This window comes from Pseudomonas sp. CROZ-RG-20F-R04-15 (assembly GCF_022662375.1).
Lineage (GTDB): Bacteria > Pseudomonadota > Gammaproteobacteria > Pseudomonadales > Pseudomonadaceae > Aquipseudomonas.
The window spans coordinates 1-56,848 of sequence record NZ_JAKNQL010000009.1 but is presented as its reverse complement, the minus strand read 5'-3'; the positions used below and the strand labels follow the sequence as shown (position 1 = coordinate 56,848).

Annotated in this window: 55 protein-coding genes and 3 pseudogenes (1 of these 58 cut by a window edge); 35 read left to right on the top strand and 23 right to left on the bottom strand. The window is 54.5% G+C overall.

Translation table 11 applies throughout. From position 1 onward, the window contains the following. A protein-coding gene (locus L8H52_RS15085; protein WP_242207691.1) for a class I adenylate cyclase crosses the window boundary here: on the top strand, positions 1 to 1,006 show its end. 1,838 nt of this gene lie to the left of the window's left edge; 1,006 of the gene's 2,844 nt are visible here — the last part of the coding sequence; its start codon lies beyond the left edge, outside the window; the stop codon is at positions 1,004 to 1,006. A 7-nt stretch (positions 1,007 to 1,013) separates the two neighbouring features. On the opposite strand, the gene rnk is transcribed toward L8H52_RS15085, so the two are convergent. From rnk to cyaY, 3 genes are all read right to left on the bottom strand, one after another. Next, positions 1,014 to 1,433, bottom strand: a complete 420-nt coding sequence (rnk, locus tag L8H52_RS15080; protein ID WP_223026484.1) for a nucleoside diphosphate kinase regulator — start codon at positions 1,431 to 1,433, stop codon at positions 1,014 to 1,016. A gap of 128 nt (positions 1,434 to 1,561) precedes the next feature. After that, positions 1,562 to 1,786: a DUF1289 domain-containing protein gene (locus tag L8H52_RS15075; protein WP_242207690.1), complete on the bottom strand. Its 225-nt coding sequence runs from the start codon at positions 1,784 to 1,786 to the stop codon at positions 1,562 to 1,564. A gap of 4 nt (positions 1,787 to 1,790) precedes the next feature. Further along, positions 1,791 to 2,123 carry an iron donor protein CyaY gene (gene cyaY / locus L8H52_RS15070; protein ID WP_160059870.1) on the bottom strand — a complete coding sequence of 111 codons (333 nt, stop codon included), beginning with the start codon at positions 2,121 to 2,123 and terminating at the stop codon, positions 1,791 to 1,793. 326 nt (positions 2,124 to 2,449) lie between these two features. Here cyaY and L8H52_RS15065 point away from each other — a divergent pair, with 326 nt between their 5' ends. From L8H52_RS15065 to L8H52_RS15040, 6 genes are read left to right on the top strand one after another with little or no spacing between them, the layout of a single operon-like run. Continuing rightward, positions 2,450 to 2,623 carry a lipoprotein gene (locus tag L8H52_RS15065; RefSeq protein ID WP_007911098.1) on the top strand — a complete coding sequence of 58 codons (174 nt, stop codon included), beginning with the start codon at positions 2,450 to 2,452 and terminating at the stop codon, positions 2,621 to 2,623. A 9-nt stretch (positions 2,624 to 2,632) separates the two neighbouring features. Further along, positions 2,633 to 3,880 (top strand): diaminopimelate decarboxylase, encoded by a 1,248-nt coding sequence (gene lysA, locus L8H52_RS15060; protein ID WP_007911096.1) that lies wholly within the window; start codon positions 2,633 to 2,635, stop codon positions 3,878 to 3,880. 3 nt (positions 3,881 to 3,883) lie between these two features. Continuing rightward, on the top strand, positions 3,884 to 4,714 hold the full coding sequence (gene dapF, locus L8H52_RS15055; RefSeq protein ID WP_008084573.1) for a diaminopimelate epimerase: 831 nt from the start codon (positions 3,884 to 3,886) through the stop codon (positions 4,712 to 4,714). Between the two features lie 13 nt (positions 4,715 to 4,727). After that, a complete protein-coding gene (locus tag L8H52_RS15050) occupies positions 4,728 to 5,453 on the top strand; it encodes a DUF484 family protein (protein ID WP_242207689.1) in 726 nt (241 codons plus the stop codon). Positions 5,454 to 5,455: 2 nt separating this feature from the next. Continuing rightward, positions 5,456 to 6,355 carry a tyrosine recombinase XerC gene (gene xerC / locus L8H52_RS15045; protein ID WP_039757393.1) on the top strand — a complete coding sequence of 300 codons (900 nt, stop codon included), beginning with the start codon at positions 5,456 to 5,458 and terminating at the stop codon, positions 6,353 to 6,355. Then, on the top strand, positions 6,352 to 7,059 hold the full coding sequence (locus L8H52_RS15040) for an HAD-IA family hydrolase (protein WP_242207688.1): 708 nt from the start codon (positions 6,352 to 6,354) through the stop codon (positions 7,057 to 7,059). The genes xerC and L8H52_RS15040 overlap by 4 nt, the downstream gene beginning before the upstream one ends. 182 nt (positions 7,060 to 7,241) lie before the next feature. Here the strand turns inward: L8H52_RS15040 and sutA are convergent, their stop codons facing one another. The 4 genes from sutA to glnK all read right to left on the bottom strand — a co-directional run bounded on the left by sutA (position 7,242) and on the right by glnK (position 10,026). Continuing rightward, complete coding sequence (sutA, locus tag L8H52_RS15035; RefSeq protein ID WP_007920420.1) at positions 7,242 to 7,568, bottom strand: transcriptional regulator SutA; 327 nt, start codon at positions 7,566 to 7,568, stop codon at positions 7,242 to 7,244. A 102-nt stretch (positions 7,569 to 7,670) separates the two neighbouring features. Continuing rightward, on the bottom strand, positions 7,671 to 8,096 hold the full coding sequence (locus L8H52_RS15030) for a secondary thiamine-phosphate synthase enzyme YjbQ (RefSeq protein WP_007920418.1): 426 nt from the start codon (positions 8,094 to 8,096) through the stop codon (positions 7,671 to 7,673). Between the two features lie 215 nt (positions 8,097 to 8,311). Next, positions 8,312 to 9,649, bottom strand: coding sequence for an ammonium transporter (locus tag L8H52_RS15025; protein WP_141125908.1), 1,338 nt, complete (start codon positions 9,647 to 9,649; stop codon positions 8,312 to 8,314). A gap of 38 nt (positions 9,650 to 9,687) precedes the next feature. Then, on the bottom strand, positions 9,688 to 10,026 hold the full coding sequence (gene glnK, locus L8H52_RS15020; RefSeq protein WP_002555808.1) for a P-II family nitrogen regulator: 339 nt from the start codon (positions 10,024 to 10,026) through the stop codon (positions 9,688 to 9,690). A gap of 414 nt (positions 10,027 to 10,440) precedes the next feature. On the opposite strand from glnK, the gene L8H52_RS15015 reads away from it, so the two are divergent. Both L8H52_RS15015 and L8H52_RS15010 read left to right on the top strand, forming a co-directional pair. Next, entirely contained in the window at positions 10,441 to 10,701 is a 261-nt protein-coding gene (locus L8H52_RS15015; protein WP_242207687.1) for an accessory factor UbiK family protein, read from the top strand. Positions 10,702 to 11,065: 364 nt separating this feature from the next. After that, a complete protein-coding gene (locus L8H52_RS15010) occupies positions 11,066 to 11,587 on the top strand; it encodes a Bro-N domain-containing protein (protein ID WP_242207686.1) in 522 nt (173 codons plus the stop codon). Here L8H52_RS15010 and L8H52_RS15005 read toward each other — a convergent pair. Next, on the bottom strand, positions 11,582 to 11,851 hold the full coding sequence (locus L8H52_RS15005; protein WP_242207685.1) for a HigA family addiction module antitoxin: 270 nt from the start codon (positions 11,849 to 11,851) through the stop codon (positions 11,582 to 11,584). The genes L8H52_RS15010 and L8H52_RS15005 overlap by 6 nt on opposite strands. Before the next feature lie 209 nt (positions 11,852 to 12,060). Between L8H52_RS15005 and L8H52_RS15000 the strand changes: the two genes are divergently transcribed. From L8H52_RS15000 to L8H52_RS14980, 5 genes and pseudogenes are all read left to right on the top strand, one after another. After that, positions 12,061 to 12,258, top strand: a complete 198-nt coding sequence (locus L8H52_RS15000) for a hypothetical protein (RefSeq protein WP_150793774.1) — start codon at positions 12,061 to 12,063, stop codon at positions 12,256 to 12,258. A 147-nt stretch (positions 12,259 to 12,405) separates the two neighbouring features. After that, a pseudogene (locus L8H52_RS14995) lies at positions 12,406 to 13,248 on the top strand (magnesium chelatase domain-containing protein); the annotation flags it as partial. Between the two features lie 481 nt (positions 13,249 to 13,729). Continuing rightward, complete coding sequence (locus L8H52_RS14990) at positions 13,730 to 14,815, top strand: caspase family protein (protein WP_242207684.1); 1,086 nt, start codon at positions 13,730 to 13,732, stop codon at positions 14,813 to 14,815. Then, complete coding sequence (locus L8H52_RS14985) at positions 14,812 to 15,876, top strand: hypothetical protein (RefSeq protein WP_242207683.1); 1,065 nt, start codon at positions 14,812 to 14,814, stop codon at positions 15,874 to 15,876. The genes L8H52_RS14990 and L8H52_RS14985 overlap by 4 nt, the downstream gene beginning before the upstream one ends. Further along, entirely contained in the window at positions 15,873 to 16,958 is a 1,086-nt protein-coding gene (locus L8H52_RS14980; protein ID WP_242207682.1) for a hypothetical protein, read from the top strand. Before L8H52_RS14985 ends, L8H52_RS14980 begins: the two co-directional genes overlap by 4 nt. 128 nt (positions 16,959 to 17,086) lie before the next feature. Here the strand turns inward: L8H52_RS14980 and L8H52_RS14975 are convergent, their stop codons facing one another. Continuing rightward, complete coding sequence (locus L8H52_RS14975; protein ID WP_242207681.1) at positions 17,087 to 17,344, bottom strand: hypothetical protein; 258 nt, start codon at positions 17,342 to 17,344, stop codon at positions 17,087 to 17,089. A 153-nt stretch (positions 17,345 to 17,497) separates the two neighbouring features. Here L8H52_RS14975 and L8H52_RS14970 point away from each other — a divergent pair, with 153 nt between their 5' ends. Together L8H52_RS14970 and L8H52_RS14965 are read left to right on the top strand one after the other, a co-directional pair. Continuing rightward, positions 17,498 to 18,121 carry a hypothetical protein gene (locus tag L8H52_RS14970; RefSeq protein WP_242207680.1) on the top strand — a complete coding sequence of 208 codons (624 nt, stop codon included), beginning with the start codon at positions 17,498 to 17,500 and terminating at the stop codon, positions 18,119 to 18,121. A 118-nt stretch (positions 18,122 to 18,239) separates the two neighbouring features. Further along, positions 18,240 to 19,589, top strand: coding sequence for a hypothetical protein (locus tag L8H52_RS14965; RefSeq protein ID WP_242207679.1), 1,350 nt, complete (start codon positions 18,240 to 18,242; stop codon positions 19,587 to 19,589). A gap of 75 nt (positions 19,590 to 19,664) precedes the next feature. Here L8H52_RS14965 and L8H52_RS14960 read toward each other — a convergent pair whose 3' ends face one another. Beyond that, positions 19,665 to 20,009 (bottom strand): hypothetical protein, encoded by a 345-nt coding sequence (locus tag L8H52_RS14960; RefSeq protein WP_242207678.1) that lies wholly within the window; start codon positions 20,007 to 20,009, stop codon positions 19,665 to 19,667. A gap of 127 nt (positions 20,010 to 20,136) precedes the next feature. Here L8H52_RS14960 and L8H52_RS14955 point away from each other — a divergent pair, with 127 nt between their 5' ends. Together L8H52_RS14955 and L8H52_RS14950 are read left to right on the top strand one after the other, a co-directional pair. Then, positions 20,137 to 20,349 (top strand): hypothetical protein, encoded by a 213-nt coding sequence (locus tag L8H52_RS14955; protein WP_242207809.1) that lies wholly within the window; start codon positions 20,137 to 20,139, stop codon positions 20,347 to 20,349. Positions 20,350 to 20,622: 273 nt separating this feature from the next. Further along, a complete protein-coding gene (locus tag L8H52_RS14950; protein WP_242207677.1) occupies positions 20,623 to 21,186 on the top strand; it encodes an antitoxin Xre/MbcA/ParS toxin-binding domain-containing protein in 564 nt (187 codons plus the stop codon). 525 nt (positions 21,187 to 21,711) lie between these two features. Here L8H52_RS14950 and L8H52_RS14945 read toward each other — a convergent pair. Next, complete coding sequence (locus L8H52_RS14945) at positions 21,712 to 22,161, bottom strand: hypothetical protein (protein ID WP_242207676.1); 450 nt, start codon at positions 22,159 to 22,161, stop codon at positions 21,712 to 21,714. 78 nt (positions 22,162 to 22,239) lie between these two features. Next, positions 22,240 to 24,051 carry a hypothetical protein gene (locus L8H52_RS14940; RefSeq protein WP_242207675.1) on the bottom strand — a complete coding sequence of 604 codons (1,812 nt, stop codon included), beginning with the start codon at positions 24,049 to 24,051 and terminating at the stop codon, positions 22,240 to 22,242. Positions 24,052 to 24,455: 404 nt separating this feature from the next. Between L8H52_RS14940 and L8H52_RS14935 the strand changes: the two genes are divergently transcribed. The 12 genes from L8H52_RS14935 (at position 24,456) to L8H52_RS14880 (ending at position 34,974) form a co-directional block, all read left to right on the top strand. Next, positions 24,456 to 25,583: an ATPase gene (locus L8H52_RS14935; protein ID WP_242207674.1), complete on the top strand. Its 1,128-nt coding sequence runs from the start codon at positions 24,456 to 24,458 to the stop codon at positions 25,581 to 25,583. Further along, positions 25,580 to 26,140 (top strand): helix-turn-helix domain-containing protein, encoded by a 561-nt coding sequence (locus tag L8H52_RS14930; protein WP_242207673.1) that lies wholly within the window; start codon positions 25,580 to 25,582, stop codon positions 26,138 to 26,140. Before L8H52_RS14935 ends, L8H52_RS14930 begins: the two co-directional genes overlap by 4 nt. Positions 26,141 to 26,253: 113 nt before the next feature. After that, positions 26,254 to 26,589, top strand: a complete 336-nt coding sequence (locus L8H52_RS14925; RefSeq protein ID WP_242207672.1) for a YegP family protein — start codon at positions 26,254 to 26,256, stop codon at positions 26,587 to 26,589. Positions 26,590 to 26,845: 256 nt separating this feature from the next. Beyond that, positions 26,846 to 27,946, top strand: a complete 1,101-nt coding sequence (locus L8H52_RS14920; protein WP_242207671.1) for a multiubiquitin domain-containing protein — start codon at positions 26,846 to 26,848, stop codon at positions 27,944 to 27,946. Beyond that, positions 27,943 to 29,331 carry a ThiF family adenylyltransferase gene (locus tag L8H52_RS14915; RefSeq protein ID WP_242207670.1) on the top strand — a complete coding sequence of 463 codons (1,389 nt, stop codon included), beginning with the start codon at positions 27,943 to 27,945 and terminating at the stop codon, positions 29,329 to 29,331. Before L8H52_RS14920 ends, L8H52_RS14915 begins: the two co-directional genes overlap by 4 nt. Next, positions 29,325 to 29,660, top strand: a complete 336-nt coding sequence (locus tag L8H52_RS14910; RefSeq protein WP_347340745.1) for a DUF6527 family protein — start codon at positions 29,325 to 29,327, stop codon at positions 29,658 to 29,660. Before L8H52_RS14915 ends, L8H52_RS14910 begins: the two co-directional genes overlap by 7 nt. A gap of 150 nt (positions 29,661 to 29,810) precedes the next feature. Then, on the top strand, positions 29,811 to 31,499 hold the full coding sequence (locus tag L8H52_RS14905; protein WP_242207669.1) for a hypothetical protein: 1,689 nt from the start codon (positions 29,811 to 29,813) through the stop codon (positions 31,497 to 31,499). A gap of 114 nt (positions 31,500 to 31,613) precedes the next feature. Beyond that, on the top strand, positions 31,614 to 32,072 hold the full coding sequence (locus tag L8H52_RS14900; RefSeq protein WP_242207668.1) for a hypothetical protein: 459 nt from the start codon (positions 31,614 to 31,616) through the stop codon (positions 32,070 to 32,072). A 100-nt stretch (positions 32,073 to 32,172) separates the two neighbouring features. Then, complete coding sequence (locus L8H52_RS14895) at positions 32,173 to 32,496, top strand: hypothetical protein (protein ID WP_242207667.1); 324 nt, start codon at positions 32,173 to 32,175, stop codon at positions 32,494 to 32,496. A gap of 15 nt (positions 32,497 to 32,511) precedes the next feature. Continuing rightward, on the top strand, positions 32,512 to 33,720 hold the full coding sequence (locus tag L8H52_RS14890; protein ID WP_242207666.1) for a PfkB family carbohydrate kinase: 1,209 nt from the start codon (positions 32,512 to 32,514) through the stop codon (positions 33,718 to 33,720). Then, positions 33,717 to 34,322: a 7-cyano-7-deazaguanine synthase gene (locus L8H52_RS14885; RefSeq protein ID WP_093429690.1), complete on the top strand. Its 606-nt coding sequence runs from the start codon at positions 33,717 to 33,719 to the stop codon at positions 34,320 to 34,322. The genes L8H52_RS14890 and L8H52_RS14885 overlap by 4 nt, the downstream gene beginning before the upstream one ends. Next, entirely contained in the window at positions 34,300 to 34,974 is a 675-nt protein-coding gene (locus L8H52_RS14880; protein WP_150647546.1) for a nitroreductase family protein, read from the top strand. The genes L8H52_RS14885 and L8H52_RS14880 overlap by 23 nt, the downstream gene beginning before the upstream one ends. Here the strand turns inward: L8H52_RS14880 and L8H52_RS14875 are convergent. Together L8H52_RS14875 and L8H52_RS14870 are read right to left on the bottom strand one after the other, a co-directional pair. Beyond that, complete coding sequence (locus L8H52_RS14875) at positions 34,915 to 35,748, bottom strand: 8-oxoguanine DNA glycosylase (protein WP_150647545.1); 834 nt, start codon at positions 35,746 to 35,748, stop codon at positions 34,915 to 34,917. The two genes, L8H52_RS14880 and L8H52_RS14875, sit on opposite strands and share 60 nt — an antisense overlap. Then, entirely contained in the window at positions 35,748 to 36,386 is a 639-nt protein-coding gene (locus L8H52_RS14870; RefSeq protein WP_224790805.1) for a DNA adenine methylase, read from the bottom strand. Before L8H52_RS14870 ends, L8H52_RS14875 begins: the two co-directional genes overlap by 1 nt. Before the next feature lie 318 nt (positions 36,387 to 36,704). Between L8H52_RS14870 and L8H52_RS14865 the strand changes: the two genes are divergently transcribed. Beyond that, positions 36,705 to 37,100, top strand: coding sequence for a hypothetical protein (locus tag L8H52_RS14865; RefSeq protein ID WP_242207665.1), 396 nt, complete (start codon positions 36,705 to 36,707; stop codon positions 37,098 to 37,100). Here L8H52_RS14865 and L8H52_RS14860 read toward each other — a convergent pair. The 4 genes from L8H52_RS14860 to L8H52_RS14845 all read right to left on the bottom strand — a co-directional run bounded on the left by L8H52_RS14860 (position 37,069) and on the right by L8H52_RS14845 (position 42,988). Further along, positions 37,069 to 37,989, bottom strand: a complete 921-nt coding sequence (locus L8H52_RS14860) for a hypothetical protein (RefSeq protein ID WP_242207664.1) — start codon at positions 37,987 to 37,989, stop codon at positions 37,069 to 37,071. The two genes, L8H52_RS14865 and L8H52_RS14860, sit on opposite strands and share 32 nt — an antisense overlap. Before the next feature lie 1,644 nt (positions 37,990 to 39,633). Further along, on the bottom strand, positions 39,634 to 40,524 hold the full coding sequence (locus L8H52_RS14855) for a TniB family NTP-binding protein (protein WP_093429684.1): 891 nt from the start codon (positions 40,522 to 40,524) through the stop codon (positions 39,634 to 39,636). Next, positions 40,521 to 42,446, bottom strand: coding sequence for a DDE-type integrase/transposase/recombinase (locus L8H52_RS14850; RefSeq protein ID WP_242207663.1), 1,926 nt, complete (start codon positions 42,444 to 42,446; stop codon positions 40,521 to 40,523). Before L8H52_RS14850 ends, L8H52_RS14855 begins: the two co-directional genes overlap by 4 nt. Next, on the bottom strand, positions 42,443 to 42,988 hold the full coding sequence (locus L8H52_RS14845; protein ID WP_123441965.1) for a TnsA endonuclease N-terminal domain-containing protein: 546 nt from the start codon (positions 42,986 to 42,988) through the stop codon (positions 42,443 to 42,445). Before L8H52_RS14845 ends, L8H52_RS14850 begins: the two co-directional genes overlap by 4 nt. 258 nt (positions 42,989 to 43,246) lie before the next feature. Here L8H52_RS14845 and L8H52_RS14840 point away from each other — a divergent pair. Further along, positions 43,247 to 43,894, top strand: a pseudogene (locus L8H52_RS14840) (ATP-binding protein); the annotation flags it as partial. On the opposite strand, the gene L8H52_RS14835 reads toward L8H52_RS14840, so the two are convergent. From L8H52_RS14835 to L8H52_RS14825, 3 genes and pseudogenes are all read right to left on the bottom strand, one after another. Beyond that, complete coding sequence (locus L8H52_RS14835) at positions 43,891 to 45,105, bottom strand: aldose 1-epimerase family protein (protein ID WP_242207661.1); 1,215 nt, start codon at positions 45,103 to 45,105, stop codon at positions 43,891 to 43,893. The pseudogene L8H52_RS14840 and the gene L8H52_RS14835 sit on opposite strands and share 4 nt — an antisense overlap. 219 nt (positions 45,106 to 45,324) lie before the next feature. Continuing rightward, positions 45,325 to 47,301, bottom strand: coding sequence for a methyl-accepting chemotaxis protein (locus L8H52_RS14830; RefSeq protein WP_242207660.1), 1,977 nt, complete (start codon positions 47,299 to 47,301; stop codon positions 45,325 to 45,327). Between the two features lie 184 nt (positions 47,302 to 47,485). Further along, a pseudogene (locus L8H52_RS14825) lies at positions 47,486 to 48,405 on the bottom strand (LysR substrate-binding domain-containing protein). Positions 48,406 to 48,564: 159 nt separating this feature from the next. Here L8H52_RS14825 and L8H52_RS14820 point away from each other — a divergent pair. After that, entirely contained in the window at positions 48,565 to 49,959 is a 1,395-nt protein-coding gene (locus tag L8H52_RS14820) for a NorM family multidrug efflux MATE transporter (RefSeq protein ID WP_242207659.1), read from the top strand. A gap of 108 nt (positions 49,960 to 50,067) precedes the next feature. Here L8H52_RS14820 and L8H52_RS14815 read toward each other — a convergent pair whose 3' ends face one another. Continuing rightward, positions 50,068 to 51,741: a bifunctional diguanylate cyclase/phosphodiesterase gene (locus tag L8H52_RS14815; RefSeq protein WP_242207658.1), complete on the bottom strand. Its 1,674-nt coding sequence runs from the start codon at positions 51,739 to 51,741 to the stop codon at positions 50,068 to 50,070. A gap of 262 nt (positions 51,742 to 52,003) precedes the next feature. On the opposite strand from L8H52_RS14815, the gene rep reads away from it, so the two are divergent. Both rep and L8H52_RS14805 read left to right on the top strand, forming a co-directional pair. After that, positions 52,004 to 54,013: a DNA helicase Rep gene (gene rep, locus L8H52_RS14810; RefSeq protein ID WP_064116415.1), complete on the top strand. Its 2,010-nt coding sequence runs from the start codon at positions 52,004 to 52,006 to the stop codon at positions 54,011 to 54,013. A 59-nt stretch (positions 54,014 to 54,072) separates the two neighbouring features. Beyond that, a complete protein-coding gene (locus L8H52_RS14805) occupies positions 54,073 to 54,645 on the top strand; it encodes a xanthine phosphoribosyltransferase (RefSeq protein ID WP_064116416.1) in 573 nt (190 codons plus the stop codon). Between the two features lie 137 nt (positions 54,646 to 54,782). Here L8H52_RS14805 and L8H52_RS14800 read toward each other — a convergent pair whose 3' ends face one another. Further along, positions 54,783 to 56,705 (bottom strand): acetyl-CoA hydrolase/transferase C-terminal domain-containing protein, encoded by a 1,923-nt coding sequence (locus tag L8H52_RS14800; protein WP_242207657.1) that lies wholly within the window; start codon positions 56,703 to 56,705, stop codon positions 54,783 to 54,785. Positions 56,706 to 56,848: the final 143 nt, after the last annotated feature.

Sequence of the window (56,848 nt, the reverse complement as noted above, 5' to 3'; positions counted from 1 at the left end):
CCAAGTGACGCTCAACAACTGGAACGAAGTGCTGGTCAATCGTTTCGATGGGCCACATGCCCTGCTCGATTGCCTGCGCGATTACCTCAACAACCTGCCGCGCGGGTCGTTGCAGCCGTCGTTGAAGGTGCGTTGTTTCTGCCACAACCGCGCGCAGTTCATTGCCCGTCGCGTCGAGGAAATCGTCGATACCGCGCAGAATCTGCTGCTCAGCGACTTGAATCACCGCTACCTGATCCAGGTGCAGCAGCACTATCACGTGCTGGAACTGGTGCCGGGCCAGGTCAACCACGTCGCCCTCGCCACCCTGCCGGCGCTGCTTGATTACCTCGGTGAAGAACAGCCGCGCTACAGTCCATTGCATCTGGATCCGATGGCACTGGAAGATCACGACCTTGCGTTGATCCTGCCTATGGGCCAGCCAGAATGCATTCAGGTGTTCTACCGGATCACCGAGCAGCAGGCCGAGTTGTACGTGCTGGATGAGTTCAACGCACTGTGGCAACAGCATTTGCCGTATCACGACGAGCAGAGCCTGCTGGTGCCATTGCAGCGTTTCCTGCAATCGATCCTGTTCCGTCGCGAGGCCGTGCTGCCGATGGACGCCGGCCCCGATGCCCGCCTCGAAACTTTGTATTACCAGTTATTGCCTTCCGGCCCGGGACGCGCACGACGGGTCGAAGCCCGCCCGGCGCCACAGACACCCGTCAACAAGCCTTTCTACGACGTGCAGGCGATCGTCGGCAAAGCCGCACCGGGCGAAGTGCAGGTCACCCTGTATTGCAATCAACGGGAATTCAGCGAGCTGGAACATGGCGACCAGCTGTTCAGCGTGGTCGCCCGGGAGATCGTCGAGCAGCGCCGCGACAGCGAACGCTATCGCTGCTACATCACCGACCTCGACCTCTCGGGCCTGCTCGGTGACGGGCAGAGTTCAAGCAATCTGTATCTGCGCTACAAGGCTGACCTGGAGCGCTCACTGAACGAGGCGCTCGAACAGGTCTGAGGGCGGGTTACTCGCGGAAATCACCGCCGTTGGCCGGCTGCGATTCGACTTCGAGCAAGGTCAGTTTGAGGGTTTTGCCACCCGGTGCTGGCCAGTCAATGTGCTGACCGACCTTCAGGCCGAGCAATGCGCTGCCGACCGGTGCCAGAATGGAGATCTTGCCTTCATCGGCGTTGGCATCCTTGGGATAGACCAGCGTCAGGTGGTAGTCCTTGCCACTGCCTTCTTCACGGCAATGCACGCGGGAATTCATCGTCACGACATCGGCGGGCACTTCATCGTGGCCGACCACGGTGTCGGCGCGGTCCAGTTCGGTTTGCAGCGCGATCACGCCCGGCGCAGCCTGGTCTTTATCGTTCAGGCTGTCGATCAGGCGTTCCAGACGTTGCACGTCCAGACGGGTAAGGGTGATGGAAGGTGCGGTCATGATCCGGGCAGACTCCTTTCTTCTGCACACAAAAAAAGCAAAACCCCGCCAAAAAAGACGGGGTTTTCACCAGGCCTCGATGGGTTGAGGCGTGTTCGGACACTATCACAGCTTAAAAAATATACAAGTCACGCCCCGCCGCACTGTTTGCGCTGCGACGCCTGGGCGCAAATCACTCGCCGCCGCTCGTCATCTGCCGAGCGCCATTCGCGAATGTCTTCGACATGGCGGAAGCAGCCGAGGCAAACCTTGTGCTCATCCAGTCGGCACACACCGCTGCACGGCGAAGGCACCGCTGGGCTGATGTTGCTGTAGAGCGGCTTCGGAGGCCGGGCGGGAGCGGTGTCAGTCACGGAATCACAGACCTTCGAAATCGAATTCGGCGCCGGCCTGCTGCTGGACGATGCGCTCGAGCATTTCGCCCAGTTGCTCTTCGCTCTTGTCGCACATCCAGCGCTCGCTTTCTTCGTCGTAGTCGAAGTGGAAACCGCCGGACACCGCCGCCAGCCACAGCTGACGCAGCGGCTCCTGACGGCTGAAGATCAGCTGCGAGCCGTTTTCGAACTTGACGGTGAGCACACCGGCCGAGTTCTCCATGTCGATATCCAGATCACTTTCATCAAAGATGTCTTCCAGTTTTTCCTGGGTTTCATCGACCAGATCGTGAAAACGGGCTTCGGACAAACTCATTGCGGCAACCTCAAAAAATGTCTGATCAGGCTCAAGCGCCGAAAGATACGGACGCTGCCAGCCGATTGCAAAGATTAACGACCAAGCACCTGCCGACCCATCAACACCGAACCCTGTGGGAGCGAGCCTGCTCGCGAATGGCCGGCACATCCAACATTATCGCTAGCTGACACACCGCTATCGCGAGCAGGCTCACTCCTACAAGGTATTGCGGCGGTTCGGGCAGCTTTGGACGAGCCCCGCCGGACGGGAACCCCCTCGCATAGGCAAGCCGCCGGGTGGCCGGTATACTCCGGCGCAATTAACGCATTTTCAAGGATTTCGCCATGAAGCGCCTGATCTCTTCCCTTGCTGCGCTCGTCGCGGTTGCCTGCCTCGTTTCGGCCTGTGGTCAAAAAGGCCCGCTGTACCTGCCGGATGACGATCAGGACCCGGCCGAGCAAGCCCAGTCTTCGCAGAAGCAGCCGTCCAAAGCACACAAGCACGACGTTTACCAATAAGGGATCGCCATGGACGCTTTTAACTACCGTGGCGGGGAGCTGTTCGCGGAAGGTGTGGCGCTGTCCGCCATCGCCGACCGCTTCGGCACGCCCACCTACGTCTACTCGCGCGCACACATCGAAGCCCAGTATCTGGCCTACGCCGATGCGCTGGCCGGCATGCCGCACCTGGTCTGCTTTGCGGTCAAAGCCAACTCCAACCTCGGCGTGCTGAATGTCCTGGCCCGTCTCGGCGCCGGTTTCGACATCGTATCCCGTGGCGAGTTGGAACGCGTGCTCGCCGCTGGCGGCAGCGCTGACAAGATCGTCTTCTCCGGTGTCGGCAAGACCCGTGACGACATGCGTCGCGCCCTCGAAGTCGGCGTGCACTGCTTTAACGTCGAATCCACTGACGAGCTCGAGCGCCTGCAAGTGGTCGCCGCCGAGCTGGGCGTTCGCGCCCCGGTTTCGCTGCGCGTGAACCCGGACGTCGATGCTGGCACCCACCCGTACATTTCCACCGGTCTCAAAGAGAACAAGTTCGGCATCGCCATCGCCGACGCCGAAGACGTGTACGTGCGCGCCGCGCATTTGCCGAACCTGGAAGTGGTCGGTGTCGACTGCCACATCGGTTCGCAACTGACCACGCTGCCTCCTTTCCTCGATGCGCTCGACCGTCTGCTGGATCTGGTTGATCGTCTCGGCGATTGCGGCATTCATCTGCGCCACATCGATCTCGGTGGTGGTTTGGGCGTGCGTTATCGCGACGAAGAGCCGCCACTGGCTGCCGACTACATCAAAGCGGTGCGCGAGCGTTTGAACGGTCGTGATCTGGCGCTGGTATTCGAGCCAGGCCGTTTCATCGTTGCCAATGCTGGCGTGCTGCTGACTCAGGTCGAGTACCTCAAGCACACTGAACACAAAGACTTCGCCATCGTCGACGCGGCGATGAACGACCTGATCCGCCCGGCGCTGTATCAGGCGTGGATGGACGTTACCGCGGTCAAACCGCGTGACAGCGCTGCGCGCAAATACGACATCGTCGGCCCGATCTGCGAAACCGGCGACTTCCTCGCCAAGGATCGCGAATTGGCTCTGGCCGAAGGCGATCTGCTGGCCGTGCATTCGGCCGGTGCCTACGGTTTTGTGATGAGCTCCAACTACAACACTCGCGGCCGCGCCGCTGAAGTGCTGGTAGATGGCGATCAGGTTTTTGAAGTGCGTCGCCGCGAAACCGTGGCCGAGCTGTTTGCCGGCGAAAGCCTGCTGCCGGAGTAACCCATGCTGCTGCGTTTTACTAAAATGCACGGCTTGGGCAATGACTTCATGGTTCTCGACCTGGTCAGCCAGCACGCGCATATTCAGCCAAAGCACGCCAAGCAATGGGGCGATCGGCACACCGGTATCGGTTTCGACCAGTTATTGATCGTCGAGGCGCCAAGCAACCCGGACGTGGATTTCCGTTACCGGATTTTCAACTCCGACGGCTCGGAAGTTGAGCAGTGCGGCAACGGCGCGCGCTGCTTCGCCCGCTTCGTGCTCGACAAGCGCCTGACCGCCAAACGGCAGATTCGCGTCGAGACCAAGGGCGGCATCATCGAACTGGACGTGCGTAACGACGGCCAGATCGGCGTGAACATGGGCGCTCCGCGTCTGGTGCCGGCGGACATTCCGTTCGAAGCGCCGGCGCAAGCCATCAGCTATCAGCTGGAAGTCGACGGCACCACGGTCGAACTGGCTGCCGTGTCGATGGGCAATCCGCACGCCGTATTGCGTGTGCAGGACATCAACAGCGCACCAGTGCATGAGCTGGGGCCGAAAATCGAACACCATCCGCGCTTTCCCGCGCGAGTGAACGTCGGTTTTCTCCAGGTCATCGACCGTAACCGTGCGCAATTGCGCGTGTGGGAACGCGGCGCCGGGGAAACCCAGGCCTGCGGCACCGGCGCGTGTGCAGCGGCTGTCGCTGCGATCAGCCAGGGGTGGATGGATTCGCCGCTATTGATCGACCTGCCCGGCGGGCGTCTGTCCATTGAATGGGCAGGCCCTGGCCAACCGGTACTGATGACCGGTCCGGCAGTGCGTGTATACGAAGGACAAGTACGTCTTTGAGTGAGCAGAAACCATGACCGATAAGCCTCAGGTACCCGCCCGACAGTCCGACGAATCAGCGTCCGAGAGCCTCGAGGCGGCAGCGGTTGCCGCATACCTCGAGGCGCATCCGGACTTCTTCGTCGAGCACGAAGAACTGCTGCCCGCCCTGCGCATTCCGCACCAGCGTGGCGATACCGTTTCGCTGGTCGAGCGGCAGATGACCATCCTGCGTGACCGCAACATCGAGATGCGTCATCGCCTCTCGCAGTTGATGGACGTCGCCCGCGACAACGATCGCCTGTTCGACAAGACCCGTCGCCTGATCCTCGCCCTGATGGACGCCGCCAGCCTGGAAGACGTGGTGATCAGCGTCGAAGACAGTCTGCGCCAGGACTTTCAGGTGCCTTTTGTCAGCCTGATCCTGCTCGGTGACAACCCGGCGCCAGTCGGTCGCTGGGTCAGCCACGCTGACGCGCAAGTCGCCATCGGCGGCTTGCTCACTGAAGGCAAAAGCGTCAGCGGCACCCTGCGCGAGCACGAACTGGACTTCCTCTTCGGCGAAGAACAGCGCAAACAGATCGGCTCCACCGCCGTGGTCGCGGTCAGTCATCAAGGCATCCACGGCATTCTCGCGATCGCCAGCCGTGATCCGCAGCACTACAAGAGTTCGGTCGGTACGCTGTTCCTCAGCTACATCGCCGAAGTCATGGGCCGCGTGCTGCCACGGGTCAACAGCTCCCTGCGCTCGGTACGCTGAACATGGAACGGCAACTGGACGCTTACTGCGAACACCTGCGCAGTGAGCGACAGGTGTCGCCGCACACGCTGTCGGCCTACCGCCGCGACCTCGATAAAGTCCTTGGCTGGTGCATCAAACAGAACATCGGCAGTTGGGCGGCGCTGGATATTCAGCGCCTGCGCAGCCTGATCGCTCGTCTGCATGCGCAAGGGCAGTCCTCGCGCAGCCTCGCCCGATTGCTCTCGGCCGTGCGCGGGCTTTACCACTATCTGAATCGCGAAGGTCTCTGCGACCACGACCCGGCGACCGGATTGGCGCCGCCGAAAGGCGAACGTCGCCTGCCGAAAACCCTCGACACCGACCGTGCATTGCAACTGCTTGAAGGGGCGGTCGAGGATGATTTTCTCGCGCGTCGGGATCAGGCGATTCTTGAGTTGTTCTATTCCTCCGGCCTGCGTTTGTCAGAGTTGACCGGGCTCAATCTTGATCAACTCGACCTCGCCGACGGCATGGTTCAAGTCCTCGGCAAGGGCAGTAAAACCCGACTGCTACCGGTGGGTAAAAAGGCCCGCGAAGCACTGGAGCAATGGCTGCCGCTGCGCGCGATGACCAACCCGGCGGACGATGCCGTGTTCGTCAGCCAGCAAGGTCGGCGCCTCGGCCCTCGAGCGATTCAGGTACGGGTCAAACTGGCCGGCGAGCGCGAACTGGGGCAAAACCTGCACCCGCACATGTTGCGGCACTCCTTCGCCAGCCACTTGCTGGAGTCTTCGCAGGACTTGCGCGCGGTACAGGAATTGCTCGGCCATTCCGACATCAAGACCACGCAGATCTACACCCACCTGGACTTCCAGCACCTGGCGGCGGTCTACGACAGCGCCCACCCACGGGCCAAACGCATGAAAGGCGATGATTCATGAGCATCCAGTTGATCACCTTCGACCTCGACGACACACTCTGGGACACCGCGCCAGTGATCGTCAGCGCCGAAGCGGTATTGCGCGAATGGCTGAGCGAACACGCGCCGAATCTGGGTGCCGTGCCGGTGGAGCATTTGTGGGCGATTCGTGAGCGTGTATTGGCTAGCGAACCGGGACTGAAACATCGCATCAGCGCGCTGCGGCGGCGGGTGTTGTTTCATGCGATGGAAGACGCTGGATATGCCCATGGCGAAGCCAGCGATTTGGCAGACAAGGGTTTTGAAGTATTTCTGCATGCGCGGCATCAGATCGAAGTTTTTCCTGAAGTCGAGCCGGTGCTGGAGATTCTTGCCAATCATTACTCGCTTGGCGTGGTCACCAATGGCAATGCCGATGTGCGTCGATTGGGGCTGGCGGATTACTTCAAATTTGCGTTGTGCGCGGAAGATATCGGCATCGCCAAACCGGATGCGCGGTTGTTTCACGAAGCTTTGCAGCGTGGTGGCGCCACGGCCGAAACCGCCGTGCATATCGGTGATCATCCGGGCGATGACATTGCCGGCGCGCAGCAGGCGGGGTTGCGGGCGATCTGGTTTAACCCGGCGGGCAAGGTCTGGGAGGCGGAGCGCTTGCCGGATGCCGAGATTCGCAGCCTGAGCGATTTGCCAGCCGTACTCGCACGCTGGAATGCCCTCTCGAACTGACAAAGTTCCCTTGTAGGAGTGAGCCTGCTCGCGATAGCGATGTGTCAGATACATCTGGGCTGACTGAACACCGCTATCGCGAGCAGGCTCACTCCTACAGGGGGATCGTTGCGCGTCCGGAATTCCAGGCATGAAAAAGCCCGCAGCGACGGCGGGCTTTTTCAGCAAGCCAGCGGCACGCCTCAGATAGGGCGGCTGCCGTACTTGTTGTCCGGCTTCTTCGGCGGATCGGCGACCACATTGGCCTCCACTTCCTGCACTTTTCCGCCGCGCGACAGAAACTCTTCCATGGCCTTGGCCAGGGCGTCGCGCTCCTTGTTCTTGGCTTCAATGCTCGGCAACTCGTCTACCGACACCGCAGCCTTGGCTTTGCCTTTGGCAGCCGGGGCCGGCGTATCGTCACCGCCATCGTCGTCAGCAACGTCTTCCGCTGCTGCTTCCAGGCCTTCCTCGGCCTCGTCTTCGTCGCCTACTTCGAGGTCGTCGTTTTCCAGATCATCGTCGCTCATGTTCTACCTCATGACTTGCGAAAAGCAGATTAGTTATAGACCAGCTTTGGCAACTGTCGAAAGTTGCCGTTAAAAAATCAGTAACCATTGGTGACCAACGGTTTACGCCCCTTCACCGTGCAGGGTGGCGAGGACTTTTCGGGCACCGCCATGATCACGGTGCTCGCCCAGATAAACGCCTTGCCAGGTCCCCAGTGCCAGCCGACCTGCCGAAACCGGCAGGCTGATCTGGCAACCAAGCACGCTGGCCTTGAAGTGCGCCGGGAGGTCGTCCAGGCCTTCGTCGTTATGCTCATAGCCGTCTGTTCCTTGTGGGATCAGACGATTGAAAAATCGTTCGAAGTCGCGACGTACCGCCGGATCGGCGTTCTCGTTGATGGTCAACGACGCCGAGGTATGCTGCAGCCACAAATGCAACAGACCGACCCGGCACTCCCTGAGTTCAGGCAGGCCAGCGAGTAACTCGTCCGTTACCAGATGAAAGCCCCGGGGCCGTGCCCGCAGGGTTATCAGAGTCTGTTGCCACATACAGTTCTCCGCACGTTCGGGGCGCATTCTAGCGCGCTCTGGGAAAAAACAAAGGCCCTAATATTCCTGCAATCATGTAAGCCATTGGCCGCAGAAAAACGCTCGTCGTAAACACGACCAAAGCAGTACGAAAAATCCTTTCAGCTGCTCTCTGAATGACAAATTCCAGACAAAAAAATGCCCGGCGAACCGGGCAAGTTTTTTGATGCGCGTACTTACAGGTTGTAGCCGCGTTCGTTGTGTTGTGCCAGATCGAGGCCGACCGACTCTTCTTCCTCGGTCACACGCAGACCCATCACAGCGTCCAGCACCTTGAGGATGATGAAGGTGACGATCGCGGTGTAGATCACCGTGAAGCCGACGCCTTTGCACTGAATCCATACTTGTGCGGCGATGTCGGTCACAGTGCCGAAGCCACCCAGCGACGGCGCAGCGAAGACACCGGTCAGAATCGCACCGAGGATACCGCCGATACCGTGTACGCCGAACGCGTCCAGGGAGTCGTCATAACCGAGTTTGCGTTTCAGGGTGGTGGCGCAGAAGAAGCACACCACGCCCGCCGCCAGACCGATCACCAGTGCGCCCATCGGACCCACGGTGCCGGCAGCCGGAGTGATTGCGACCAGACCGGCCACCACACCCGAAGCGATGCCCAGTGCGCTTGGCTTGCCGTGGGTGACCCACTCGGCAAACATCCAGCCCAGCGCGGCAGCAGCGGTAGCGATCTGAGTGACCAGCATCGCCATGCCGGCAGTACCGTTGGCAGCAGCGGCGGAACCGGCGTTGAAGCCGAACCAGCCGACCCACAGCATCGCCGCGCCCATCAGGGTGTAACCGAGGTTGTGCGGAGCCATCGGGGTGGTCGGGAAGCCTTTACGCTTGCCGAGCACCAGGCAAGCAATCAGACCGGCCACACCGGCGTTGATGTGCACCACGGTGCCGCCGGCGAAGTCGAGTACGCCCCAGTCCCACATCAGGCCGCCGTTGCCGGACCAGACCATGTGCGCGATCGGTGCATAAACCAGGGTGAACCAGATGCCCATGAAGATCAGCATCGCGGAGAATTTCATCCGCTCGGCGAACGCACCGACGATCAGCGCCGGGGTGATGATCGCGAAGGTCATCTGGAAGGTGATGAACACCGCCTCAGGGAACAACGCCGCTGGGCCGGTCAGGCTCGAAGGCGTGACACCGGCGAGGAACGCCTTGCCCATGCCGCCGAAGAACGAGTTGAAGTTGACGACGCCCTGCTCCATGCCGGTGGTGTCGAACGCAATACTGTAGCCGTAAATGACCCACAGGATGCTGATCAGACCGGTAATGGCGAAGCACTGCATCATCACGGAAAGAATGTTTTTTGAGCGAACCATGCCGCCGTAGAACAGCGCCAGGCCGGGGATGGTCATGAACAGCACGAGGGCTGTCGAGGTGAGCATCCAGGCAGTGTCGCCGGAATTGAGGACCGGGGCCGCCACTTCGTCTGCCGCCATAGCAAGGCCGGGCATTACGATAGACAACAGGGCTCCTAGCCCTGCGAATTTACGCAGAGTCATATTGTTTTCTCCTGGGGCGTTGGGGTTTGTGGCGGCGGTTAAATCGCGTCGGTATCGGTTTCGCCGGTACGGATGCGAATCGCCTGTTCCAGATTGACCACGAAGATCTTGCCGTCACCGATCTTGCCGGTGTTGGCCGCTTTGGTTATCGCCTCGATAACCCGATCCAGATCCTTGTCGTCGATGGCCACGTCGATTTTCACCTTGGGCAGAAAATCGACCACATATTCCGCGCCGCGATACAGCTCGGTGTGACCCTTCTGCCGGCCGAAGCCTTTGACTTCAGTAACGGTAATGCCCTGCACGCCGATTTCGGACAGCGACTCGCGCACGTCGTCCAACTTGAACGGCTTGATGATGGCAGTGACTAGCTTCATGAAAACTCTCTCCCGAATTGGTGGACTTGCCCCAGGAAAACAAACCCGACTCAAGTCTAAGCGCAGTGCCTGGCTTTGTAACGCATCGTCGGCCGTACCAGCCCGACTGACGCCAGCTAACCGCTGCCGACGAAACTCCCCGCTCCGTCTGCCGCACTGCATTCGTCACAGCGACTGCATCAGTGCATGGGTCGAAGGTGACTAAGCAGAAAGCTTGCCATCTCGCCAAAAACCCCTGATTTCAATCCCTTGGCCGCTGTCGCACGCTCTCCCGTGCAAAACCCCATCCGGATACGCACAACAACGGTGCGTCGCCGCCCGTCCGCCTGCGCGAAAAGCGTGCATCCCTGACCGCGAGATTGACTATAGACACTGCGTGATACACTGCCGGCCATTGTTTCCAGGACATCCACCATGCTCGCGCCCAAAGACTTCCTCGACGCCCTGAGCGGCACCGCCTCCCGCCTGTTCAGCGGCGATACCCCGCTGCCGAAAGCCGAAATCGAAAGCCAGTTCAAGATGCTGCTGCAAAGCGCCTTCAGCAAACTCGATCTGGTGAGCCGTGAAGAATTTGATAGCCAGATGGTTGTGTTGGCGCGTACTCGCGCTCGCCTCGAAAGCCTTGAGGCCAAGGTTGCCGAGATGGAAGCCAAGCTGATTCCGCCCGCGGAATAATCCGCATCCCCTGTAGGAGTTGCCGAAGGCTGCGATCTTTTGATCTCCAGCCCTTCAACCATCCCGGCAACGTCCTACAACCTGCACCACCGCCGTCCGATTGCGCCGAAAAGCCCAGGTTTCTAAGCTCACCCGATGCTGAATGTTCAGCACCGGGTTTGGCGACCTGGATCGAATTCGGCGCAATGTAACTAAATTCACAGAGAGGTTTTTTCTCTCAACGAGTTATGGCGGCTTTGCGTGGGAGACCTCAGGGTCTGCCGGTTTCGAATTCACCGGTTCGCCAACCCGCGCATAGCTGCCACCCTTTTCGTTTGGCGACGAACAGAAGCAGTTTTCTTCACTTGAATTCGAGAACTGAACCATGGACGAAAACTACCTGACACCTAGCATCTTCACCCGCCACAAACTCCCCCTCCACGCCCTCCTCATCCAGAACCAACCCTGGTTCTGCGCCCGAGACCTGAGCCGCCTGCTGCACATCTACCTCAACGAACGCATGCTGCGAAAACTCGACCCCGACCAATACCAAACCCGTAAAACCCTGATCCACAACCAGATCGAAAACACCCTGCTGATCAGCGAATCCGGCATCTACGCCCTCCTCGTCTACCACTACTGCCCAGAATACCGAGCGCCGCGCGAATGGATCACCCACCAGGTCATCCCCACCCTGCGCGACGCCCAACACCCCACCACAAGCGAACGCCCACACCTGAGCCTGCTCAGTTGGCCGGACATGACGTTGAGTTTGTTGCACTGGAATAATCAGCCGTGGATACGGTTACAAGATGTGCCGCAGATGATGGTGGGACGAGAACAGACCAAGCGCCCAATGACGGGGCCATGGTGGAAAAGGGCTTCGCGGATGCTGCAATCGCTATAAACCCGCATGCCGGAGCTGGGCCCTGCGCAAATCGTAAGTCGATTGGAGATTCATCCAGAACTCAGGCGTAGTGTTGAGATGAGAGGCAAGGCTGATTGCCAGATCGGCGCAGATCCCGAGCTGGCATTTCACAAGCTTTTCGATCTCGCTTTCCGGCCAGTTAGTGGGCATGGCCAAATCCATGACAGTCATGCCCACCGGCTCCATGAATTCCTTATTCAGAACCTCGCCCGGATGAATCAGGCGCATACCATTGCGGTCCATTTTTCGCCTCCAGAGGCTGCGTTGAGTGGCCAAACTGGAGCATCCGACTCCCGGATACAAGACCTTCACCCCCCCCCCCTTTCGCCGGCGTCCTACAACTATTAGGGCATGGCCCTACAAACATCAGCGTCTGCGCCTGATTACGCGACTCTTCCTCCTTGTACTACGGTGGCCAACAAAGCATCTGTCACCCAAAAAACGAGGCCTCAATGAAAGACAAAAAGAGAAGGGCAAAGCTAGAAGAGATTGTTGGATATCACGCTGAAGCACTTCGGTTAGCCGGAGGTATTTCAGCCAATCAGCGTCGTTTTATTGAGGTAGCGGCCAAGTACGGTAAAGAACTCGAACCGGATGGTTGGCTGGCCGGGGGAGGAAGCCAAGTAAGAAATCCCGAAGAAGAAAACTAATGTGGCGCCTCTACTGAAGGTGGAAGGGCACCTTGGCAACATCCAGTGAAGGTTTGCCCTCGCATCCGTGCCACTTGGACTCGCCCTCCCAACTACTCTTCAAAAACCCGCAGGAAGCGGCTCCCCGATTCAGCTCAAGGAACGACCATGTCCCTCTCCATCGTCCACAGTCGCGCCCAGATTGGCGTGGAAGCCCCCGCTGTCACCGTCGAAGTCCATCTGGCCAACGGTCTGCCGTCGCTGACCATGGTCGGCCTGCCCGAGGCGGCGGTGAAGGAGAGCAAGGATCGGGTGCGCAGCGCGATCATCAATTCCGGACTGCAGTTTCCGGCGCGACGGATCACCTTGAACCTGGCGCCGGCGGATTTGCCCAAGGATGGCGGGCGGTTTGATCTGGCGATTGCCTTGGGGATTCTGTCGGCGAGTGTGCAGGTGCCGTGTTTGACGCTGGATGATGTGGAATGTCTGGGTGAGTTGGCGTTGTCCGGCGCAGTACGAGCGGTGCGTGGGGTGTTGCCGGCAGCGTTGGCGGCGCGCAAGGCGGGTCGTGCGCTGGTGGTGCCGCGGGCGAATGCCGAGGAGGCGTGTCTGGCCTCGGGGTTGAAAGTGTTTGCGGTGGATCATTTGCTGGAGGCGGTGGCGCATTTCAATGGGCATACGCCGGTTGAGCCCTATGTATCCGATGGATTGATGCACGCCAGCAAGCCTTATCCCGACTTGAATGAAGTGCAGGGGCAAGTGGCGGCGAAACGAGCGTTGCTGATTGCTGCTGCGGGTGCGCATAACCTGTTGTTCAGCGGGCCGCCGGGAACGGGTAAGACATTGCTGGCCAGCCGATTGCCGGGGCTGTTGCCGCCACTGGCCGAAAGTGAAGCACTGGAGGTGGCGGCGATTCAGTCAGTCGCCAGTGGTGCACCGCTGACCCATTGGCCGCAGCGTCCCTTCCGTCAGCCGCACCACTCGGCATCCGGGCCTGCGCTGGTCGGAGGCAGTTGTAGGTTTTCGAAATATGCGCGAATTTTTCAAAATTAATGCGACAACCATCTCGCCCCTTGCGTCTGGGCATCTGTTCATATCGACTGGTCCACTCAGAAAGCTGCAGTTCTCTTGGCTAAATGACCTAGAAACTAAAGAGATTTCGCGATGAAATGAGGTGTGATCACTTTGCGTGCTACACAGCGGAGAGGCTCGCGATTAGATTTAGAGTCATTCCCGGACAGCTTGGGCGTTAAACGATTTAGGGGGATGCGTCTTTGAGCACCCATGCGTTCCCGCGCAACCTCAAGCCCGCTATAGGCTCTCGTCTATAGAGTCCGAGCAGAGACAAACAAAAAGCGAGAAAGATGTTAGATTGCCATCACCAAGATATTTAACTCTCTATTGGTAACAGGCAAAGGAGTAGCTTGACCGAATGTCATTAATATACACCAACCCCTCTAACCAGGCAGGGACTCATGCGTTCGTGGTAGGCGTGAGTGCCTACAAATATCTACCTGCAGATGGTGAGCCTACGTCATCTGGTTTCGGTATCGGCCAGCTAAACGCCGCTGCACGTTCGGCCTCTGAGTTTGCCGCATGGTTACTTAATGAATATCATAATCCAGACGCGCCGCTACGTAGCCTACGAATATTGCTTTCACCAACGCTGCCCAATGAACAGATACATCCTGATATCAAAGTTCGTTTAGTAGATGACTCTGCTGCGACCTTACAAAACTTTAAAGTCGATTTCGAAAGATTTCAGGAAGACCTGGGGCTTAACAAGGCTGACACTGCTATCGTCTATGTAGCAGGACATGGGGTTCAGCTAACCTCAGAGGGGGCAATACTATTACTCAATGATTTTGGGAGAAGGCCAGATTCAGGCCTTGACTGCTCTGTTGATATATACAATCTAAGGCAGGTTCTTCGCTTCGATAAATCCGCCCACACCCAGTTCTGGTTCGTTGACACTTGTAGGCAACTTCCGGAAATCGCGGAATGTTACGAAAAGATGGAAGGCGAATACAAAAAAAGCATTCCTAGATCGAATATAAGAAAAAACTCTTCATTATTCCTATCTTGCTCAACTGGGATGCAAGCGTATGCTAATAAAACCGGACTTACATTTTTTTGCGATGCGCTTCTCCACGGGTTGAGATCCGCTCAAGCTGCAGACTCCAACGGGAAACAAGACTCACTTTGGCGCGTATCCTCTCCAAGTTTGTCAAGCTATTTGGATGAAGCGGTACCAAAACTAGCGCGCGAAAAAGGGTGCGATCAATATGTCGAATGTCAAGGGTGCACATCTCCAGCGGTTCTTCATACATATAAAGAAACTCCATATGTAGAACTGCATATTGATATCGCGCCCACAACCGATCGTCAGAATCATACAGACTTTAATCTTAGGCAGTCAGGAAAGCACTGGATTGAAAATCACTCACACTGGCCTTTGAATACTAGAATTCCTGCAGGCCTCTATTCGGCTAGCTGGAATTGCCGGCATTCCACCTACGCCTACGCCCAAGAGTACAATTTTAAGCCACCGCTTCGCCATGTGGAGCTGAAAAAATGATGACTGTGGATCACTCAAAGCAACCAGATGGTATTTTGTCCGTGACCGTGACCTCTCTATTGCAGCGTCGTGGAAAAGATACGGAGATAACCATCCGAGATCATACTCTCTCACTCTTAACCTGTGATACAGACCGCGAATTCCACCTCAGCCCGGGAATTTACGAAGTTAGCGTATTAAATGACTCAGGCGAAAAACTAGAAAAAATTGTCGTAATAAATCCAAATAAACTCACTACACTTGAACTAAACTTAAAGTCACCTGAAAGCATTGACATACATCTGAAGGATGAAGACTTTCAAGTTTGGAAAAAAAATGATATCTACTCATTGAAAAGCACGTCGCTCGCTTTACATACAGCAAGTGAGGGGCTGGAGATAACTCGACTCGATAATCAGATGATAGTACGACATACCGGTGAGATGCGCGAGGTTTCCACAATCACAGTATTATGCAATGAAGTGCTGCAACAATTTAGTCTTCCTTTAAGCAATGGCACCCATCATCGCTCGGTATTTTGTCACCTACTAATTGCGGACACTTTGAAGGATCCAGGAAAACCCCGCGTACGCTTATCTCAAGGGCGCACCGTTTCTTCAGCTATGGAACGCCTATATGAGGGCAATAGAGTGCTCAATGCAGCAAAAATTGCTGAACAATCTCTTAAATACCTAACTACAGCAGTAGAAGATCCTACCGGCGTTTTAATTGGAGCAATAGCTTTGTTTAAAACTGACCGTTTGACAGATAGTATTGAATGGCTAGAGCTTTTTAATCGGAAATATGAATGGCTTCCAGACGGGAAGATTTTGTTGGCGTGTTTGATTAGCGATGAAGATCCTATGCGTTCGATTGACTTGGCGGTAGCGGCTAGCGCTCAAACAATTCTATATAGAGATACATTTTCTATGCTTCTCAACTTTCTACGACAATGGCCAGATAAGAAATCGGAGCCGCGCAACTCAGCACTAAAACACCTTGGAAGAATTTCACCCTACGTGAACTGGAAATCTACCTATTTAAGTTACACCCTTCCACAGAAAACTTTGGAGCAGCGATGACATTTAAAATAAGAATGCTCCCAGCCTCTGAAGGTGACGCATTATGGATTACTTGGGGCGATATGGATTACCCCCATCAGATGCTCGTGGATATGGGTTCTCTTAAAACTGGAAAACTTCTATATAAGGAAATAAAATCTCTTAATCCAGAGTGTAGAAAATTTGAGCTTGCGGTAGTGACCCATATAGACAGTGATCATATCGGCGGAATGATAAGTTGTTTCGTAAAGCGACCCACCTTAGAAGGTCTTGAAATTAAAGATATTTGGTTTAACGGTTACGAACATCTTGACAACACCACCCAAGACTACAATACAGAATCACATGGAGCATGCCAAGCAGACGAATTAACTAAATGGCTCCGGAAAAATGGGAGATGGAACCTCACATTTGAAAAAGGAGCAGTAGTTGCTTCAGAAAACTCTGTTCTTACTCCTATAGAACTACCGGGAGGCATGAAAGTCACCGTTCTCGGACCATCTCGGCAACGCCTCAATCAACTCAAACCCGTATGGAAAACGCAACTAGTAAAGGCTCTTTTAAGTAAACCCTTGGTAGAGCCTAACGATGGGGTAGAAGCTATGGGAGGTAGTAGCGCCCCCGAAACTCGCATCCAGTTAAAAAAAGTTGCTGAAATGCCGGAGCATCCTGATACGAGTGTACCTAACGGTAGCAGTATCGTATTGATGTTGGAATACTCTGATCGAAGAGTCATCCTCGCTGGAGATGCTTGGGCCGATGACCTATTAGAAATGATTCAGACCTTGAGTCCAGATGGCCCGCTAGAGGTAGATGCTTTCAAAGTCCCTCATCATGCTAGCAGGTTTAATATTACGGAGAGCTTGGTAAAATCACTGAAGTGTAAGAGCTGGTTGATATCAACGAACGGTTCTCGATATCACCACCCCGATAAAGAAGCAATAGCGAAAATCATATATTACAGTTTGGTGCAGCCTGCTGATCTGAACTTCAATGTCCTAAGCACCTGGAATGAACATTGGCTCTCGACTAATCGTCAAGCTAAGCTCGCCTATAATGCGAAACATGGCGACGATTTGGCAGGGCTAACACACACACTATGAATTAGTTCCGCTTGTAAGAAATTAGGCTATGTGACCAATGAGACAGATGTCACGTAGAAAGACGAATAGAGATTACAACTTCTGCCCTCCCCAAAAAAACAACTCTTGGATCCTAAGACTGATATAGCTTAGTGTATCGGCATTCCGCTAGAAACTTGATACCGAGCCAAAATTCTACCTATTGAATCATTTAAATTCGTCTGGGCTACTTTTTCTCCAATGATTTGGTTGATGATCTTTGCCACCACTGGATGAGCTCTGTACTTAAAGCTTATGTTATAGAGCTCCATTGCGGAAAGCGCATTGAATGCAGTAATTAGTACAGGAAGGTGCGAAATCTCAGGGGCTTCGCCTCGAAGACACGCTTCAAAAATATGGGCGCTCATCTTTTTCACCTCAACGACTAGCTCAGGATTCCTTATATCACAGATTAGCCTCTATTCAAAATCCCTTAAGACATAGATGATGGTTTTTTTGCTACTATTAGGAACCTAAGATAACAACACCAAACCAAAACCAAAAAGGCGAATGTTAAAGAAATGAATTTTGAAACAACAAAACTTAGTCAATATTTCTACCAAGAACTTTTTTACTTAGCCTATCAGTTAGATATGAAGTGCAAATCAATCTTCAAAAATACTCAACCCGTTTTTCCAGGGCCATCATTACAGAACGACCCAGATACACACAACAAAATTACATCATTGCTTAATGATGCCGCAGGAATCTCTAGATTAATTTCAACCCCGGCAAAGAAGCGCAAGGGAGAAAATGACTCTTCATTCGCGCTACGCATAGAAAGAGCGAAGTCAATTGAATCGTTCTTAGGTTCAATAGAAATATCTGAGATTAGGAATAGAAAGGTTCGGAATTCCGTGGAGCATTTTGACGAGTATCTAGACGAAATTAATTATAAATTCTCTAATAGCGAATTGGACCATCCACCGATCGCATACAATTTAATAATTTCCGACTGGGACGTTTACCACCCGAAACTTTTCCCAATTAAGCTATATGTTGTATCAGAAAGAAAATTCTATAATATGCATACTCATATCGACATAGATAAAATTCATAAAGAGGCTATGCAAATCCTTGAGGTATGTAGGTGTTCTGGATTGCTTCCTCAAGGCTCTCCCATGGGGCTATTTCCGCAAGTATAAATCCAACCAAGAAAACCGTGTCCGCACAAGTAAATTAACGTTGAAATCTTATGAAGGGCTTGGATATTCATACTATTTCTGCACAATAAAATTTTTCGAAAATCACTCAGGAGCTGATATGAGCAGCGAAGCGGCAGCAACCTATCTCCCAGACTACCAAGTCATTAAATTTAAATCTTTATTTCAACCCTTCGCTGACCCTGAAAATTTAAGAGGTTTTGAAACGCCACAAGAAGTTGCCTTCTTTATTCATGAATGGATTCATTTTTTGCACAACATTTCAACATACCATGGCATAACTGCTTATTCTCACACCATACTTCTGTGGTCGAATGTACGCACTTACATTCACGATACCCTTCCGGCATCGAACATAGAGCATCTTACTGACATTCATAAGCAGCTATTGCATAGACTCAACGCTAGAACGCCTAAAATTAATAACATTCCCCAAAATGTCTCCAGCAGCGACATTAAGCTTTTATCATACTCACTAAAAAGCTGGTTTATTGACAACGACGACCGCTACAAATGCACGGAAATCATATGCAATGCAGAAATTTCAAATGCTCAAGAGTCTACCAGCACAATTCTCATCGGTAGTCATGAGATAGTAGAGTCCGTAGCATTTCTTCTTGAAGAGCGGTATCTCATAAAAAAACGAGAGCTTACTTCTGCGAGTCCGATACCCTATCATCTAGTCAATAAACTAGCATCCCTAACTGCACCCGACCTCAACAAGGAGGTCGTGTTAAAATGTGCACTGCTAGCACTACAACATATTGACCCGCCAGAGTGGTTACCCGACCTACTCAAGACTGCCCAGAAAGCTTACGAAGAAGACCTGGATCCAGATCAAATAATTACTAAGAAAGCCATCGATCACCTCAAACTACATGAAGGAGCAATTGCCAATAACATTGATTTTTTAGATAGCTTATTTTCTTCCGACGAGCCCGTTGCAAGAGCAGTAAAATATGCAACAGGAAAAATGCGTATCAATCTAAACCAGCGCCTAGTCGATCCATTTTTTGAAATTTCTCTGATTGACAATTTCGCATCGCAAGGCAAAGCAGCAATATTCATGTCGCTGGAAAAACACGGCACTGGCTTTTTAATTCAAGAACGAAGTGGCGATGCTGAAAAAATACTTAAAGACTTAACGTACAATATATCCATAGCTGACAAAGTAGACACTAAACTATCTTACGGCCGCCGAGTCGCGCTAGCTTCATTTCTATATACGTTCAGCTTCCTTAAAACAAACTCAAAAGACATTGAGCATCCTGAAAAATTAATCTGTCCATTTTATACCTGCTGTAGCAATAAACTTAGAAGAGAAAGTGCCATAACATGTAAAACTCGACCTTGGATTAGCCAATACTTAGCACTTGAAAATATGTGCTATTTCGGCAGAGCTGTGCTTAACAACACAGGCCGCGCTCGTGTCGAAAGCGACCAATTATAGCTAACCTAGGCGCGCATTTCCCTGCGAAGGACAAATGGAGTTAGCCCTTCTCACCTACCGCCTAGCCTAAACACGTTAGAGACCATGAGTCCAATAACCTCTGGCCATGAGACCATTTTGGTACTCACAACGGTATCCGACGCTCTTCTCATTATTGAAGATACCGACGTTTACTAATTTCGCATCAACGTCAACATTGATTAATTTTCCACCCCCGACATAGCTGGCGTGAACATTCACAGCCTGGGCGGCTGGGGCAGCGTTGATCATATTCGATACGCAATTATTCACTGTACCCTGATCGGTCCATCCAACTTTAGGATTTATAGTGCGATGAGCCGTGTCTGTAATAGTGATCTCAGTAGGAGTTGCGCATGCTATCAGCGATCCAAGTAGGAGGATGAGCAAAATCTGTTTCATTAATTACTCTCATTAAATTTTCTGTCGATTATAGTTGTAGGTCATTATGCGTGAAAAATCTATACATATCAGTCGAAAAATGGCGGCATACTGCTATGCTTTGAATTTATCGATAGGAATCGAAGCTATGACGGGTGAATATTCGCTTTCGGACCTGCTTGAACGCATGTATCAGAACCAGCTAGCGCTAGAGGCAGCGCTAATGGAGTTGACTCTCCTTAACGAAAAGCAGGGTTTTACTGACGCTGGCGAGAACGTCCGAGGCGCATTGTTCACAATTGGCGAGAATGCTGGTCATATTAAACAAGGTTTGGCGAAGCTACGAAGTAGGGATCTTTAACTCAATGCTGCCATGCCCGCTAAAAAGTTAAATGCCCCCCCCCGCAAGCCGCCTCCCTAACTGAGTCTAAAGCCATATAGAACTTTGCAGCGCAGCGAAGCAGAGGTCCAAAAAATCTCACCAAATTTGTTGACCCTCCCGCTTACGCCTGGCAGGCAACACGAGCATAATCGGGTGACTCAAGCGACGAAGCGAGAGCCACAAGTCATGAGAAAGCCTTGGAAGATTAGATGCGACGACACCGGGGACGATACCGGAGATGGGATCGTCATTTTGCCAACCGAACTGCTAGCGCAAACAGGGCTTAGTATTGGCAGCGTATTGACCGTCGAATTGATTAACGGAGTCATGGTATTGCACCCAGAGGGCAGCTCGTTGACCCCATCCTCGTCGGCAGAAACTCTGCGAGGAGACCCTCATCGCGCTTATAAACTGCACTTGGAAGCCTACCTATGTATACCCGCCGGAACGGCCGATAAGACTATTCATGAACGGATCAAGGCAGGCTTCCCTGCTAGCTTACTTCAGGCATTGTGCGAGCAGGGAGTAATCACTCTAGACGAGCGCAATAGGATCATTCACTACCGCTCACTTCAAGCACGCTTGGCGAAAAATCAGCTTTTGACAACCATTGAAAGTGATCGGATGTATCGCGCAGTACATGTGGTCGCGATGGCAGTTGCAGTCTTCCATGATCTGGAAAAAGCTACCCGTTGGTTGTCGAAACCAAAGTCTCATCTATCGGGTTCAAGCCCATTCGAGCTACTTTCCACAACCTCTGGTTTGCGCCAAGTGGAGGAAATGCTAATTCAGGTAAGTGAAGGCTTTTATAACTAATGAAAACTACCGCGCGACCTTAATCATAATTGAGCTTCAGAAATTTTCTGGTGCCAAAATACAATAGCATAGCGCACCTTATTATATGATTGAAGAACACTTCCTAACCATTTCATAATGGTCCGGTGCCAATTCTAATATAATCATATTCATGAACCAATAGTGCAACTAGAAAGCGTCGTCCCTCAGCATGCTCATCCACGGAAATCTCATCAAGAAAAAAACGTTACACATGGGATGTTAGGCGCTACCGCTAAATGATGCAATGCGACGAGTTAGATGCATGATGTCAGCAGATTTCCATGTTTTCTCGCACGATTCATTAAGCCAGCCCAAGCCATTGTTTTAACATCAGTCCAGTCAGATTCTTCAAATCAACCAATGTGGCCTTTCATCACCTATCCTTATTTTATCGTGAACTTTTTTCGAATATTTTTCAGCATTCAGTACAGATATGAACATGCCATATATTCAGACAAGGCGGACTTGGATAATTCCTAACACCCCAGCACACCTCTCTTTAGACTAAAGACTAGGTGTCTTTTTAACGCCATCGTCATAGATCAACGTTACCTTGTTCATTTTTACCCAAGCGTGAGCGTCTTCCGGAAGCCAAGTCACTAACACCAACGCGACACAAGACTGGCAACTATCTTCAATATCGCTGATCATTTTATCGGTCCCCCACAATGCGAGGTATACCTTTTCACGCGTGTGTTTTTTTAGGGTCGTAGAACCACAAAGTGTGATTGTTTTACCATCACCGATGGAAACTGTACGATTTTTAATAAGCGCCTTAGCGATTTCTTCTGGCAAAACTTTAGTAAACAGTGTCCCATCGACATTACCAATGGTAGGAACTACGATTACACCAGACCCATTATTCAGACAAAGCTCAAAAAACTTCGCCAAGCCCTGTAATGTACCTTCGCGATTGTCCCCATAAGAAGATACCAAATAACGCTCACGACTCATTTCAAACTCCTTTTGATTACTTTAGTAATTAGAGTACGAAGAAATATCAGATTTCTCGACAGGCGAAGCGCCTATCCATCATTTTTGGCAGATAACGCACCCAAAAGCACCTACCTCGGTGCATGCTGCAAAAAAAGAGGAGAGCAGCCAGTACAGTTGGACGAAATAGGGATTTGCTGGCATTCCTTTCTTGATATCTCCAAATGCTTTTCCCACAGCCCTCTTGCTCAGCGAAGACGTAACAATGGCTACTCGCTTTGAGGTATGTGGAGCACTTCGGCAAAAGTCGACAGCTGATTTGACGCTCGCTGAATTCCCGCGACAAATTCGACTGATGTTGGTTCTCGAGTTTTTATTGGCGTAGTGAGTGTTCCATCTACGATATTTACCGCCCATGCGCGCGGCTGGTAGAGCGAGATTTCCTAGATTTTTGATTGCTTGGCTAACTGCGACGTGGAATGGACTTGCACCCAAAGAGAGAGGCCCATGCTTAGCATGATAAAATGTTACGCGCGGCGTCGAAGCGTTTGTTCGAAAGCCAATAAAATCGGCCCATTCTTCATTCAAGTCATCACAAACTAACGCGTCGTCGTCCAACGCTATGTTGGAAACCACCGCCCCAAAAGTCGTATTTGCGTCAAATGTAGTATGAGACGATGAAAACGTGCCTTTTTCATCAACAAGACCGGTAAGCGATGGGTGAGGGAAAAGGTAACCCAAAAAAATACTTCCTCCATCGATTAGAGAGTTGTCCTGATAGAGGCTTCCGTCAATGTAAGCCAGTTGTGGCTCTTCAAACAACAGAATAAATGCTTCGTTTCGATCAATATAGCGTCTCAGCGGCATCCGATCATTGTCTGCGCCAACTGCAAATTGTTTACTCTCAACAGCGATGCCTTGGATTGAAGGAAACTCAAGCCGTTTTAGTGCTATTCGAGTCTTGTTTTTAGCTATAACGCCCACCTCATTGCCGCTCGCCGGGTCAGTGATAACCCACCTGCTCCTCAAAACGCTCACCTCAAGCACACGGGTCAGTGTTTGGAGAACCGACTCAACTCTCGCCTTGCACAGCTCGCGATATCCACTGCCGACGGGTTCCACAAGGCGAATGGTTGCATCATCAAAGATAGCCTGACTTAGGATCGCCGTATCTATTGCGATTTGTCGCGGCGATGCAGTCAGTTGAGAAAGCTCAAGTGGCTGTGCAAATGCGTTTAAGAAGGGAGAGGACGAAGGCTTACCTGGCTTTGGATGAATTCGGTCGATAATGTCACGTGCGAATTCTATAAGGTCATTGTGCCCCGCACGATCTGACCGTAGCGAGATACGCCCTGTGCGTGGAGTCGTCGAATAGTGCTGGTTTGAAGCACTGAAGCTGTAGCCTAAGGGAGCAAAGCGGCTGGATGACGCGAAGCCAACATTGTTTTGCAGATCCACACCTTCCAACGTTTTGGCGCGCAAAGCTAGACGAGATACCGACATGTGTCGAAGGCGAACACGGTCAAAAACCGAATTCTTGCTTGTGAGGCCACGGTCGATTTGCTGCGCGCCTATTCGTACCAGATAGTCTTTTACAAAACCTGAGGTCAAATCGAGTTGCGACTTGAAGACCGCAACGTAATTAAGATATTCCACGATCAGTAGATAGCCAGTGACTCTGTCAGTCAACGTCGAGCCCGGCAAAAAAGTCGGGCTTCGATCAAATGAAAAACACAACGCAGACCAACGCGCTCCATTGTGAGATTTACGGCTGTGGGAAAAGTGATTTTTAGACGGATTGGACTGCCCGGCTCTGACATCTCGAAACAGTTCGGTAACTGCTTTGGCGGTCAGTGGCGCGCTCTGTTTGAAAAAATAGCAGGATTTGCTGGCTTGAAGCTCGTTGATCATGCCCGTATCCCTACGACTGCGGAATCGTCTGACAATTTCCTTGTATCCTGAATGTAGCCTAGCGCCATCATTAGTGTCCAGTGATTGAATGGCATGGGTGGAGGAGGTCAATTCACCCGCGCCACCCATCATCATCCAACGGCGACCGCTTCCTTGCGTTACAACTACACAGCCACGATGGATCCTGCTTGCCATACGGATCGTCTAGAAAAAACCTACGCAAAACAGATACGTAGTAGCATTTTGATCCCACGCGATCATGCGTATCATCCCGTGGTTTACGTCGAAGTGTAGGTTTGGTAGCCCAAGACTCACGCATGGTCTCCGAACCAAGTACGCTACGGCATTGACTCATTGCAGCGTCTTAACCTCAGTCGCTGCCACCAAGTAGTTTCGAGCGCTTTATGCAGAAAAGGATTATTCAGCTACTGAGCAAATTTCCCGGCTTGAAAGCGAGAGAAATAGCAAGCCAATTGGTATTAGAGCGTAAGGAGGTATCTCACCACCTTCATGAAAACCTTGAGATTTTTATCCAAGATCCTGACACATTCGGATGGTCGGTCATTAAGAGTGCCAGTTTCGTCATGGAGCTGACTTGCGGTGGAACCTGGCTGACGGATACTCACTTTGAAAAAGCCTTGAGTAAATCAGGGTCTCCACTTGATGCCGATCACGGCCATGTAACTATCAAGATTCCTGGCGAGCGCAAAATACTGCTGTGCGCAGCTGCAAAAATACTTGCGATAGCAAATCAACTTGCGGCGGCTAAGAAAAAAGTAGAACTGGATTTCTCTGAAAACAAAGCAGCCCTTTCTTATTTAAATCGTGCAGGTTTTGTCGACAGACTGGATTCGACAGTTAAAATTCTACCAAAAAAACCTTCTAGCTCAGCCGCTCAACGCTACAACGCCAACAATATCGGCCTGGTCGAGTTTTTAGAAATTAACGCTTACGGGGATAACAGTGACAATGTCCCCGAGCGGCTCAAGAATAGCTTTATTGAAGCTTTTGGCAAAAACAACTCAAACAAACTGTTCACCGTAGTGTCTGAGTTCGTGGCCAACGTCGAAGAGCATTCAGGAACCGTAATCCCCGGTTTCGCCGGGCTTCAGTGTTATGGTAGTGCTGATAAAAGAGCGAAAGTTATCACCGTGATTTCAGATTCCGGCAAGGGAATTTGTGAGACGCTACGTCCTGCTATCGATGAGCACCTCCCGCTATTGGCAAAAAAATTCGATCCCTCGCTGCCAGTATCGGATCCAAAACTCATTCTCCACGCCATCTTAAAAGGCGGCCTCAGCAGCCGGGAGGGCGGCGGAGGAGCCGGACTACATAATAGTCATTCGAAAGCTGTTGAACTGAACGCAACCATTAAGATCAGACAAGAAAACTTTTCTGTGTTGATGGAGTATAAAGCGGGAGTTTTGGAGAATAAGTCCTGGACATTAAATCTCCCGAAACTGATCGGAACTCACATAGTGTTTGAATTCAGCTTGACAAAAACACAACCTCTGCTTAAACTCGAGCCATGAACGAGAAAACTTACATTATAGCCCTGCGGGACTTCACGGACGAAATCAACCCCTACGGAACTTCAAGGGGTAAGCAAACATATGCCAAATTATTGGATCACATCGATAAATACAAAGATGCTTCCATAATTGGCGTATCGTTTTCTAACTTAGAAGGTGCTGACACTTCTTTTCTCCGTGAGTCATTAATTTACATCATCAAACGCTATAGCAAAAAGATTACTTTTTTTGCGTTTGATTTTTTAGATGAAGATATATTTGAAAACTTAAATAGTGCTGCGGTGTCTGGAAAAGAACGCCTCACATGCTGGGTTGGCAGTCAATGCAGATTCGCCGGCCTGGAACCCACCGCTGCAAGCAAGCCTCTGCTTGAACTAGTGATCAGTCGCCGCTCAACCACCACCGCAAAAGTTGCTGAAGAACTCAGGATCAGCGTTCAAAACGCCAGCACTCGCCTAAAGCGCTTAGCCGAGGAAGGCTTCCTGATGCGCGTCGAAGAGGCTGCAGAGACGGGCGGCAAGGAATTTATTTACCAGGTTGTTGGAAAATCTGCTTAAAGGGCTTTCTTTAAACAGAAAAAGGGTCTAGGCTTCTGCTCAGGCCCTTTTTTTATTGCCTCTGTTAAACAGGTTCATTTACTGAGATAGGTTGAGAGCGGGTCGGAGGAGTGATGAGGGCGCGTTTCGAGATCAAGTGGGCTACCAGCGATGGAAGGTACTTTCATCTGAAGGCTCCCAACGGAGAAATCATCCTTTTCAGCGAAACCTACAAGACGCTGGCAGGTTGCGAAAATGGCATTGACTCCTGTCGCGAGCACGCTCCGTACGACAGGTTTTACGGAAGGTTCGTAACAAAGGGCGAACAGTTCTCCTTCCATGTGAGAGCTGCGAACAATCGAATCGTCGGGCAGAGCGAACTCTACGATTCAGCGCACGCACGTGAGGCCGGCATTGCCGCAGTGAAACGGCATGCCCCACAAGCGGATGTGGTTGACCTAACAAAATAAGGCGCGCAGCAAAACGCGCCTCACACGAATAGGAAGCGGCATGAAAAGGAATTTGAGTAGACATCGAAGGAAGGAAAGCTAAAAGCGCAATTGCAGTTGCGCCTTAGCTCAAACACGAATACGTCTGTGCTGGATGAGTATCTTCGTGCGTTGCCGATCGGTCAAGTACTGATCGTGTTCCCTCCAACGTGAAAAGAAGTGGCCTCGTTTGGGGTCATTAACCGTCCTCAGGGGCAACCGTTTGGAGAAACAAACCATGCAAGCTACGTCCCAAAACCACCACAGCGGCTTCGTCATCGAAGTGGCTGGCAAAAACCTCGACTTCCGCAAGGTAACTATCGAGGATCAAACGCCCACTGGCGCGCAGATTGCGGCGGCGGCTGGCTTCAAACCGGATCAACTGGCCATCGTATTGCAGCTCCTCGCTTCCGGGGCCATGGAAGACATCCGTCCTGATGAGATCGTCACGCTCACCCAAGAACCGATCCGTTTCCTAGTCGCAGAGACGGATCGCACCTACTTTCTCACTGTAGATGGCGCTCGCCTGGAATGGCCATTTCAGCAGATCACTGGCTATCAGGTTCGCAAACTGGCAGAGGTCGGTGAACACAAACGCGTGCTGCTGGAGCGCGAGGACGAGGCCGACTTGGAAATTCAAGCCACCGACTTCGTCAACTTGGACCAGTCGGGCATTGAGCGCTTCGTTACCCGTAAAGCTGTGTGGAAGCTCAACGTTCAAGGGGTCATTCTTGAGATCGAGACTCCAACAATTTCGGTACGCGACGCCGTAGTACGCGCAGGCATGAACCCAAATGAAGGCTGGCACATCTACTTCAAGGTCGAAGGTCAATCAAAGGTGGAGAAGTCGCTCGACGACATCATCGACTTGCGGACACCGGGCATCGAAAAACTGCGCCTGACACCCAAGGATGTGGGTAATGGTGAGGTACCTGTGCCGCCACGTCGCTTTTTCAGCTTGCTCCCTATCGATGAGCAGCATCTGGATCAGACTGCGAGCCACTGGGAAACGTGTTTGACCCCGGAGGGGAACCGTTGGTTAGTGATCAACGATTATCCGTTGCCGCAGGGCTATACACATCAACACGTGCGGCTGGCACTCCTGATCCCGGCAGGGTATCCCTCCACAGAAATCGACATGTTCTACCTGTACCCAGCGGTCGGCCTCACCAGTGGAGTCGCCATCCCTTGCGCGGATTACACAATGGTAATCGATGGGGTGTCTTTCCAGCGGTGGTCTCGTCATCGCAGTACCCATCCATGGAATCCAGCTACCGACAACGTCATTACTCACTTGGCACTGGTTGAGGGCTGCCTCCTTAAGGAGACTGGTGAATGAGTATCGACTCTCGTCTTGTATTGACGGAGGAGATTCATGCCTCGCTTCGGGAACATCTGTTCCCGGGCGACGGCCTGGAAGCCGCCGCCATCCTCGTGTGCACGCGCTTTGAGGGAGAGAATCTAAAACTGCTCTCGAAGCACCTAATAACCGTGCCGTACGCCGAATGCGAACGGCGTGATGCTGACTATATAAGCTGGCCTGGCCGGTATCTCGAACAAGCCATCGACCTTGCTGAGAGTGACTCGCTCTCTATTATCTTGGTTCACTCCCACCCCGGCGGCTACTTCGAGTTTTCCGAAGTAGACGATCAAAGCGATGCCAAAACCATACCGTGCTTGATTCAAGGCGTTGCCGCCATTCATGGATCAGCAATCATGGTGCCAAGTGGCGCGATGCGCGCTCGCGTCTACGATCTGAAAAGCCACTGCACACCGGTCGCTCTAGTTACGGTTGCGGGCGATGACATCAAATACTGGCAGGGATCTGTCCCATTGCCAGAGCAACCCGTGGTCGCGTTTACCTCGGGTATGACAGCAACCCTAAACCGACTGAGCGCCGTCGTCATTGGGGTCTCTGGCACCGGCTCGATCGTGGCCGAACAAGTCGCAAGACTTGGGTTCGGCGAGGTCATCCTCATTGATCACGATCAGCTTGAAGAGAAGAACCTCAACCGGATTCTGAATTCCACACTTCAAGATGCCCTGGCGGGTCGGCCAAAGGTGGAAATGTTCGCGCAAGCCATGAACCGTATTCGCGCGGTACCGTTCACCAAATCAATCAACGCCTCCATCCTGACACGTGAAGCGGTTCTCGCAGCCGCAGGCGCCGATGTCATTTTCTGCTGCGTCGACACTCACCAGGCGCGGATGGTCGCGGATCTGATATCCACGACGTTCCTTATTCCGCTGTTTGACGTGGGAGTGAAGATTCCTACTCGTAAAGATGGTGATGATCACTGGATCATCACGGACGTGGTCGGCCGGATTGATTATGTGAAACCCGGTGGCTCGTCACTGGGTGATCGCGGCGTTTACACCCCTCAAACGTTGCTAGCCGAATATCTTCATCAGGTGGATCCGCAAGCGCACAAGGATCAAGTGGAGCGCGGATACATCACCGGTATGCAGGAGGAAGCGCCTGCTGTGATCACGCTCAACATGCGTGCGGCATCAGCGTGCGTATCTGAATTCATCGCGCGAGCCTTCCCATATCGAGAAGATGAGAACGGCAAATATGCGCGAACTATTTTTACGTTATCGGGCTGTGAGGAAGACTACTTCAACGAAACAGCCTACTCCCCTAGCCCGAAATCCCAGCTCGCCCAGAGCTGCAAAGAGCCGCTGCTCGGCCTTCCTGACCTGAGTGCGAGGAAACCATGCTGAAAAAATTATTTCAGTACGTTGTGAGCAAGCTAGACCCATTGCTTCCGGCGAGAACGCTCGTGGTGATCGAAGGGGATTCGTTGCCAGCAAAAATGCCGATGCGATCACTCATTTTGGCCAGAGATGGGCAAGAGGACTGGTGTGTGGGATTCAAATGCCCATGCGGTTGTGGACACACTATTGAACTCCTGTTGATCGAGGAAGCCCGGCCCAGATGGGATTGCGAACTTGATAAGCACGGTCATCCCTCTCTCCACCCTTCCGTATGGCTAAAAAGCGGCTGCAAGTCTCACTTTTGGATTCGTCACGGAAAAGTACATTGGGCTTAGTCCCAGACCTCAATGTTTCACCTAGCCCTGCATAACGCCTTCCGCTTGAGGTAGGCGGTTTTATGCAGGATTAAGAGCGGAATTTTCAGACTAAGGGGCTGTAAAGTGGGGCCAGTTAAACGTGTTGAGTTCTCCTATCCACGATCCGATTTGACTCATCCCGACTCTGGCGTGGCGCGCCTTAGCGGTAATTACATCGTCTGGTCGTATGCCCAAATCCGGCACAACATTCGTGCCCGCTCCATGCCTCTTGTGGATGTGTATTTCCGTTCCTTGAAAAAGAACGTTCCCTCGGCAGGCCAATTTGTGAGCCTACCACTGAGCACCATTCCTCACTATCGGATCGGAACGATCTGGAGGCGGGGTAAATGTGTGTCGGACACATTGATGCAAGAGAGAAAATTCGATGTGGATTTCTCTCCGGAAGGCTGGAGTCTGACATCTCGGTTGGAGCTCAATCAGATGGGTATGGGCCACATCTTCGCTGATCAGGATTACCCCCTGCACTACGGCGAGCGAGACAGCATGAAACTGATCAACTTCAAGCTGCCAAAAGGCAATCTGCTGGTTTCTTGCGTTGACTATTTTGCTAGAGCCTATGCTAGGAACATGGATGTCTGCCGGGCATTGACCACTCTCAAATGGTCAGACGTGATGGACGTGCTTTATGAAGACCCGCGACCTTCTGCTCACCAGTGGCTGGTCAAACCGTCTCGCAGAATGCGTAACTACGATGCCGTGTATTTGGCTCATCTTATGTATGACAGCTACACCGAGATGCGCACAAAGAAAATCAATTCACAGTTTGCTTCCCGATCCCCGCTACAAAAGGTGAACTTGGAAGCGGAACCGTGGTTTACCGGCCCTGGAACGCTAGAGTGCCGAGGGAAGTGGATTAACGGCGGAAAAACATTTCTTTGCCTCGATTTAGTGGGCTCCAGCGAACCCATCGGGGAAGACATTCAGTGGCAAGCTTTAAAATTTGACTCTACCGATGGGAAGGAGGGTGCTGGGAGATTGGTCATGCCACGTCCGTTAAGATCTGCACATGCTGAAGAGTTTCTTCAGGAACAGTCTTATGTTGAACCTGACAAGCACTCAGAAATCACGGTCGTCAAAGCTCCACCCTTCAAGGCATTGGGGAAGAGGAGGAAGGTTGTCAAAACCAAAAAAATTGTTCCCACAGATAAAGGGAGGCTTGGCCCAAATCCACCAAGGCCTGACTCCCTGGCAGACGGCGACGGTGTCGGTTCCGGCAAGAACGTCGGCAAGGCAGAGCACGTTGCAGAAGCCAAGTTGGAGTCTCACGGGTTTCTGCGTGATATCTGGAACGCTTTCGCATCTCTGAAAAAATGCGAGAAGAACAAAATCACGCGCTTGGATTGGTATACCCCCACTGATGGGTTCAGCTCGAGTGAGCCAGCCAAAGTACTTGTGCTGGCTCCCATCGAGAACTCGAAGATTCCCAGTGATGTACGCAGCTGGGTCTACCTCGACCGAGGCACCAATCAGTTGCGCGGCCTATTGGTGCTGCGCATCCAGATCGCCAATGTGGACTACTTCTGCTTCGAGACCCAGCGTAAGGAAATCGAAGGTGATCAAAGCTCAGGGCGTGCAGGGCTATTAATGAAATCGCACGTGTCGAGCGAGGAAGAGTTTTCACAATTCGTAGAGAAGTTGAGCTCCTCAATCCGGTACAAAAAGGGCGTCTTTAAAAATATGGCCAACTTCTTCCCCCAAGGCTTCGAAACCTTTAATCACACCCAGAAAGACAAGCAGGTTCGTTATCGCAACCGGCTAATAGGTGCGTTTAGAAAGCTGGGAGTGGAGCTTGTATGAGTGCCACCTGCGCAGCAGTGCTCCACCAGATTTTGTATGCACTTGAACTGGACAGTCCGGGCACGTACGGCTGGGTTTCTGAATCATTTCTACATTGAAGCACTGGAGATAACTATGCGTTTTAAAAAGCTGACTGCCGTATTGGCAATGGTTCAGGCGCTGATTCTTTCGGGTTCTGCCTCGGCTCAGCAACTGGTCAATGACACGGCGATCAAAGCTCAATTACACCAACCTCAACCGTATGAACTGACGCAGGGAACCTTCATCAATCTGACGCTGGAGCGTGTCGATCCTGATCAAGTATCGGCAATGGTTTACCAGAACGTCTACGACAACTTCGAGAACATCACCATTCCGAAAGGCAGTCGCTTGTTCGGGCGCCAAGTCGCCAAGGTCAACGACACTCGAGATATCTATTTCAATGAAATTCAGCTCAGCAGCACGGGACAAACCTACGCTCTCGAACCGCCATTGCAGGCGACCGGGCCATTAGGAGAAGCCGGCATTGTGGACTTCAAGCCCGCCGCTATCGCCGGAACAATGTTGCGAAAAGATCTGATATTTCCTCACTAAGGCGAAGTATCAGTTGGCCAAATCAAGTGGTGAGACCGATAGCAATTGGATATCACCTCGTGATATTGCTATGACCCTCGCCTAGCAAAAGGAAATGCTCATGTCCGGTACTGGAGGCCCCCAAGGCCCAACGATTGAAACGCCTGAGGTGTGTGATCAGCTGTCGTTTAGTGCGCAGTTGGCATCCCCCAAGGAAGAGATTGTGGATCAGTTGCATGTCAACGACATCCTGGACATCGTATCTGGGGAACAGAACGGTCAGTCCGTTGTGCATGCACTCTGGCGTGGCCACATCGCCGGCGGAATCGCAGACCCGCGCCTCCAACGGCTGCGTATCTGCATGAGTGAAGGTTACATGTACGCCGCCAGAGTACTCGCTATCAACAACGGCCAAGTACGAGTCCTCATCTATCCCGTCAAGTGAAGCAAGGAGCGCTTTATGATTACCGTCGCAGGTGGTGTGTACAGGGAGCGTTGTCTACGCCCGAGCTGGCAAGAGTACTACGGGTCCGCAGGCAGGGCTGCCACGGCGATTTCTCGTTTTGGGGGTGATGTGGAGCTGCACAGCCCTCTGGATAGCCAGTCGTTGTTCATCATGAACAACCGCGCAGCACTCGAAGGTTTCACTCTGGTGCCTACGGATGTGCCCCAAAGCGTATCGTTCGATTACACCCATGGCCTGGCTACCCCGCAGATTGCTTATCGTCATGCCGATCCTGCTATCAGCATTCAGGTTGCAGCCCCCCGTGTTCTTCGATTTGGCATGATCGAAGGCACTGTAGTAGTAGATGCCGACTACGCGGTTTACGACCCACAGAGCGCAGACAATCCCGAGTTTTTTAGCGCCAACGGTTCGAAGGCCAAACATCTGGCACTTGTCCTGAATCGCCACGAAGCACAACAGCTATGTGATTGCGATTTGCCTGTGGAAAAGCTGGCAGCCCTGCTTGCGCAAAAAGAAGGCGCGGAAGTAGTCATCATCAAGATGGGGCCGTTGGGTGCGCTGGTGTATGAGCACGGGGCGATCACCGCCGTGCCGGCTTACCAAACGAAGCGTGTCTGGAAGATCGGTTCAGGCGACACCTTTGCCGCCCATTTTGCATACGCCTGGCTAGAGCAGGGCCACAACGCCACTGAAGCTGCTGCAATAGCGTCCAAGGCCACCGCTTTTTATTGCGAGACCCAGGGATATCCTACGCCCAAGCAACTCAGCGGCTATACACCTGAAGCGCTGGTCGCCTCAGATCGCTACCGCAACGGTTTCAGACCACAAGTGTATTTGGCAGGCCCGTTTTTTACCTTGGCTCAACTCTGGATGATCCGCGAAGCGCTAAACGATCTACAAGCGATGGGACTGCGGGTTTTCTCCCCCTATCACGACGTAGGGCTTGGCTCGGCTGAAGACGTCGTTGAGTTGGATATTCAGGCAATCCGAGACTGCGATCTGTTGTTTGCCATTGGCGATGGACTGGATTCAGGCACGATCTATGAGATCGGTTACGCCAGGGCTCTAAACAAACCTGTAGTGCTGTACTCGGAGAACGAGTCAGCCCAAGACAAGAAAATGATGGAAGGGTCGGACTGCCTGATCTGTGATGACTACGTGTCATCGATTTATCAGACGGTCTGGGAGGCGATCAAGCTATGAAGATCGCACTTTTGCTTTCAGGGGGCATGGACTCGTTGTCACTAGCCTGGTGGAAACGCCCTGATCTGGCATTTACCCTCAATTACGGTCAGTTGGCAGCGAATGCCGAGATCGCCGCATCCAAAGCTATTTGTGAACGCTTGGGCATTGAGCATTACGTTCTGGAGATTGACTGTCGTAGCCTCGGCTCAGGTGACATGGCCGGTACTACGGCAGATGGTTTGGCCCCTGCCTCAGACTGGTGGCCATACCGCAATCAGATGCTAATTACTTTGGCAGCGATGAAAGCCATTTCGTACGACGTGACGCATCTATGGTTGGGAACTGTGAAGTCGGACGGATCCCACCGAGACGGAACACCCGAGTTCGTGAACGCGATCAGCCAACTGATGTCACTTCAGGAAGGTGGCATGCGCATTGAGGCTCCAGCCATAAAGCTCTCCACGCAAGAGCTTGTTCGCGCATCAGGTATTCCCTCAGGCTATCTGGCATGGGCGCATAGCTGCCATAAAGCCGACGTTCCTTGTGGCAATTGTCGTGGCTGTAACAAGTACTTTGAGGTGTTCGAAGAGGTCGGATATGACTTGGATCGATCTGGGTAATCCATTTCCCAAGCACCCCCACGATCTCTATAAACCGTTTCGGTGGGTCACAGGAAAGATCCAGCATCTGCCAGCGGGGTTACCTGTAGCTTCGCCGGCAGTACTTGAAGCACTTCAGCAGAGAAGGACAGTACGTCAGTTCGCGGCTCTTGAGGACGCGGGGCTAGCTGATTTTCTCTGGTACGCCTGTCGCACTTATGAGTCGTGGCCGTCCGATCTGGGTTTCGAGCTTGAGTACCGCGCCTCACCATCGGCGGGGGCAATCCATCCCATACACCTAGTCATCAAGCGACCCCATGACGAGCGCTGGTGGCTGTATGAACCTAGAGGGCATTTCCTCGCCGAGTTGACTACTGCACCAAAGGCATTTGAAGGACTCTGGGAGCACAGCCAGCAACTTCTCAACGCACCACACGCCACTCTGATCTTATTTCTGGCTGAGCCTGGCAAAGCCTTGGCGAAATATCAGGAAGGGTGCAGTTTGATCTGGAGAGATGCCGGCGCACAGGTAGCGACAATGGCGCTTGCTGCGTGCGGCTTGGGGCTGAATTTCTGCCCACTGGGCATCACTGGCGAGCCATGGGCCAGCGCCCTAGCTGAGGAAAGTCAACTGGTTGGCGTCGGCTTGGCTTTTCTTGGGCTTGCCCCGTGAACGTCGTTCAGGTGAAGTCTGCCCCATGCCCATGATGCTGTGGACCGTCGCCGAGGAAGACATCATTTCTAGCCAGATCAGCGCGTCCAGTTCAGATGCTCGCACACCCAATCCTTTGCTGAATTGGATGAACTGCTCCTCTAACTCCAGATAATGGCGCTCAACAGTCAGACTCTGTTCAAAGAACTTGCCCAACAGACCTGCGCGCAGAATATGAATGTCGAGAATGGCGACATCGTCTGCGTCCAGCCAGTTGCGCGCCACCCATGAAGCCGTCTTGTAACCGATGCCGGGAATGTCCAGCAGCCAATCTCGTAGGGCTCGCCCCGTACTCAGCGGGGGATACTCGGTTGCCAGTTTGTGCAGTGCTGCAGCTAGGTAACGCGCCTTCTGTTTGGCAAACCGGTAACGAACCGTCCGATCCTCCACCGATATTGGCTCCTTGAGCCATTCCAGTAGCGCTTCCTCTGAAGGTGGCCGATCTCCAAATGCCCCACGCGCTTTGACATGGTGGAAGGCTGCAAGCCCAACACTGGCAGGAATGCCGTGACCTCCCAAGAGGCATGCACCCACTTCTTCTTTCAGAGTCGCACCCAGTTTGTAGTTGATGCGCTCACCTTGCAGCCGTCGGGCGTAGACCTGATACGCCCAATACGCGGGTGTCGGAAAAGCTTCGATTGCACCCCACGGAACACCCGGAATCACTTCCGAGTCTGGCATAGGCAACTCGACATTGAAGACCACGTGGTCCATGAAAATCGCGCCCAGCTGCATCAGGCTGCCTCCTCGGCGTCACCGTATTGTTCCTGCATCCATTGCAGCAAATCATAGCGCTCTGCTGCACTCATGCTGTCGATACGATCTCGTAACCGCGCCTGACGACGCTGAATGGTTTGCCGATCGCGAAATGTTGCTCCCATGTATCTAGAGTCATGCAAACGTGCAGGTGGTTCAAAATTCATCCACACCACCTCCTCGCGTACATCCACGTGAGTTTTGGCTTGGAATTTCACTTTGTGCCAACCCACCAACTGCTCGTCGTAGAGTTCGTTGTCGTAGCCAGAAAGCATCACTTTGCAGGGCAGTGTTTTAAGCAGGTGCAACAGCCGTACATGATCGGCCTCTGAGTAGTCGCAACGGTAGACCTTGGCCCTTCGGCGTGTGTGCGGCACATAGGGAGGGTCAACGTAAACCAGCTCGTCCCCAGTAAACTCAAAGTTTTCTAGAAACCCCAACGCATCGGTTTTTTTAAGCTCACATACCCCTGGCAGCTCCGCGTGCCAACGGTCAATGACCTTCGCATCGAGGTCTATCCCGATGCTGCGCTGCGCAGGTTTCTTGTTGCGCATGACCGCGCCGCCGCCAAGGTGCGACTCAATATAGGTCTGATGCGGTGGCATCAGGTTGATCAAGTGCTGGTAGCACTTGCCTTTCCCGCCTGGATATCTCATGCACTCAAGCATCGTCATATCTGACGATGATGTCAATGAGAGGCGAGAAGGTGTCGACCGACGGTTAAAGGGATCAATGTTGCCATCAGTCGTTGCGGTACTTGCTAGCAAGCCTACAGAACAGCTCACCGCTGCCCTTCAAGCAAAAGAACTACCGATTTAGCCTTTTGACAACCTGGATCGTCACTTCCATCATCAATCTTTCAGTAGCTATTGTTCGTATTTGCGCGCACATAGGCATGCAGAAGCACACGGCCAATTCTCGGGAGTACCTCGCCAATGGATCTCGGAAGACTTGAAAAGCTTATTGGGATAGACCGGCAGACAGTCAAAGGCTGCAACTTGTCGGCCGATGAGGCTGCCATAGTGGCGCACGGGAAATTTGCGCATCACTCATTCTGTCTTGTGAAAGACTGGGCGATACTCGACCTGGAAATCACCGAAGAAGAGCGGGATATCCTTCTGTCCCGTGGTTTGAAGCCAGTACTTCTATATGCACTACATGTAGTACATGACAGTCGTGGACGCTTTTCCGCTGGGGACTGGGTTCGTAGCTCTTTCCAACAAAGCTATGACGATAACGGTTTTTTTATCACCAAGAACACGGTGTATGTTCTGCTAGGCGATGGCAATCGCCAGCAAATCACCGCGGGCGATCTCCTGAGCCTGCAATGAGCAAGGTCGCTTCCCCTAACGTTTCAGCATCAACGTGCGTTGATCCGTAACTCTCAGCAGACGGCACCCAGAGTGTGCTGCCCGCAAAGTCTACTTCGAATCCTGCCACCTCGCGGAATGAGGCTGGGCGAAAGTCCAACGACTTGCGGTCCGCTCGTCTAATACCATGAAAATAGGCCAATCCTTTGACTATCCACTTCACCTCAAAGTCTCTGACCTCATAACGATTTTTGAAAAGATCGATCAGCTCTCTTTCGGACTTGTGACGCTTAGCAGCTTTCAGCCACTTCTCATTTGGTCGCGGATCCAGCTTCAGATTGAGAGTCTTGTTGAGAAAGTTGATAAAGCCTGTCACCGCCGCTACTTGCCCAGGCCAATGTCGCCAAAAAGACTCAAGCGTACGCTGGGTGGGTAATGCCCCACCGGTCAGTTGTACCTGGTTCAAAAAATTTACCGCCGAACGAATAGCCAGCCGGACTGAACGCAACTGGACGTCGTGTTGACTCAGCTTGGCGATCAAGGCGCGGTGATACTTGGTCAACACATCGCTTTCCCATTGCCCTGTAACTTGAGATAGCAACTCATCCAATCGGCGCTGTTCCGAGTGTGCTTCGCGAGCATCAGCAGTTGCGCGTACCCCATGAGCCTCTACAAGCCACCGCATGGGTACTTCAGCCCTACGCAAGCCACCGGCATGGAAGTGCTCGAGCAGAGCTTCGTAGGAAGGAATACGACCCCATAGATGATCGATCTGGCTAAAGAAGTCGAAGTAAGTATGCACCCTGGCCGCCGCTTTCTTTACATCCATCTCGCGCTCAAGCCATTCGCCAAAGCTCACAAACAACGCGCCTACCTCAGGAGAAGCGAAACCCTGCTGATCTATTGCCATACGACTTCTAAGCGTACGCCGCCAGTAACAGTGCTCACACTCATGGCCTCGACCCGCCGGCATGTCAGTGCCACATGTGCCACAAGGCCGCGTCCCCTCGTAGCTGCACGGTTTACAAAGTTTCTCTCCCTGCGCACTTTCCACCAGAACTCGATGGCGGCGGCAACTAGGGCACGTAGCAGCGTCGGGACCGCTGCACTTCGGACAAGAACGCAAACCCGTTATTTGATTCTGAGCCAGTTGCCGTGAAAATTTGCCGCAGACCTCGCAAGGTGCCGGCACTCTAAAATATCGCGCGCATGCCTTACACGCCGGGCCATACTGAGTCATCAGGCCAATCTTGAATTCGACCTTCTGACAGCGCACGCAAGGACGATTACGCGCGCAACCACCGCATCGAGCGGATAGATCGAATATGGGTAACCTTGCGAAATTTCCACAGCCGGCGCACATCCGTCGCTTGAACAAGCGCGGGTAGCAGGTCGCACAATAGCGCTGGCCCTCATGAACCTTCTTCGCCTTAAGCATTGCCCTGCCGCAGTCACAGCACGTCGGAGTGGTGCTCGCCTGGTCAGAGGCCATTTCGTCTCATCCTTCTCGTCAATCGCAACCACATGCGTAACACCTCCATCTGCGTGCGAGGATGATCATCGTTACGCTGACTAGCCAGATGCGGGGAGTGGACTTTCAACGCGCTCGCCATGCGGATCAAGATGTCCGGTGCTCCATGGGGAGGAACATGAAGGGCATACAAAGGTAAGGCAAGTCGTTTGGCCTCGTGGATGAATATGTCTGGCCCAGCGGTCATCAGCGCCCAAGCTCCCCCAAGCAATTTGGCACGTTCGGGCTGTGCTAAATATTCGAACGGTAAGCCCAGCGATGCGGGTGTTAGGGATGTCGTATCCACACCTAGGTTTTTGCAAAATAGCAGTAGTGTTTGCGAACGTTGTCGGGCAGTAACTTGCAACAAGCTAATCATCGCACGCGCCACCCGCATCCACTGTGTGAAATCCAGAGTGATATTTCCGAATGATCCAGGCGCTGTGACCAATTGATCCGCGTACTGCTGAATAGCAAGCGCGTCTGGCAGAGCCGCCACTCGAGCGCATGCTCCGAGCAAGGCACCACAGGCGTGACATTGCCCCATAAGTTCGCTCGCCTGCAGTAGGCCCGGCTGCAAAGGAGAGTGACATCGCTGGCAACAGTCGATCAAGCCGACGTTGTGGATGGGACAACTCGTGTGCCAAGCCAATCGCCATTGAATTCGGTAAAACGCTTTTCCTTGGGTGAAGCACTCGGGGCAACACTGGAGCCCGCCGGCATGAAACCTACTACGACAACCTAGTACAAGCACCCACGGCCAGACACCAGTCCGCTTCGAAGGGTCATTGACCAGCAACTTCGCGACTCGATCCAGTGTTGAACACTGCAATGTGGTTGCTGTAATCCCAGTGTATGCAGCGAGCACTTCCAACCTTCGAAGCTCGATCCCACGATCAAAATCCTGAGTCCAGATTCGAAATGCCGGCCACACCACGGACGCCAAGTTCCTGGGTGAGTAGCCGTGGGCCAGTGCGACGCGCACCAGCCACGAAGACAGCAACTCGTCCGCAATTAGTGATTGAGAAAGTGGCCATACAGGCGCTACCCCATCAGCTCCCGGATGCCACGTGTAGGACGCAGCCACGACTTACTCTCGATCAGCTCTCTGTCTATGTGCTCCTTACCCGAAACTATTGCCTCCTTTGCACACTCGACCAACAGGCGATGAATGTCGCCTGTGTTGCCACCGGAAATCGAATGGATCAACTGCGCCTTGTCCGCCTTGTACAACTCCGAAGCACGCTTAAGTGGCAGGATGGCTTCAAAGGCCTTCAACAACCGTTGGAAGTCAGGGTTGAGCTTCCAAAGATTCAGTTTGACCACGTCAAATCGACTGGCATGTTGCGGATCATGATGGAGCACCCTGACGGCATCAGGTGTTCCTACACCAACCACTGGAATAGCCAGCTCGTTACACAGGGCTTTGATGGCATTCATGACCTCTCGTTGCTTGATCGCAGAGCCGGTTAAAAGCGAATGGATTTCATCGATGATCAGCATCCGCACGTTCAGCTCGCGAAAGGAATGGAAGACCTGATAGCGCAATGAAACCTTGGAGTCCGTCGTTCGATACGGCATCCAAAGGCGATCCAATAATGCGATATAAAAGTCCTTTTCATCGGCGGATGCCGGTGCTTCGGCAAGGATCACGGGCCGCACTGGATCGGCATTTTCGTTGACGTAGCCTTCACCGTGAGTCTTCATGAACTGGCGCACGATCGTTGTTTTGCCGTTGTTAGAATCGCCGACAATCAGCAGATTTTGCATGCGGGGTCGCTTGGGCATATCGAACAAGTAACCGAGGTTCTCCAGGATATTATGAGCGGCTCCATAACCAATCCAGCGTGGCTCACCCATGAACAAAATACGCTCACGATCTGAGAGCTGAAGAACCGGTCGAAAATCCGGCAGAAGATGCGCGTACTCACTCATGAAATGTCACCGATCAATTCAACGTCATCGAGCAGTAGGCCGTCTGGCGATGCGGGCAAATCCGCGACAACTTGGGCTACAGATCTCTTGGGGGATGCAGGAGTAACGTTTTTCCCGTGCACCTTGAGCTTCTGGGCATCCCTACGTGCTTTTTTGGTCATCTGAGAGGCACTTTTCACCAGCTCACGATTCTCCATTATTAGTCTGGATATCGTCGCTTCGTCGATGCTCTCTCGCCCCTCGTCCACCGCCTTTTTCTTAGCGGCCCTGAACTCCCAAACGGTAGCTGCAGGGAAAGCCTGGTTTGCGACTGGAACGCGAAAATATTGCTTAAGTAATGGGTCGAAGAACCAAATGACACTTATGTCACGCGGATCTCGCCGGAAAATGAATTTCCTCGCTAGGCCAGTTTCAGGATCAGTGGTGTTGATCCAGTGTCGCAAGGCCTCGGAGTAATAGAACACGTCGATCTGGACGCCGTAGGTCTGTACGGTACGATGAAAAGATGGCAGGAAGTCCAGCTGCACCGTTAGCGCATCATCTGGGCGCGGCGGAACACTGACAAGCGGGTCAAGCTCGCGATTCCCAAAGAAGCCCAGCTGCCACTTTCGGGCTGGACTCATGTAAATAGCTGAATGAGGACTCTGGTGGTAGCGGAGGATGGCCCGTACTAACCATCTCTCGAACTCGCCCATCGTCAACGTCGCGTTCTTATCCGAATCGTACCCGTCTCGGTCACTCGTGTTGCTGAACGTTGTGCCAGGTAGCTCGTGCAACATGCGCATGAACGTTCCGAGCAACCGTTCGATATGCCCACCATATTTAGGAACTTTGACCGGGCGAAAGACGTTCTCGATGTTGTAATTCGAGCAAGAACGCCGAACGTTCTCCGCGCGAAAGTCCGGCCCATTATCGGAGTGAACGACTCGCGGAAAGCCCCATACTGGCCAATCACCCTCTACCTGGTGAACGTTGAGCCAGTCCTCCTTCGGCAGCACCGCGTGAGCGATACACATGCCGACGGAGATTTCCGATGGTTCCTCAAGTGCCAGATAGTAGCCAACGATCATTCGGGAATGCACATCGATGGCAACTGTGAGCCATAAGCGGCCGATGGGTTTGCGATGAAGATCATCAACGACAATCAGGTCGATAGGGGTATGGTCAATCTGGATGACCGCAAGCGGATAGTCAGCCCCCGGAAACTTGCCCACAGACGGTGTGTACCTGTTACGAGCCTGATCAGCAAAACCACGCTTTCTAAGAACCTGCTTTTCGGGAATTTTGGCAATTCGAGCACGGATCGCGGAGGCACCTGGAGGGGTAATACCTTGAGCTTTGGCGCGCATCGCCACTTCCGCGATGGTCGATTGAATGCTCGGTCTTTGAGACTTGAGATAGTGATCGTCGATCACATCCTGAATGATCTTCTCAGCTTCAATCGTCAGCCTCGTTGCCCCACTTTTCCAGCCACGCTTGCGCGGAACCAAGGCGAGAATTTCGTTCCAGTTCTGGTAGCGCTCCAGCCACCGGTACAGCGTGGCAGTATCAACCCCAACCTCTTTCGCCCGCGCTTCTACGGTGTACCTAGGATTGACGGTCTCGTTGATTAGAGGGCTTATTGCCGAGAAGCGCTGCTGCGCGACGGCCCAGTCGTCAGAGTTGATGGTCGCTACATCATGATTGACGTAGAGCCCATCAATTCTTTCTTGCTCGACAGCCCGAAGTTCCGGCACCCGCAACGAAGCACTTACACCGGTTTCTACCTCCACACCGATGACTGTATCGAACCCCAATATTTGAAGGATTCGGTAGATAGCCTTGTCACGACGCACCATCGCGCCGACCTCAATTGCTACGCGCGATCTGGACGGCTCGAAAGGGATCAAATGCTCATCGGTATCAATTTCGTAGATGTTCATAAGTGAGGTACCCACAACTCAATGAACTGATCGAGAGGTTCAGTAATGTCGCACTCGACTCGGCCAGTTGCGATGAGGTGCCAAAGAAGTGAAACACCTCTTTCCCGATAAATGCCGTTGAAGTGCCGCGCTAGCAAATAATGCACGGGAGAGATCTCTGTCTCTTGCAGAGTGTTGAGCACCATGTCGATGTCTTCGCGATCAAACGTCATTCGCTCGAAGCGTTCGAGAAAAATGATGTTCTCCAGCGGCAGGCCACGAATTCGGGATTCGTCGTAGATGCTGAATGACCACCCCTGTTCGCTGGCATAACGCCGAGCGGCCTTCCACTTCCCGGACCAAGCTCGCCAATGCTCACGCCAGAGATACGCAGGTTTCACTTCAACAAGCATTGGCTTGATGTAATCGACATGGCTATGTCCCCCTTGGTGGTAGTACACCAAGAAGTCGGGAGTGTAAGTCTGAGGTCGACCGTGTGGATCAATAAAATCGATTCTCACCGGCTGGGCGACCACCGATGAAACTCGATGAGAAAACCTCATTCGCTTCAGAAAATCTCGCTCGAGAAGAGATTCAAAGGGAATCCCGCCCGCACCTCGAAATGGCATAACACCCGAGACACTGCGTCTCGTAGGTTTGATACGTCGAACCTGTTTTGGCTGGTCGCAGCTATTTGTAGACATTCTCAATCCTGTCGCAGTTATTTCGGTAATTATTCGCAGCAATTTCAGTAGAGAGAGACGGTGTTATGAGACCTCTAGCCTAGTCCTTTCGCAGCTATTTCGAAAGCCGACAGCAGTTCGAAACCGCAACCCGGTGAGATTACCCTCGCCCACCATGGCGTGCTGTTTCTCGATGAGTTGCCGGAATTTGATCGCAAGGTGCTGGAGGTGCTTCGTGAGCCCTTGGAGTCTGGCTTCATCGTGATAGCCCGAGCCAAGGATCGCGTGCGCTTTCCGGCACGTTTCCAGTTGGTCGCAGCAATGAACCCCTGCCCCTGTGGATATCTTGGTGAGACCAGCGGCAAGTGCTCGTGTACACCGGACATGGTCCAACGCTATCGCAACAAGCTATCGGGGCCGTTGCTGGATCGGATTGATCTGCACCTGACGGTGGCGCGGGAAGCGACGGCTCTGAATCCTGCGATTAAGCCCGGCGAGGACAGCGCCAGCGCCGCAGCATTGGTAGCCGAGGCTCGCGAGCGACAGCAAAAGCGTCAAGGCTGCGCCAACGCGTTTCTCGATCTGCCAGGACTGAAAAAACACTGCAAGTTATCCACAACCGATGAGAAATGGCTGGAATCAGCCTGTGAACGGCTGACGCTATCGCTGCGTTCAGCGCATCGCCTACTCAAAGTCGCCCGAACCCTGGCAGACCTTGAGCAAGTCGATGCAATCAAACGCGAACACTTGGCCGAGGCGCTGCAATATCGGCCGGCGACACCTTAATGCTCGGTCAGATCAACCAGCGGCGTCTGCCGCACTTCGGTCTCGCGCCCGGCCTGAATCTCGGTCACGCGCTTCAAGGCGTTATCCACAGCGCCTTTGTCCGAAAGCAGGCTGTAGCTGATCTGGAACTGTTTGTGTTCTTTGGGTGCGATGGTCGGCACCAGATTCAGTGGACGCTGATAGCGGCGGTTGTAGGAAAAACTGGTGCCCGGCTCCAGCCCGGTGACATAGCCCTGGCCTTGAGTGTCAGTGTTTTTCCACAGGGAGAACACCGGCAACTGCTGGGTATTGAAGCCAACAGAAACACCGAGGCTGCCCGCCTTGTTATGCAGAACAGTCAGGGTTTCGCCTTTGGCGTCGGCGTAAGGCACGACGTTGTAGACGGTTTCGTCGTAGTCCTTGGTCGGCGCGCGATAGGTCTGCCAGTCGGCCAGATCACCCTTGGCCTTGTCGTTGAAAGGCGAGACCTGTTTGACCGGTGCAGCAAAACGCGCGCCCTGCTCGAGGAACGGCGTACTGAAGTTGCTGTGGTACAGCGCCTGGTATTCCTTTGGATAGTCGCTGTTGTTGGTCAGCGTATCGTTGAGTGCAAAGCGCACGCTGCCAGGCTCGGTGACCAGTTCCGTGACCACCGAAAAGTCGACTTTCTTGAAGGCTTGCTCTTTCAGCTCGCCGCGCAGACTGATGGCGTACGGTGGCTTTTCGTCGATGAGCAGCGTGACGGTACTGGCCGGGATGTTGGCGGCGCGGCCGTGCAAGGTCAGCAGCTCACCATTATCGATGCCGGGATGGCCGACCCATTCGTAACCGCAGCGGGCGACCAGCTCATTGAAGCCTTCCAGCCAACCCAGCCCACCGCGTCCGTTGAGCTCGATGAAGGCCGGGTTGACCACGTCCTTGACCGGCGAATCCCAACCCATACGCACGTTGCCGACAGAGGCCTGCAAGACATTCATGCCACGGGTTGGCACCACCGAGAGTTTCATCGTGCCGTTATCGATATCAACAATGCTGACGCCTTCCTGCCGCCCACCGTGCAAGGTGCGCAGGCTTACGGAGAAGGGTTTGTCGGTTTTCACGCCGAGTTGCTCACTGGTGATCGTCCAGTTTTGCGCGGGCTTGTTGGTGTCGAGAAGGACGTAATCCCAGGCCATGGCGTGGGAAGCAGCAGTAAATGCGCCGAGGGCGACGGCGAGTTTGAGCGGGGTCATGGCAGCAGCCTTTATTGGAGTTGTGCCATTTTTATAGCGCTGCGGAAACGTTTCAGCAAGTGTATTAGATCGACAGATTGCATGTTCTGCCGAGGATCTTCAGTGATGCAATCGCGAGCAGGCTCGCTCCCACGGGGGATCCGGGTCTTCACAAAATCTGTGATTCGCATCGGACACTGTGGGAGCGAGCCTGCTCGCGAAAGCTATATCAAGGCTGTATCAACGGAATCGATCAACCTCGGAACGCAAATCCGCCGCCAGCTTTTCAAGCTCTTTCGCGGTAACAGCCAGGTTCGAAACAACCTCACGCTGCTCACTGTTAGCCAACGCAATGCTTTGCAGGTTACTGCTGAGCAACGTCGCAGTGCTGCTCTGCTCCTGAGTCGCGGTGGTAATCGCCGCAAACTGCTGCCCCGCCGAACGGCTCTGCTCGTCAATCCGCGCCAGCGCCGAAGCTACATTGGCGTTGCGCGACAAGCCTTCCTGCATCAGCACATTGCCCTGCTCCATGGTGCTGATCGCGTTGCCGGTTTCCTGCTGGATGCTGTGGATCATGCTGGAAATTTCATCAGTCGCCTGACGAGTGCGCGAGGCCAGGCTACGCACCTCATCGGCCACCACGGCAAAGCCACGACCCTGCTCACCGGCACGGGCGGCTTCGATCGCGGCGTTGAGTGCCAACAGGTTGGTCTGTTCGGCAATCGAAGTAATCACGCCAACGATGCCGCCGATTTCCTGAGAGCGCTGACCGAGGGTGTTGATCACGGTGGCGGTGCTGTTCAGGGCGCCAGCAATTTGCTCCAGCGACGACGACGCTTCTTCCATCGAGCTGCGACCAATCTGCGTTTGCTTGGCGTTTTCCTGCGCCAGACGCTGGGTTGCGCCCATGTTGTCGGCGATGTTCAACGAGGTCGCGCTGAACTCTTCCACTGCACCCGCCATGCTGGTGATTTCGCCGGACTGCTGCTCCATGCCTTCGTAGGCACCGCCGGACAAACCGGACAGGGCCTGCGCACGGCTGTTGACCTCTTCCGAAGAGCGGCGGATGTGCTCGACCATGGTCGACAGCGCCTGACTCATCTGGTTAAACGCGCGCGACAACTGACCGATTTCGTCGTTGCTCGACACGTTCAGGCGCACGCTCAAATCGCCGGCACCCAAGGCTTCCGCCTGACGCACCAGATCGCTCAATGGTGCCAGCTTGCTGCGCAGCAACCACACAACGGAACCCACCGCCAACAGCATCGCCAACAGACTGCCAATGGCCAGTTGCGTACCGACGCTCCAGGTCACTGCACGGATCTCGGTTTTCGGCATGCTCGCCACCACCGACCACGGCCCGCCGTCGAACGGCACAGCAACGCTGTAGAAATCCTCGGATTTGTCAGCCCAGAACTGACCTTTGCCCGGCGTCTTGGCCAGACCAGTAATCACTGGAATCGACTGATCCAGCGCCTGTACACCGGCTGGCGCGACCAGCCATTTGCTCTGCTCGTCGAGCAGCGCCAGCGAGCCGGTCTGACCGATGCGGAAACGCTTGAGGTTGTCGAACTGGGCGTTTTGCGCGTCGGTGTAATCGAAGCCAACGAACAACACCGCAATCACCTTGCCGCTGCCGTCACGCACCGGCGTGTACTGAGTCATGTAGGAGCGCTCGAACAACAAGGCTCGACCGACGTAACTTTGTCCTGCCATCAGCTTCGCGTAGGCCGGGTGCGCGTGGTCCAGCAAGGTGCCGATGGCGCGCGTGCCGTCCTGTTTGGTCAGCGAGGTGCTGACCCGCACGAAGTCTTCGCCGCTGCGCACGAACAGCGTGGCAACACCGGCGGTCATTTGCTTGAACTCGTCGACTTCCTTGAAGTTGTTGTTCAACACTTCGCTGCCCAGGTGCAGGCCCGGGGTCTGGGTGCCGGCGACTGTCACCGGCTCACTCGGGTGAATGCTCAGACCCGCGCTGAAACGCTTTTCGAACAACCCGCTCAGACGCTGGGTGCTTTCACGCAGCGTGCCGTGAAAGGTGCTCAGTTGGTCGGCCAGCAGCCGTGCCTCACTGGCCAGATGCTCTTCACGGGTGGCGAGGTTGGCGGAATCCAGCGAACGCAGGGCGAACACCGTACTGCCACTGATAACTATCGCCAGTATCACAGCGAGCGCGAGGCCCAGCTGCGAGGCGATCCGAGCGCGAGGTTGAGACATGGACAGCTCCTGGCCGAGCCACGGGATCCTCCTTGATCTCGACTCGGATAATTTTCTAATAGTGGGGGTGAATCGTGGAGACCGGCACGACGGTTCCACTTGCTCATAGTCGGCGGTAGAACCGAATACTTGAGCGCGCAACGTGGGTATGGCGCAAGGCCGGCATTGTGGCGGCTCGAACGTTTCAGCTCAAGCGCGCAACCGCCGGCAGCTCCATGGCGCGGACTTCGCCTTGCAGAAAGTCACTGAGGCGGCGCAAACGTTCACCTCCCGGACGGGTTTTTGGCCACACCAGGTAATAATTCAGTCCGCTGGCGACCGCCGTTGGCCACGGCAGGCTCAGGCGTTCTTGCGCCACGTCCTCGGCGACCATCAACAGATCGCCCATCGATACACCGTAGCCGCGCGCCGCTGCGATCATCCCTAACTCGAGGGTATCGAACACCTGTCCGCCCTTGAGCGAGACCTGATCGGACAGTCCCATGTGCTCCAGCCAACTGCGCCAGTCACGACGATCCGGGGTCGGATGGAGCAATTCGGTGGACGCCAGCCGGGCCAGATCCCAAGGTTGATCGTTGAGCAGGTTCGGCGCACCCACCGGGATCAGCTCTTCAGGAAATAACAGGCTGGCCTCCCAGTCCGGCGGAAAATGCCCGTCACTCAGCAGCACAGCGCAATCGAACGGCTCATCGTTGAAGTCCACCGAATCGACATCCATCCAGGCGCTGGTCAGTTGCACTTCGTTGCCCGGCTGCAAGTGACGGAAGCGACTGAGCCGCGCCAACAGCCAGCGCATGGTCAAGGTCGACGGCGCCTTCATGCGCAGAATGTCGTCTTCGGCACGCAAGGTATTGCAGGCTCGTTCCAGAGCAGTGAAGCCTTCGCGGATTCCGGGCAACAGTAAGCGGGCCGCTTCGGTCAATTGCAGATTGCGCCCGCTGCGATGGAATAGCCGACAAGCGAATGATCTTCCAGGGTTCGAATATGCCGACTGACCGCACTCTGGGTGATCGACAACTCTTCCGCCGCACGGGTGAACGAGCTATGTCGCGCCGCCGCTTCAAATGCGCGCAGGGCATATAAGGGAGGAAGACGACGAGACATACAGAAAGCTCCTATAGCGGGATGCAGCCAGTCTGACAAAATCCGCTCAAGATGAGTTTTAATCATGCCACCCATCCTTTTTATCCCTTTGTGCAAAGCCTGCCAAGGCCTGAGAATCGACGGTCTCCTGTTCCCTCTGAAAATTGAGTGGTGATGACCATGCAGCATCCTGTGCGTACCGAACTCTGGGCCATTCTGCGGCTGGCAGGGCCGTTGATCGCTTCACAGTTGGCGCACATGCTGATGGTGCTGACTGACACCCTGATGATGGCGCGCCTCAGTCCGGAAGCGTTGGCCGGTGGCGGTCTCGGTGCGGCGAGTTATTCATTTGTGTCGATTTTCTGCATTGGCGTGATTGCGGCGGTCGGCACGCTGGTGGCAATTCGCAAGGGTGCCGGCGACATTATTGGTGCAGCGCGACTGACTCAGGCCGGTTTGTGGCTCGCGTGGCTGATGGCGCTGGGCGCCGGCTTGCTGCTGTGGAACCTGAAACCGGTGTTGCTGCTGTTCGGCCAGACCGAAACCAACGTCAACGCTGCCGGGCAATTTCTGATCGCCCTGCCCTTCGCCCTGCCCGGTTACTTGAGCTTCATGGCTTTGCGCGGTTTCACTAGTGCCATCGGCCGGGCGACGCCGGTGATGGTCATCAGCCTCGCTGGCACCGTGGCCAACTTCCTGCTCAATTACGCGTTGATCACCGGCATGTTCGGTCTGCCGAAAATGGGTCTGACGGGCATCGGACTGGTCACGGCGATCGTCGCCAATTGCATGGCACTCGCGTTGGCGTGGCACATCCGCCGGCATCCGGCGTATGACGCTTATCCGCTGCGCGCGGGCCTGTCACGGCCGAACCGGCAGTACCTGAAGGAGTTGTGGCGCCTCGGCCTGCCAATCGGCGGCACCTACGCGGTGGAAGTCGGTTTGTTCGCATTTGCGGCGTTGTGCATGGGCACCATGGGCAGCACGCAGTTGGGCGCGCACCAGATTGCCCTGCAGATTGTTTCGGTGGCATTCATGGTGCCGGCGGGGATGTCGTACGCGATCACCATGCGCGTCGGCCAGCATTACGGCGCCGGGCAACTGAGTGATGCGCGGATGTCCGGACGGGTCGGGATCGTCTTCGGCGCCGTGGTGATGCTGGGGTTTGCGATGGTGTTCTGGTTGCTGCCAAATCAGTTGGTCGGGTTGTTTCTCGATCACAACAATCCGGCGTTTGCCGAGGTGATTCGCCTCGCGGTGAGCCTGCTGGCGGTGGCAGCGTGGTTCGAGTTGTTCGACGGCACGCAGACGATTGCCATGGGCTGCATTCGAGGGCTCAAGGATGCCAAGACCACGTTTCTGGTCGGGCTCGCCTGCTATTGGCTGATTGGTGCGCCGGCGGCGTGGTGGATGGCGTTCCATTTGAACTGGGGGCCGACGGGTGTCTGGTGGGGATTGGCGTTGGGGCTGGCATGTGCGGCGGTGAGTTTGACGCTGGCGTTTGAATGGAAGATGAAGCGGATGATTCGGCTGGAGCCGCAATCTAAAGGCTTCAATATCCCTCAGCCTGAATGAAGTTCCCCTGTGGGAGCGAGCTTGCTCGCGAAAGCGGTGCACCTGACACATGTATATTGAATGTGTCGCCGCCTTCGCGAGCAAGCTCGCTCCCACAGGGTTATGTGTTCAGCTCACGATTTCGAGAGCTGACTGCTGGCTTGAGCCGAAGGTGAGATATTCAACCAGTTCCGCCAACGGCAACGGCCGGCTGATCAGATAACCCTGCACCTGATCGCAACCAAACCCGCGCAGCAGTTCCAGTTGCTCCGGAGTTTCAACCCCCTCCGCCACCACTTCCAGATGCAGGTTGTGCGCGAGATTGATCATCGCGTGCACCAGTTTGCGATTCTCTTCGCGCTGCTCCATGCCACCGACAAAGCTCTTGTCGATCTTCAGCAAGGTGATCGGCAGGCTGTTGAGGTGCACGAACGACGAGAAACCGGTACCGAAATCATCCAGCGAGAAACGCACACCGAGGCGGCCGAGGGCGTCCATGGTCTGTTTGACCAGATCGCTACGACGCATTACCGCGGTTTCGGTCAGTTCGAATTCCAGCCACTGCGCTTCGACACCGCGCTCGGCAATCAAGCGGCTGAGCGTCGGCAACAACTGGCTGTCCTGAAACTGGCGGAACGACAGGTTGATCGCCATGTGCAGCGCCGGCAGACCACGCTCACGCAACGCCTGCATGTCACGCAAAGCCCGGGAAATCACCCAGTAACCCAGCGGCACAATCAAGCCGCTCTGCTCGGCCAACGGCACGAATTCGCTTGGCGGCAGCAAACCACGTTCGCCATGGCGCCAGCGCACCAAGGCTTCGAGGCCGACAATTTGACCGTCCTCAAGATTCAGGCGTGGCTGGTAATGCAATTCCAGCTCATCGCGACGCAATGCCCGACGCAACTCGCTTTCGAGGTCAGCCATGCTCCGCGCGTTGCGGTTGATCCGTTCGTTGAAGATATGAAAAGTGCAGCCCTGGGTGCTCTTGGCCTGCTGCATGGCGATGTGTGCATGCCACATCAGCGGGTCAGCGCCGCCCTGCGCGCGGGCGTGGGCGATGCCGAGGCTGGAACCGATCAGCAGACTCTCGCCATCGACCCAATACGGTTCGGACAAAGCTTCGGTGATGCGTTCGGCCATCCACTCGGCGCGCTGCGGTGCACGGCGAGTGTCGATCAGCAAAGCGAATTCATCGCTGCCCAGCCGCGCCAGCTGATCGCCGGCCTCCAGCTGACTTTTCAGCCGTGCGACCACTTGCAGGATCAAGCGATCGCCGGCCTGATGACCGAGGGCGTCGTTGGCGTGGCGGAAGTTGTCGAGATCTAGATGCCCGAGGGCCAGGCCGCGACCGTCGTTTTCCGCGAGGCGCGCAGCAAGCAAGGTCTGGAAACCCTGACGGTTGGCGATGCCGGTCAGCGGATCCTGCTCGGCGAGGCGTTGCAGGGTGTTTTCGAGAACGCCGCGTTCGCGCACATGGCGCAGGCAGCGGCGCAGCATGCCGGCGTCGAGGGCGTCGAACACCAGCCAGTCACTGACGCCAACCGGCGCGGTGTCCGGTTCGTGTTCCAGCAGCAATACCGTCGGCAGGCTGCAGCGGCCGGGTGCCGGTTGCAACGCAGGAAGGGTCAACAGCACCGCGTGGCGGTTGTCTTCGAACAAACTGCTGACCGACTCCCAGCTCGGCGCGCTGATCAGCACCGCCGCGCTCCCCATCGGAGCCAGACACTCACGCAATAACGCTGTCCACGCTGGCTCTTCGGCCAGTAGCAGCAAACGCAAGGGTTCGACAGGCGTAGACAAGCTAGCTCCCTAGACTCTGCAAAGATGTGGGCGGGGCATTATGCCGTTGCGATGTTCAATGACCAAATGACAACGGTTATCAAAACGTTATTTTGTGTCACGAATGAGAACATTAGCCGCAAAATCACCGCGCATCCTCCGCGAAAGTAACAAAACCGGCAAATTTGAATCGCGCGGTACGTCACAAGTCGGAGAGAGCAGCACAATTCTCTGAGCCTGTTAAAATGCCGGCCCATTTCGTCAACGACTCCCGAATTTTCGTATGTCCCGACTCAATCCCCGGCAGCAAGAAGCCGTGAACTACGTCGGCGGCCCTCTATTGGTGCTCGCCGGTGCTGGCTCCGGCAAGACCAGCGTGATCACGCGCAAAATCGCGCACCTGATCCAGAACTGTGGCATCCGCGCCCAGTACATCGTCGCCATGACCTTTACCAACAAGGCTGCGCGCGAGATGAAAGAGCGGGTCGGCACCCTGTTGCGGGCCGGCGAAGGACGCGGCCTGACCGTCTGCACCTTCCACAACCTCGGTCTCAACATCATCCGCAAGGAACATGCGCGCCTGGGCTACAAACCCGGTTTTTCGATCTTTGACGAGACCGACGTCAAAGCCTTGATGACCGACATCATGCAGAAGGAATACGCGGGCGAAGACGGCGTCGACGAGATCAAGAACATGATCGGCGCCTGGAAAAACGACCTGATCCTGCCGCCTCAGGCACTGGAGAACGCGCGTAATCCCAAGGAACAGACTGCCGCCATCGTCTACACCCACTATCAGCGCACGCTGAAGGCGTTTAACGCAGTGGACTTCGACGACTTGATTCTGCTGCCGGTAAAACTCTTCGAAGAACACGCCGACATTCTCGAAAAGTGGCAGAACAAGGTCCGTTACCTGCTCGTCGACGAATACCAGGACACCAACGCCAGCCAGTATTTGCTGGTGAAAATGCTTATCGGCAAGCGCAACCAGTTCACTGTGGTGGGCGACGATGACCAGTCGATCTACGCCTGGCGCGGCGCGCGGCCGGAAAACCTGATGCTGCTCAAGGACGACTACCCATCGCTGAAAGTGGTGATGCTCGAGCAGAACTACCGCTCGACGAGTCGCATCCTGCGCTGCGCCAACGTGCTGATCTCGAACAACCCGCACGAATTCGAAAAACAGCTGTGGAGCGAGATGGGCCACGGCGACGAGATCCGCGTAATCCGCTGCCGCAACGAGGACGCCGAAGCCGAGCGCGTGGCCATGGAAATCCTCAGCCTGCACTTGCGCACCGACCGCCCGTACAGCGATTTCGCGATCCTTTATCGCGGTAACTATCAGGCCAAGCTGATCGAGCTGAAGTTGCAGCACCATCAGGTGCCGTACCGCCTGAGCGGCGGCAACAGCTTCTTCGGCCGTCAGGAAGTGAAAGACCTGATGGCCTACTTCCGCCTGATCGTCAACCCGGACGACGACAACGCCTTCCTGCGGGTGATCAACGTGCCGCGCCGCGAAATCGGCTCGACCACCCTGGAAAAACTCGGCAACTACGCCACCGAACGCAAGATCTCGATGTACGCCGCCACCGACGAAATCGGTCTGGGTGAGCATCTGGACAGCCGCTTCACCGATCGCCTGTCGCGCTTCAAGCGCTTCATGGACAAGGTGCGCGAGCAGTGCGCCGGCGAAGATCCGATCTCGGCGCTGCGCAGCATGGTCATGGACATCGACTACGAGAACTGGCTGCGTACCAACAGCTCCAGCGATAAAGCCGCCGATTACCGCATGAGCAACGTCTGGTTCCTGATCGAGGCGTTGAAAAACACCCTCGAAAAGGACGAAGAAGGCGAAATGACCGTCGAGGACGCCATCGGCAAACTGGTTCTGCGCGACATGCTCGAACGTCAGCAGGAAGAGGAAGACGGCGCCGAGGGCGTGCAAATGATGACCCTGCATGCATCCAAGGGTCTGGAATTCCCCTACGTGTTCATCATGGGCATGGAAGAAGAAATCCTCCCGCACCGCTCCAGCATCGAAGCCGACACCATCGAAGAAGAACGCCGCCTGGCCTACGTGGGCATCACCCGCGCGCGCCAGACCCTGGCCTTCACCTTCGCCGCCAAGCGCAAGCAGTACGGCGAGATCATCGACTGCGCGCCGAGCCGCTTCCTCGATGAGCTGCCGCCGGACGATCTGGCCTGGGAAGGCAACGACGACACCCCGACCGAAGTCAAAGTCGTGCGCGGCAACAGCGCATTGGCTGATATACGCGCGATGTTAAAGCGCTAGAATTGACCACTTTTTTTACTAGACCTTCGGCGCACCAAGCGCCAAAAGAGGACAGCTTCATGGAAGCATTGCAGCAGAAAATCCGCGAACAAGGCATTGTGCTTTCCGACCAGGTCCTGAAGGTCGACGCCTTCCTGAACCACCAGATCGACCCGGCCCTGATGAAGCTGATCGGCGACGAATTCGCCACGCTGTTCAAGGACTCGGGCATCACCAAGATCGTCACCATCGAAGCCTCGGGCATCGCCCCGGCGATCATGACCGGTCTGAACCTCGGCGTGCCAGTGATCTTCGCCCGCAAGCAACAGTCCCTGACCCTGACTGAAAACCTGCTGTCGGCGACCGTGTACTCGTTCACCAAAAAGACCGAAAGCACCGTGGCCATCTCCCCGCGCCACCTGACCAGCAGCGACCGCGTGCTGATCATCGACGACTTCCTGGCCAACGGTAAGGCCTCGCAAGCGCTGATCTCGATCATCAAACAGGCCGGCGCGACCGTTGCCGGTCTGGGCATCGTGATCGAGAAGTCGTTCCAGGGCGGTCGCGCCGAGCTGGATTCGCAGGGCTATCGCGTTGAATCGCTGGCCCGGGTGAAATCGCTGACTGGCGGCGTGGTCACCTTCATCGAATAAACGCTGAAAGCCGCAAGCTCACCGCAATACCTGTGGGAGCGAGCTTGCTCGCGAAGGTGTCGGATCAGTCCCCTCTTCAGTGACTGACTAACCGCTTTCGCGAGCAAGCTCGCTCCCACAGGTTTTTTTGTCGTTTGTTACTGCGCGGTGGCCTTCAAACCTGTGAGGAGCAGGCGCTGGAAGAGGTCTTCTTTCAGGCCTTCCGGGTTTGTGAGTTGCATGCGCTCAAGGTGTTCGGGGTAGAGCGATGCTTCGGGGGCGTCGAGGGCGGCTTTGCCGAGTTCGAGGATTTCGGTGAGTTTGAATTTGCTTTTCAGCCAGTTCAGCGCGCGCAGCAGATCCCGCTCAATCGCGGTGAAATCACAGCCCAGCGGATACTCCGGAAACAGGTTCGGATGCCGTGCGGCGATCGCTTGCAAACGCTGTGGTGTGTTGTCGGCAAAGCGTGGGTCGAGACGGAAATCCTTTGGCAGCTTGCCGACTTTTTGCGCTTGCTCGATCAGGCCCTGTTGGAAGCGCGAGTCGCTGATGTTCAGCAGCGATTCGATCACCACCGCGTCGGATTTACCGCGCAGATCGGCAATGCCGTACTCGGTGACAACGATATCGCGCAGATGCCGTGGAATCGTACAGTGGCCGTATTCCCAGACGATGTTGGAATTGACGTCGCCACCGGATTCGCGCCAGCTGCGCAGGATCAGAATCGAACGCGCATCGTGCAGCGCGTGACCCTGCGCGACGAAGTTGTACTGCCCGCCGACACCGCTGAGTACTCGGCCATCTTCCAGTTGATCCGCCACGCCAGCGCCAAGCAGGGTCATGGTGAAAACGGTGTTGATGAATCGCGCGTCGAGGCGCTGTAAACGCTTGAGTTCTTCCTGCCCGTAGAGCTCGTTGATGTAACTGATGCGGGTCATGTTGAATTCGAGGCGTTTGCTCTGCGGTAACTCGCGCAGGCGCTCGTAGAAGCTGCGCGGGCCGAGGAAGAAACCGCCGTGCACCGAGATGCCGTCAGTTTGCGCGGCCTCGTCGAGGGTGCCGGCGTTGGCCTGTTCCTGAGTCTGCACGTCGGGGTAGACCTTGCGCCGAATGATCCCGGCATCCGCCAGTACCAGCAGGCCGTTGACGAACATTTCGCTGCAACCGTACAGGCCTTTGGCGAACGGCCCGGTGCCGCCTTCGCGGTTGATCAACTGCGCCCATTGGCTGAGGTTGATGTCGTCGAGCAACGCCTTATAACCGGCATTATCCGCCTGTCGTGCGAGCAGTGCGGCAGTCAGCGCATCACCCATCGAGCCGATGCCGATCTGCAACGTGCCGCCGTCGCGCACTAGCGTACTCGCGTGCACACCAATGAAATGATCCTGAAACCCCACCGGCATGTTCGGCGTGGAAAACAGTGTGCTGCTGTCCTTCGCGTCGATCAGCAGGTCGAAGGTGTCGATATCGACCTCGGCATCGCCGGGCATGTACGGCAGATCGGTGTGTACCTGGCCGACCAGCAAAATAGTCTCCCCGGCTTCGCGACGCTTGGCGATCATCGGCAACAGGTCGAGGGTGATGTCCGGGTTGCAGCTCAGGCTCAGGCGATCCGGATGTTCGCTGCTGCTGGCGAGCAATTGCGCCACCAGGTTCAGGCCGGCGGCGTTGATGTCGCGGGCGGCGTGGCTGTAATTGCTGCTGACGTAATCCTGCTGGGCCGGCGCGCTGTTGAGCAGGCTGCCGGGCTGCATGAAAAACTGTTCGATACGGATGTTGGCGGGCAGGCTGTCACGCTGCAGGTCGGCGAGGAAATCGAATTCCGGGTAGTCACCGAAGACGCGCTCGACGAAGGGTTCGATAAAGCGCTTCTGCAAACCGTCACCCAGACTCGGCCGGCCAAGGCACAGCGCGGTGTAGATCGTCAGTTGCCGCTCGGGCAGGTCTTTGATCCGTCGGTACAGCGCGTTGACGAAGTGATTGGGTTTGCCCAGGCCCAGCGGCATGCCCATGTGGATGTGTGCCGGCAAGCGCGCCAGCACGTCGTCCACTGCCTGTTCGATCGAACACAACTGCACCATCTGAAGCCTCCTGCCCGTTCCGTGAATAGGGGTAGACCGAGCTTGCCTTGAGTTTGCTGCAATGAATAGCTTCAGAGTGAGTGTGCGCTGTTCTTGAAATGTTTTTCCGACTCGAAATTGTTGCCCTCACCCTAGCCCTCTCC

Coding starts and splice junctions, on each gene's coding strand:
- rep (WP_064116415.1), top strand. CDS start 52,004: ATGTCCCGACTCAATCCCCGGCAGCAAGAAGCCGTGAACTACGTCGGC.
- L8H52_RS14885 (WP_093429690.1), top strand. CDS start 33,717: ATGAAGATCGCACTTTTGCTTTCAGGGGGCATGGACTCGTTGTCACTA.
- L8H52_RS14875 (WP_150647545.1), bottom strand. CDS start 35,748: ATGCAGCTGGGCGCGATTTTCATGGACCACGTGGTCTTCAATGTCGAG.
- L8H52_RS14835 (WP_242207661.1), bottom strand. CDS start 45,105: ATGACCCCGCTCAAACTCGCCGTCGCCCTCGGCGCATTTACTGCTGCT.
- L8H52_RS15010 (WP_242207686.1), top strand. CDS start 11,066: ATGGACGAAAACTACCTGACACCTAGCATCTTCACCCGCCACAAACTC.
- L8H52_RS14860 (WP_242207664.1), bottom strand. CDS start 37,989: ATGGCAATAGATCAGCAGGGTTTCGCTTCTCCTGAGGTAGGCGCGTTG.
- L8H52_RS14830 (WP_242207660.1), bottom strand. CDS start 47,301: ATGTCTCAACCTCGCGCTCGGATCGCCTCGCAGCTGGGCCTCGCGCTC.
- sutA (WP_007920420.1), bottom strand. CDS start 7,568: ATGAGCGACGATGATCTGGAAAACGACGACCTCGAAGTAGGCGACGAA.
- L8H52_RS15050 (WP_242207689.1), top strand. CDS start 4,728: ATGACCGATAAGCCTCAGGTACCCGCCCGACAGTCCGACGAATCAGCG.
- L8H52_RS14850 (WP_242207663.1), bottom strand. CDS start 42,446: ATGAACATCTACGAAATTGATACCGATGAGCATTTGATCCCTTTCGAG.
- L8H52_RS14880 (WP_150647546.1), top strand. CDS start 34,300: ATGACTTGGATCGATCTGGGTAATCCATTTCCCAAGCACCCCCACGAT.
- L8H52_RS15065 (WP_007911098.1), top strand. CDS start 2,450: ATGAAGCGCCTGATCTCTTCCCTTGCTGCGCTCGTCGCGGTTGCCTGC.
- L8H52_RS14980 (WP_242207682.1), top strand. CDS start 15,873: ATGACATTTAAAATAAGAATGCTCCCAGCCTCTGAAGGTGACGCATTA.
- L8H52_RS14865 (WP_242207665.1), top strand. CDS start 36,705: ATGGATCTCGGAAGACTTGAAAAGCTTATTGGGATAGACCGGCAGACA.
- L8H52_RS14970 (WP_242207680.1), top strand. CDS start 17,498: ATGAATTTTGAAACAACAAAACTTAGTCAATATTTCTACCAAGAACTT.
- L8H52_RS14820 (WP_242207659.1), top strand. CDS start 48,565: ATGCAGCATCCTGTGCGTACCGAACTCTGGGCCATTCTGCGGCTGGCA.
- L8H52_RS14900 (WP_242207668.1), top strand. CDS start 31,614: ATGCGTTTTAAAAAGCTGACTGCCGTATTGGCAATGGTTCAGGCGCTG.
- L8H52_RS14975 (WP_242207681.1), bottom strand. CDS start 17,344: ATGAGCGCCCATATTTTTGAAGCGTGTCTTCGAGGCGAAGCCCCTGAG.
- L8H52_RS14960 (WP_242207678.1), bottom strand. CDS start 20,009: ATGAAACAGATTTTGCTCATCCTCCTACTTGGATCGCTGATAGCATGC.
- L8H52_RS15000 (WP_150793774.1), top strand. CDS start 12,061: ATGAAAGACAAAAAGAGAAGGGCAAAGCTAGAAGAGATTGTTGGATAT.
- L8H52_RS14945 (WP_242207676.1), bottom strand. CDS start 22,161: ATGAGTCGTGAGCGTTATTTGGTATCTTCTTATGGGGACAATCGCGAA.
- L8H52_RS14925 (WP_242207672.1), top strand. CDS start 26,254: ATGAGGGCGCGTTTCGAGATCAAGTGGGCTACCAGCGATGGAAGGTAC.
- L8H52_RS14805 (WP_064116416.1), top strand. CDS start 54,073: ATGGAAGCATTGCAGCAGAAAATCCGCGAACAAGGCATTGTGCTTTCC.
- L8H52_RS14965 (WP_242207679.1), top strand. CDS start 18,240: ATGAGCAGCGAAGCGGCAGCAACCTATCTCCCAGACTACCAAGTCATT.
- L8H52_RS15005 (WP_242207685.1), bottom strand. CDS start 11,851: ATGGACCGCAATGGTATGCGCCTGATTCATCCGGGCGAGGTTCTGAAT.
- L8H52_RS14930 (WP_242207673.1), top strand. CDS start 25,580: ATGAACGAGAAAACTTACATTATAGCCCTGCGGGACTTCACGGACGAA.
- L8H52_RS14895 (WP_242207667.1), top strand. CDS start 32,173: ATGTCCGGTACTGGAGGCCCCCAAGGCCCAACGATTGAAACGCCTGAG.
- L8H52_RS15040 (WP_242207688.1), top strand. CDS start 6,352: ATGAGCATCCAGTTGATCACCTTCGACCTCGACGACACACTCTGGGAC.
- L8H52_RS14915 (WP_242207670.1), top strand. CDS start 27,943: ATGAGTATCGACTCTCGTCTTGTATTGACGGAGGAGATTCATGCCTCG.
- L8H52_RS14985 (WP_242207683.1), top strand. CDS start 14,812: ATGATGACTGTGGATCACTCAAAGCAACCAGATGGTATTTTGTCCGTG.
- rnk (WP_223026484.1), bottom strand. CDS start 1,433: ATGACCGCACCTTCCATCACCCTTACCCGTCTGGACGTGCAACGTCTG.
- lysA (WP_007911096.1), top strand. CDS start 2,633: ATGGACGCTTTTAACTACCGTGGCGGGGAGCTGTTCGCGGAAGGTGTG.
- dapF (WP_008084573.1), top strand. CDS start 3,884: ATGCTGCTGCGTTTTACTAAAATGCACGGCTTGGGCAATGACTTCATG.
- L8H52_RS14920 (WP_242207671.1), top strand. CDS start 26,846: ATGCAAGCTACGTCCCAAAACCACCACAGCGGCTTCGTCATCGAAGTG.
- L8H52_RS14910 (WP_347340745.1), top strand. CDS start 29,325: ATGCTGAAAAAATTATTTCAGTACGTTGTGAGCAAGCTAGACCCATTG.
- L8H52_RS14890 (WP_242207666.1), top strand. CDS start 32,512: ATGATTACCGTCGCAGGTGGTGTGTACAGGGAGCGTTGTCTACGCCCG.
- L8H52_RS15030 (WP_007920418.1), bottom strand. CDS start 8,096: ATGTGGCAACAGACTCTGATAACCCTGCGGGCACGGCCCCGGGGCTTT.
- L8H52_RS15015 (WP_242207687.1), top strand. CDS start 10,441: ATGCTCGCGCCCAAAGACTTCCTCGACGCCCTGAGCGGCACCGCCTCC.
- L8H52_RS14940 (WP_242207675.1), bottom strand. CDS start 24,051: ATGATCAACGAGCTTCAAGCCAGCAAATCCTGCTATTTTTTCAAACAG.
- L8H52_RS14955 (WP_242207809.1), top strand. CDS start 20,137: ATGACGGGTGAATATTCGCTTTCGGACCTGCTTGAACGCATGTATCAG.
- L8H52_RS14935 (WP_242207674.1), top strand. CDS start 24,456: ATGCAGAAAAGGATTATTCAGCTACTGAGCAAATTTCCCGGCTTGAAA.
- glnK (WP_002555808.1), bottom strand. CDS start 10,026: ATGAAGCTAGTCACTGCCATCATCAAGCCGTTCAAGTTGGACGACGTG.
- L8H52_RS15025 (WP_141125908.1), bottom strand. CDS start 9,649: ATGACTCTGCGTAAATTCGCAGGGCTAGGAGCCCTGTTGTCTATCGTA.
- xerC (WP_039757393.1), top strand. CDS start 5,456: ATGGAACGGCAACTGGACGCTTACTGCGAACACCTGCGCAGTGAGCGA.
- cyaY (WP_160059870.1), bottom strand. CDS start 2,123: ATGAGTTTGTCCGAAGCCCGTTTTCACGATCTGGTCGATGAAACCCAG.
- L8H52_RS14855 (WP_093429684.1), bottom strand. CDS start 40,524: ATGAGTGAGTACGCGCATCTTCTGCCGGATTTTCGACCGGTTCTTCAG.
- L8H52_RS14845 (WP_123441965.1), bottom strand. CDS start 42,988: ATGAGGTTTTCTCATCGAGTTTCATCGGTGGTCGCCCAGCCGGTGAGA.
- L8H52_RS14800 (WP_242207657.1), bottom strand. CDS start 56,705: ATGGTGCAGTTGTGTTCGATCGAACAGGCAGTGGACGACGTGCTGGCG.